The 55,191-nt window shown below is 64.8% G+C and carries 60 protein-coding genes (1 of these 60 only partly in view); 10 read left to right on the forward strand and 50 right to left on the reverse strand.

Translation table 11 applies throughout. From position 1 onward, the window contains the following. The 7 genes from ACVMLK_RS01595 to ACVMLK_RS01625 all read right to left on the reverse strand — a co-directional run. A partial coding sequence (locus ACVMLK_RS01595) for a DNA -binding domain-containing protein (RefSeq protein WP_457485420.1) occupies positions 1 to 282 on the reverse strand: 282 nt, incomplete at its 3' end. Positions 283 to 325: 43 nt separating this feature from the next. Then, complete coding sequence (locus ACVMLK_RS01600; RefSeq protein ID WP_354320922.1) at positions 326 to 634, reverse strand: transcriptional regulator domain-containing protein; 309 nt, start codon at positions 632 to 634, stop codon at positions 326 to 328. A 115-nt stretch (positions 635 to 749) separates the two neighbouring features. Next, a complete protein-coding gene (locus ACVMLK_RS01605; protein WP_070154326.1) occupies positions 750 to 1,052 on the reverse strand; it encodes a DNA -binding domain-containing protein in 303 nt (100 codons plus the stop codon). A 78-nt stretch (positions 1,053 to 1,130) separates the two neighbouring features. Continuing rightward, on the reverse strand, positions 1,131 to 1,373 hold the full coding sequence (locus ACVMLK_RS01610) for a helix-turn-helix domain-containing protein (protein WP_024350841.1): 243 nt from the start codon (positions 1,371 to 1,373) through the stop codon (positions 1,131 to 1,133). A 167-nt stretch (positions 1,374 to 1,540) separates the two neighbouring features. Continuing rightward, a complete protein-coding gene (locus ACVMLK_RS01615; protein WP_024350842.1) occupies positions 1,541 to 1,867 on the reverse strand; it encodes a DUF736 domain-containing protein in 327 nt (108 codons plus the stop codon). Positions 1,868 to 2,423: 556 nt separating this feature from the next. Further along, a complete protein-coding gene (locus tag ACVMLK_RS01620) occupies positions 2,424 to 2,867 on the reverse strand; it encodes a hypothetical protein (protein ID WP_024350843.1) in 444 nt (147 codons plus the stop codon). Positions 2,868 to 3,010: 143 nt separating this feature from the next. Further along, on the reverse strand, positions 3,011 to 3,178 hold the full coding sequence (locus ACVMLK_RS01625; protein ID WP_167522629.1) for a hypothetical protein: 168 nt from the start codon (positions 3,176 to 3,178) through the stop codon (positions 3,011 to 3,013). A gap of 315 nt (positions 3,179 to 3,493) precedes the next feature. On the opposite strand from ACVMLK_RS01625, the gene ACVMLK_RS01630 reads away from it, so the two are divergent. Both ACVMLK_RS01630 and ACVMLK_RS01635 read left to right on the forward strand, forming a co-directional pair. Further along, the gene (locus ACVMLK_RS01630; RefSeq protein WP_024350844.1) at positions 3,494 to 3,703 is read left to right on the forward strand and encodes a hypothetical protein; all 210 of its coding nucleotides are present in this window, start codon (positions 3,494 to 3,496) and stop codon (positions 3,701 to 3,703) included. A 14-nt stretch (positions 3,704 to 3,717) separates the two neighbouring features. Further along, on the forward strand, positions 3,718 to 3,936 hold the full coding sequence (locus tag ACVMLK_RS01635) for a toxin-antitoxin system YwqK family antitoxin (protein ID WP_024350845.1): 219 nt from the start codon (positions 3,718 to 3,720) through the stop codon (positions 3,934 to 3,936). A 24-nt stretch (positions 3,937 to 3,960) separates the two neighbouring features. Here ACVMLK_RS01635 and ACVMLK_RS01640 read toward each other — a convergent pair whose 3' ends face one another. The 9 genes from ACVMLK_RS01640 to ACVMLK_RS01680 form a co-directional block, all read right to left on the reverse strand. After that, positions 3,961 to 4,884, reverse strand: coding sequence for a DUF2493 domain-containing protein (locus ACVMLK_RS01640; protein WP_024350846.1), 924 nt, complete (start codon positions 4,882 to 4,884; stop codon positions 3,961 to 3,963). Positions 4,885 to 5,181: 297 nt separating this feature from the next. Then, positions 5,182 to 6,219: a DUF7146 domain-containing protein gene (locus tag ACVMLK_RS01645; protein ID WP_024350847.1), complete on the reverse strand. Its 1,038-nt coding sequence runs from the start codon at positions 6,217 to 6,219 to the stop codon at positions 5,182 to 5,184. Beyond that, entirely contained in the window at positions 6,219 to 10,541 is a 4,323-nt protein-coding gene (locus ACVMLK_RS01650; protein WP_024350848.1) for a strawberry notch family protein, read from the reverse strand. Before ACVMLK_RS01650 ends, ACVMLK_RS01645 begins: the two co-directional genes overlap by 1 nt. A 225-nt stretch (positions 10,542 to 10,766) precedes the next feature. Next, on the reverse strand, positions 10,767 to 10,991 hold the full coding sequence (locus ACVMLK_RS01655; protein WP_024350849.1) for a DUF6117 family protein: 225 nt from the start codon (positions 10,989 to 10,991) through the stop codon (positions 10,767 to 10,769). Next, positions 10,988 to 11,401 (reverse strand): hypothetical protein, encoded by a 414-nt coding sequence (locus ACVMLK_RS01660; RefSeq protein WP_024350850.1) that lies wholly within the window; start codon positions 11,399 to 11,401, stop codon positions 10,988 to 10,990. The genes ACVMLK_RS01655 and ACVMLK_RS01660 overlap by 4 nt, the downstream gene beginning before the upstream one ends. 68 nt (positions 11,402 to 11,469) lie before the next feature. Further along, positions 11,470 to 11,688 carry a hypothetical protein gene (locus tag ACVMLK_RS01665; RefSeq protein WP_024350851.1) on the reverse strand — a complete coding sequence of 73 codons (219 nt, stop codon included), beginning with the start codon at positions 11,686 to 11,688 and terminating at the stop codon, positions 11,470 to 11,472. 59 nt (positions 11,689 to 11,747) lie between these two features. Beyond that, a complete protein-coding gene (locus ACVMLK_RS01670; RefSeq protein ID WP_024350852.1) occupies positions 11,748 to 13,874 on the reverse strand; it encodes a ParB/RepB/Spo0J family partition protein in 2,127 nt (708 codons plus the stop codon). Between the two features lie 77 nt (positions 13,875 to 13,951). After that, positions 13,952 to 14,281: a DUF5983 family protein gene (locus tag ACVMLK_RS01675; RefSeq protein ID WP_024350853.1), complete on the reverse strand. Its 330-nt coding sequence runs from the start codon at positions 14,279 to 14,281 to the stop codon at positions 13,952 to 13,954. Further along, positions 14,278 to 15,237 carry an ArdC family protein gene (locus tag ACVMLK_RS01680; RefSeq protein WP_024350854.1) on the reverse strand — a complete coding sequence of 320 codons (960 nt, stop codon included), beginning with the start codon at positions 15,235 to 15,237 and terminating at the stop codon, positions 14,278 to 14,280. Before ACVMLK_RS01680 ends, ACVMLK_RS01675 begins: the two co-directional genes overlap by 4 nt. Before the next feature lie 240 nt (positions 15,238 to 15,477). Between ACVMLK_RS01680 and ACVMLK_RS01685 the strand changes: the two genes are divergently transcribed. From ACVMLK_RS01685 to ACVMLK_RS01700, 4 genes are all read left to right on the forward strand, one after another. Further along, entirely contained in the window at positions 15,478 to 17,373 is a 1,896-nt protein-coding gene (locus ACVMLK_RS01685) for a putative bifunctional diguanylate cyclase/phosphodiesterase (RefSeq protein WP_278985528.1), read from the forward strand. A gap of 152 nt (positions 17,374 to 17,525) precedes the next feature. Then, positions 17,526 to 17,951: a hypothetical protein gene (locus ACVMLK_RS01690; RefSeq protein ID WP_024350856.1), complete on the forward strand. Its 426-nt coding sequence runs from the start codon at positions 17,526 to 17,528 to the stop codon at positions 17,949 to 17,951. 3 nt (positions 17,952 to 17,954) lie between these two features. Then, entirely contained in the window at positions 17,955 to 18,821 is an 867-nt protein-coding gene (locus ACVMLK_RS01695) for a GIY-YIG nuclease family protein (protein WP_024350857.1), read from the forward strand. Then, positions 18,821 to 19,525, forward strand: a complete 705-nt coding sequence (locus ACVMLK_RS01700) for a hypothetical protein (protein WP_024350858.1) — start codon at positions 18,821 to 18,823, stop codon at positions 19,523 to 19,525. Before ACVMLK_RS01695 ends, ACVMLK_RS01700 begins: the two co-directional genes overlap by 1 nt. Positions 19,526 to 19,547: 22 nt before the next feature. Here ACVMLK_RS01700 and ACVMLK_RS01705 read toward each other — a convergent pair whose 3' ends face one another. From ACVMLK_RS01705 to ACVMLK_RS01855, 31 genes are all read right to left on the reverse strand, one after another. Next, on the reverse strand, positions 19,548 to 22,820 hold the full coding sequence (locus ACVMLK_RS01705) for an error-prone DNA polymerase (protein WP_024350859.1): 3,273 nt from the start codon (positions 22,818 to 22,820) through the stop codon (positions 19,548 to 19,550). Beyond that, a complete protein-coding gene (locus tag ACVMLK_RS01710; protein ID WP_024350860.1) occupies positions 22,817 to 24,337 on the reverse strand; it encodes a Y-family DNA polymerase in 1,521 nt (506 codons plus the stop codon). Before ACVMLK_RS01710 ends, ACVMLK_RS01705 begins: the two co-directional genes overlap by 4 nt. Continuing rightward, a complete protein-coding gene (locus ACVMLK_RS01715) occupies positions 24,252 to 24,977 on the reverse strand; it encodes an ImuA family protein (RefSeq protein WP_206431517.1) in 726 nt (241 codons plus the stop codon). The genes ACVMLK_RS01710 and ACVMLK_RS01715 overlap by 86 nt, the downstream gene beginning before the upstream one ends. Before the next feature lie 165 nt (positions 24,978 to 25,142). Continuing rightward, on the reverse strand, positions 25,143 to 26,753 hold the full coding sequence (locus ACVMLK_RS01720) for a hypothetical protein (RefSeq protein ID WP_088582613.1): 1,611 nt from the start codon (positions 26,751 to 26,753) through the stop codon (positions 25,143 to 25,145). Next, positions 26,750 to 27,565, reverse strand: coding sequence for a TIGR02391 family protein (locus ACVMLK_RS01725; RefSeq protein WP_231735541.1), 816 nt, complete (start codon positions 27,563 to 27,565; stop codon positions 26,750 to 26,752). Before ACVMLK_RS01725 ends, ACVMLK_RS01720 begins: the two co-directional genes overlap by 4 nt. Beyond that, on the reverse strand, positions 27,555 to 28,361 hold the full coding sequence (locus ACVMLK_RS01730; RefSeq protein ID WP_457485421.1) for a hypothetical protein: 807 nt from the start codon (positions 28,359 to 28,361) through the stop codon (positions 27,555 to 27,557). The genes ACVMLK_RS01725 and ACVMLK_RS01730 overlap by 11 nt, the downstream gene beginning before the upstream one ends. A gap of 56 nt (positions 28,362 to 28,417) precedes the next feature. Continuing rightward, positions 28,418 to 30,163, reverse strand: a complete 1,746-nt coding sequence (locus ACVMLK_RS01735; protein ID WP_024350865.1) for a DUF2326 domain-containing protein — start codon at positions 30,161 to 30,163, stop codon at positions 28,418 to 28,420. Further along, positions 30,160 to 30,387 carry an ABC-three component system middle component 6 gene (locus tag ACVMLK_RS01740; protein WP_024350866.1) on the reverse strand — a complete coding sequence of 76 codons (228 nt, stop codon included), beginning with the start codon at positions 30,385 to 30,387 and terminating at the stop codon, positions 30,160 to 30,162. Before ACVMLK_RS01740 ends, ACVMLK_RS01735 begins: the two co-directional genes overlap by 4 nt. After that, the gene (locus tag ACVMLK_RS01745) at positions 30,384 to 31,127 is read right to left on the reverse strand and encodes an HNH endonuclease (RefSeq protein WP_024350867.1); all 744 of its coding nucleotides are present in this window, start codon (positions 31,125 to 31,127) and stop codon (positions 30,384 to 30,386) included. Before ACVMLK_RS01745 ends, ACVMLK_RS01740 begins: the two co-directional genes overlap by 4 nt. A gap of 91 nt (positions 31,128 to 31,218) precedes the next feature. Further along, positions 31,219 to 32,256 (reverse strand): nucleotidyl transferase AbiEii/AbiGii toxin family protein, encoded by a 1,038-nt coding sequence (locus tag ACVMLK_RS01750; protein ID WP_024350868.1) that lies wholly within the window; start codon positions 32,254 to 32,256, stop codon positions 31,219 to 31,221. Next, the gene (locus ACVMLK_RS01755) at positions 32,249 to 32,842 is read right to left on the reverse strand and encodes a DUF6088 family protein (protein WP_024350869.1); all 594 of its coding nucleotides are present in this window, start codon (positions 32,840 to 32,842) and stop codon (positions 32,249 to 32,251) included. The genes ACVMLK_RS01750 and ACVMLK_RS01755 overlap by 8 nt, the downstream gene beginning before the upstream one ends. Positions 32,843 to 32,960: 118 nt before the next feature. Beyond that, complete coding sequence (locus ACVMLK_RS01760; protein WP_024350870.1) at positions 32,961 to 34,322, reverse strand: tyrosine-type recombinase/integrase; 1,362 nt, start codon at positions 34,320 to 34,322, stop codon at positions 32,961 to 32,963. 303 nt (positions 34,323 to 34,625) lie between these two features. Then, the gene (locus ACVMLK_RS01765; protein WP_457485422.1) at positions 34,626 to 36,239 is read right to left on the reverse strand and encodes a terminase large subunit; all 1,614 of its coding nucleotides are present in this window, start codon (positions 36,237 to 36,239) and stop codon (positions 34,626 to 34,628) included. Next, positions 36,236 to 36,637 carry a phage terminase small subunit P27 family gene (locus ACVMLK_RS01770; RefSeq protein ID WP_422922098.1) on the reverse strand — a complete coding sequence of 134 codons (402 nt, stop codon included), beginning with the start codon at positions 36,635 to 36,637 and terminating at the stop codon, positions 36,236 to 36,238. The genes ACVMLK_RS01765 and ACVMLK_RS01770 overlap by 4 nt, the downstream gene beginning before the upstream one ends. Before the next feature lie 196 nt (positions 36,638 to 36,833). Then, positions 36,834 to 37,196, reverse strand: a complete 363-nt coding sequence (locus tag ACVMLK_RS01775; protein ID WP_457485423.1) for an HNH endonuclease — start codon at positions 37,194 to 37,196, stop codon at positions 36,834 to 36,836. Positions 37,197 to 37,198: 2 nt separating this feature from the next. Next, a complete protein-coding gene (locus ACVMLK_RS01780) occupies positions 37,199 to 37,591 on the reverse strand; it encodes a hypothetical protein (RefSeq protein ID WP_457485424.1) in 393 nt (130 codons plus the stop codon). Positions 37,592 to 37,606: 15 nt separating this feature from the next. Next, positions 37,607 to 38,791 carry a phage major capsid protein gene (locus ACVMLK_RS01785; RefSeq protein ID WP_457485425.1) on the reverse strand — a complete coding sequence of 395 codons (1,185 nt, stop codon included), beginning with the start codon at positions 38,789 to 38,791 and terminating at the stop codon, positions 37,607 to 37,609. Further along, positions 38,791 to 39,327: an HK97 family phage prohead protease gene (locus ACVMLK_RS01790; RefSeq protein ID WP_457485426.1), complete on the reverse strand. Its 537-nt coding sequence runs from the start codon at positions 39,325 to 39,327 to the stop codon at positions 38,791 to 38,793. The genes ACVMLK_RS01785 and ACVMLK_RS01790 overlap by 1 nt, the downstream gene beginning before the upstream one ends. Beyond that, positions 39,320 to 40,555, reverse strand: coding sequence for a phage portal protein (locus tag ACVMLK_RS01795; protein WP_457485427.1), 1,236 nt, complete (start codon positions 40,553 to 40,555; stop codon positions 39,320 to 39,322). Before ACVMLK_RS01795 ends, ACVMLK_RS01790 begins: the two co-directional genes overlap by 8 nt. Before the next feature lie 625 nt (positions 40,556 to 41,180). Next, positions 41,181 to 41,660, reverse strand: coding sequence for a hypothetical protein (locus ACVMLK_RS01800; RefSeq protein ID WP_457485428.1), 480 nt, complete (start codon positions 41,658 to 41,660; stop codon positions 41,181 to 41,183). Beyond that, positions 41,657 to 43,441: a hypothetical protein gene (locus tag ACVMLK_RS01805; RefSeq protein ID WP_457485429.1), complete on the reverse strand. Its 1,785-nt coding sequence runs from the start codon at positions 43,439 to 43,441 to the stop codon at positions 41,657 to 41,659. The genes ACVMLK_RS01800 and ACVMLK_RS01805 overlap by 4 nt, the downstream gene beginning before the upstream one ends. Further along, on the reverse strand, positions 43,434 to 44,300 hold the full coding sequence (locus ACVMLK_RS01810) for a DUF7146 domain-containing protein (RefSeq protein ID WP_457485430.1): 867 nt from the start codon (positions 44,298 to 44,300) through the stop codon (positions 43,434 to 43,436). The genes ACVMLK_RS01805 and ACVMLK_RS01810 overlap by 8 nt, the downstream gene beginning before the upstream one ends. After that, a complete protein-coding gene (locus ACVMLK_RS01815; protein WP_457485431.1) occupies positions 44,297 to 44,731 on the reverse strand; it encodes a hypothetical protein in 435 nt (144 codons plus the stop codon). Before ACVMLK_RS01815 ends, ACVMLK_RS01810 begins: the two co-directional genes overlap by 4 nt. Then, the gene (locus tag ACVMLK_RS01820; protein WP_457485432.1) at positions 44,728 to 45,228 is read right to left on the reverse strand and encodes a hypothetical protein; all 501 of its coding nucleotides are present in this window, start codon (positions 45,226 to 45,228) and stop codon (positions 44,728 to 44,730) included. The genes ACVMLK_RS01815 and ACVMLK_RS01820 overlap by 4 nt, the downstream gene beginning before the upstream one ends. Continuing rightward, positions 45,225 to 45,428, reverse strand: coding sequence for a hypothetical protein (locus ACVMLK_RS01825; RefSeq protein ID WP_457485433.1), 204 nt, complete (start codon positions 45,426 to 45,428; stop codon positions 45,225 to 45,227). Before ACVMLK_RS01825 ends, ACVMLK_RS01820 begins: the two co-directional genes overlap by 4 nt. Before the next feature lie 115 nt (positions 45,429 to 45,543). Continuing rightward, entirely contained in the window at positions 45,544 to 45,780 is a 237-nt protein-coding gene (locus ACVMLK_RS01830) for a DNA-binding protein (protein WP_198367646.1), read from the reverse strand. 50 nt (positions 45,781 to 45,830) lie between these two features. Beyond that, the gene (locus tag ACVMLK_RS01835; RefSeq protein WP_457485434.1) at positions 45,831 to 46,751 is read right to left on the reverse strand and encodes a hypothetical protein; all 921 of its coding nucleotides are present in this window, start codon (positions 46,749 to 46,751) and stop codon (positions 45,831 to 45,833) included. Between the two features lie 141 nt (positions 46,752 to 46,892). Next, complete coding sequence (locus tag ACVMLK_RS01840; RefSeq protein WP_457485435.1) at positions 46,893 to 47,096, reverse strand: hypothetical protein; 204 nt, start codon at positions 47,094 to 47,096, stop codon at positions 46,893 to 46,895. Further along, entirely contained in the window at positions 47,093 to 47,494 is a 402-nt protein-coding gene (locus ACVMLK_RS01845) for a hypothetical protein (protein ID WP_457485436.1), read from the reverse strand. Before ACVMLK_RS01845 ends, ACVMLK_RS01840 begins: the two co-directional genes overlap by 4 nt. Before the next feature lie 20 nt (positions 47,495 to 47,514). Then, positions 47,515 to 47,694 (reverse strand): hypothetical protein, encoded by a 180-nt coding sequence (locus tag ACVMLK_RS01850; RefSeq protein ID WP_457485437.1) that lies wholly within the window; start codon positions 47,692 to 47,694, stop codon positions 47,515 to 47,517. Beyond that, entirely contained in the window at positions 47,691 to 48,017 is a 327-nt protein-coding gene (locus ACVMLK_RS01855) for a hypothetical protein (RefSeq protein WP_457485438.1), read from the reverse strand. Before ACVMLK_RS01855 ends, ACVMLK_RS01850 begins: the two co-directional genes overlap by 4 nt. A 253-nt stretch (positions 48,018 to 48,270) precedes the next feature. Between ACVMLK_RS01855 and ACVMLK_RS01860 the strand changes: the two genes are divergently transcribed. Further along, complete coding sequence (locus ACVMLK_RS01860) at positions 48,271 to 48,465, forward strand: helix-turn-helix transcriptional regulator (RefSeq protein WP_457485439.1); 195 nt, start codon at positions 48,271 to 48,273, stop codon at positions 48,463 to 48,465. A 55-nt stretch (positions 48,466 to 48,520) separates the two neighbouring features. Continuing rightward, the gene (locus tag ACVMLK_RS01865) at positions 48,521 to 49,111 is read left to right on the forward strand and encodes a hypothetical protein (RefSeq protein ID WP_457485440.1); all 591 of its coding nucleotides are present in this window, start codon (positions 48,521 to 48,523) and stop codon (positions 49,109 to 49,111) included. 73 nt (positions 49,112 to 49,184) lie between these two features. On the opposite strand, the gene ACVMLK_RS01870 is transcribed toward ACVMLK_RS01865, so the two are convergent. The 3 genes from ACVMLK_RS01870 to ACVMLK_RS01880 form a co-directional block, all read right to left on the reverse strand. After that, complete coding sequence (locus ACVMLK_RS01870) at positions 49,185 to 50,039, reverse strand: NYN domain-containing protein (RefSeq protein WP_457485441.1); 855 nt, start codon at positions 50,037 to 50,039, stop codon at positions 49,185 to 49,187. Between the two features lie 272 nt (positions 50,040 to 50,311). Beyond that, complete coding sequence (locus tag ACVMLK_RS01875; RefSeq protein WP_457485442.1) at positions 50,312 to 51,550, reverse strand: tyrosine-type recombinase/integrase; 1,239 nt, start codon at positions 51,548 to 51,550, stop codon at positions 50,312 to 50,314. Positions 51,551 to 51,940: 390 nt separating this feature from the next. Next, positions 51,941 to 53,110: a zinc-dependent alcohol dehydrogenase gene (locus tag ACVMLK_RS01880; RefSeq protein WP_198367655.1), complete on the reverse strand. Its 1,170-nt coding sequence runs from the start codon at positions 53,108 to 53,110 to the stop codon at positions 51,941 to 51,943. Positions 53,111 to 53,486: 376 nt separating this feature from the next. Between ACVMLK_RS01880 and ACVMLK_RS01885 the strand changes: the two genes are divergently transcribed. Beyond that, positions 53,487 to 54,920, forward strand: coding sequence for a serine/threonine dehydratase (locus ACVMLK_RS01885; protein WP_457485443.1), 1,434 nt, complete (start codon positions 53,487 to 53,489; stop codon positions 54,918 to 54,920). 16 nt (positions 54,921 to 54,936) lie between these two features. After that, on the forward strand, positions 54,937 to 55,191 hold the 5' portion of the coding sequence (locus tag ACVMLK_RS01890) for a DinB family protein (RefSeq protein ID WP_457485444.1). Its footprint extends 339 nt past the window's final position; the window shows 255 of its 594 coding nt (coding positions 1-255); the start codon lies at positions 54,937 to 54,939; its stop codon lies beyond the right edge, outside the window.

A 55,191-nucleotide genomic window follows, 5' to 3' on the forward strand; every position in this document is an offset into this window, starting at 1 on the left:
TCCGCACTCCGCTAATCTACGCCGCGAGTTGTGCCGAATGTTCTGACGACGGACAGCCCGACCGTCGAGGACGCGCAGCATTTCGCGCGCCCGCTTTTGTCGGGATCGGGTGATACGCGGATCCGGCGGGACGGTTTTTCCAGCGAGAGCCGCCCAAAAACGAGCCAGCGTGCTCAGGCGGTCGGGCGTAAGCTCATCAAGAAGGACCATGGCCGCGAGACTTCCGGCACCGTCGCGCAGAGAAGCGTCGAAAATTTCGCCCCGGATCTGAAGGCGCAGCATCTCGCCATCGATGCCATTTATGGCCTGCGCCCTGATGAAATCGTCAAGTGAGGGAGGCGTGTGAGCCGTCGGGATTTTGCCGAGGACGACGATCGATGGATCGAAGTGGGCGTCCCAATAGACTGGAGAGACGATTGCAGATGCAGAAGGATCTGCCGGGAAATCGCAACCCCCATCGGGATGTAAACTCCCGGGTCAGTTCTTCGGTGTTGTCGCCTGCCTGGAGGAATTCGTCGTATGATCGCCGGTACTCGGTGTTTCTCCGCAAAAACTCCCAGGCGAGATCTCCGGGAGACAGAGCATCGACATAGTCGTAAGCGGCCTCTGACCGCCAAGAATCTTCTTCAGACATCCTCCACAGCCTCCGCAGTTTTAGCGCGCGAATTGAGCTGCGGACACGATTCCAAGTTGTGTGGGGGCTGGGAATAACGAAGGCGGAGCAACGTGATGCGAAACCTGCATCACGTTCAGTTCACGCGGCCGGCCAGCAAACCGCTATAGCCGTTCTTCGTCATCCACTTTGCGCGCGCGAGATGCGAGCGGTGAACGCGCTCGGCACGCTCGGGCTCGGCGTTGACCGAAATCCCGAAAATCGTCTCGACGACGTCCGCCCAGGAAGCGCCTTGCGCTTCGGCATCCAGCAAACGCAGGTAAAGCTTCACATTGGCCGCGTCATAGGCGGTCGGCGTCGCGCTGCTTGGCGGTTCATCAAGAAATAAGTTTGTAGTCACGGCGTTCCCCGGCGCGGATATCCATCCATACTGGAGCATTTTGTTAACGATGTTACGAGCGAGCTTCTAGCGCAACCCGATGAGAGGGGCGTTTGCGAGTTCGCTCCTCGCGTGCCGTTAGCCTTGCCCTTTGCGATCAACCACCATCACTCCCACACCACGGTCGGAGCTCAGGAACACGACGCCACTCTGTTCGAAAGCGCGCCTAACCTCATCCCGCGTGCTCTCGTACACCTCGAGGCCACTGGCCGACTCGAGGCGCTTGAGGGCGGTCAGAGATACGCGAGCCTTGTCAGCGAGCGTCTCCTGTGTCCAACCCAGCAACGCGCGCGCGGCCCGTGATTGTCGGGCGGTGATCATGCATGATCACCTCCCACTCGGACCTACGCGCACGCCAGAACTACGACTATAATAGTCGCCCTATGCCAGTTTGGCCACCGCAAAGCCGATCGGGGAAACGTCAGCTGATTCGGTTGCCAGAAAGCTGAAAGGCCCCGACCTTCCGGCCGGGGCCTTGCGCGGAGGCCTCAGTCGCCGCGCCGCCCGCTCGGGCGGGACCAGATCAGCGAGAAGGTGTCGCCGTCCTCGTCGTCGAAGAGGTTGGCGTAGATCGGGGCGTTGAAGCTCGGATCGTCGAGCTTGAGGCCGAGATAGTCGCGGCCCTCGTTGGAGCGCTTCGACCAGGCGGCGCCGATCTCGGCGCGGCCCACCAGGACGCGGTGGCTGGGAGCGTTCTCGCCGGTGGCGCGGGTATCGGGGACGATGCGCACGCCCTTGGCCTGGACGCTGAGGGTGACGATTTCGCCGGTGAACTCGTTCGAGTCGGTCTTCTTGAAGGTGCCGATGGTCGCCATTGTAATTCTCCGTTTTCCGTTTCCGAGCCCGCACCATTGCGGCCTCGATGGCGATCGGCAGGCCGGAGGCGGTCGACGGCGCACCCCGAAGGGGCCTGACAGCTTAGGAGGGCTTTCTTGTCTCGCGAGGAATGACGGCGCAGCCGGCAGGGGAAGAAAGTTCGACGCGGCTGTTGTGTCATAGGCGATCGAGGCGAAGCCGTACTTCGGCCAGATCAGGCCATTAAAGAGGCCGTTTGGAGCGGTCTAGGCACGGTCAGATAACGGAGAAGATGGCGACCCTCCCGCATCGGCAAGTTGGCGCAGGGCGTGCGTAGCAGCTTCGTTCCCCATCTACAGGCATCGCTCCAGCATCTCCGTCGACTGCCACCGGGAGCGTCTCAGCCTTCGGTGCACGAACGGATGCGCTGCCGGTGTTGCCCAAAGCGCTCCCCCGCGGGCTGCTTTTCGGGGCGATGAACAATCAGCACCCACCGCTTCATCTGCAACCTCGGAGGCTACGAGGATATGCTTTGTCTTGTGCTGTTCCGATCCGCCGGAACGACTTCGACAAAGATTATGCCCGAGTAAGGCCCGGGCTGGATGGGCTGGGAGTCGCCACTAGTCCAGCGACCCGGAGGAAGGCGGTGATCCCGACCGCGACGGCCCCGAAGATCGAAAACGCCATCTGCCACGCTTCCGACGGCATCAGGTGCTTCACGATGCCATGGGTGGCATGAAAACCCGCGATCGCCGCCGGGGCGACGAAGGCGATCGCCACGACGAGTTTCAGCCACATCGGGCGGACGAAGGCGATCAGGAGGTGCCCGATGGCGAGCGTCATCGCCGCCGCGAGCGCGCCCACGACGACAGCGCCGGCAATGCCGGCGCCGCCTTCGTTGGCCCAGGCGCCCGTCGTCACGCCGACGAAGGCGGGCAGAGTGAAAACGGCCAAGGTGAACACCAGCCAGCAGAGCAGGCCGACGGCGAAGAGGGATGCGAGTATGGCAAGGATGATCATGGCAGTGGTTTCCAATCGTTCATGGCTGACGATCGCGCCTCCACCACCACCACAGCGCGCCTGAAGTATAGCGAATGACAAGCCGGGACGGGAGCGGAAATCCTGCCGGACTTCCGCTTGCGGCCGTGAAGCCTTGCCCGCGATCAGCGGGCGAAGGGATCAACCTCATGGACGATCGCGGCGAGTTCGCCGTCATATTCGCCCGCGGGCATGACACCCATGCTGCCGTCGCCCGCCTGGAAGATGACAATCGAGACCATCAGGGTGGTGGCGAGGCTGAAGGCGAAGGCGTGAGCTTGATTGAGGGACATCTGCTGGGCTCCTGCTGGAGCGGGGGACCATCCCCCGCCGACAGGCGCCCGAAGTGTTCGGCCGTGGACTGCAATCACCGCGCAGGCGCAGCCGCAGCGGCGGCATGCTCGCATAGCCGACCCTTCATGGGTTGATGGCGACAAGTCCGCGGCTGGACCAAGGATCAGCGCTGATAGGCGGAGGTGGTCTTCGCGTCGGGAGACCCGTTTTACAGTCTCGACGCTGCTTTCGACTCAGCCTCGCGTCGTGTCCTCAGATGGCTTCATTTGCGCTATGCTCTTGGCGGCAAGTGTAGAGTCGCGAAGGGCTGGACGATGGCGGAGTTCACAGGACGTAATCTGCACCTCGTGAAAAAGGCTTTGACGATCGCTGTGCTGGCGATTGAGCGGCAGCCGGGCCCCTTCCAGTCGTCTTCGGACCAAGCGGATATGAAAGCGCTCCTCGACGCGTTGATCGAAAACGACACCGAGCTTGCCTTCTACGCGCGATCCGCCCGTATCGCAGTGACAGGCGAGCCAGACTGAACGTGGGGTTGCCGATGACGGAGACGCTCGCTTTCCAGAAGCGACACAAGGACGGAAGCTTGTGGGTCGTCGGCCAGACGATGGAGGGACAACCTACCGGATACTGGGAGTGGTTTCGCCGCGACGGTTCGAAGCTGCGGTCCGGCTACTTTGAAGACGGTCAGCAAGTCGGTGATTGGACCACGTATGATCGCTCCGGGTGCGTCTACAAAGTCACGAAGATGAAGCGCTAGGCAGCGGCCCATGCGTGGCGGCGCTCACGCGCCGCCGTGCTTCCAAACCGGAATGCCGAGCTTCTTGGCCTTGTCGGCGAGGTTGTCATTTATGCCCGTGCCCGGGAAGTGCAGCACGCCCTTCGGCACGATATCGAGCATCTGGTCATTCCGCTTGAACGGTGCCGATCGTCCGTGCTTGGTCCAATCGGGTGCAAAGCCGATTTGCGGAACGTTGCGGTTCGATGCCCAGAGCGAGGCGATCCTCTCGGCACCCTTTGGCGACTTTCCATGGACCAGAACCATGCCGGCGTGCTTGGCGTGAACCTGATCGAGCTTTGCCCAGATAAGCTGGTGATCATTGAAGTCGAGGCCGCCGGTGACGATGATCTTGGGACCGGGCGGAAGTAGTACTTCCTGATCGGCGCGCTTCTTCGCCATGAGAAAGTCGCGGCTGTCGATCATCGCCGAAGTCAGATTGCGATGGTTGACCTTCGATCCGCTGCGCGGGAGCCAAGGCTTGCCGACGTGGCGTTCGTAGTGTTCGGCGGCCTGGTCGCGCATCAGCTCGAAGGCGTTCTGGCGCTCTATCAGCGTGATCCCCTCTGCGATCAGGCGCTCCAGTTCGACCGATTTCACCTCGCTGCCGTCCTGTTCGCGCTGCGCCCGCTTCTGGGACTGCTCATTGTCATCCAGTTCGCGGCCGATCCGGTCGGTGGCGCGGTGGAAGACGTTCACGGTCGACCAGAGGAGATCGTCGAGGTCAGGTTCGAGACGCGTGTCTGCCAGGGTGCCGATCAGAGCGTCGAAGATGTCGGCGACGGCGCCCGCGGCCTGATTGCCGTCCGGCAGAAGCCGCTGGTCGGGCTCGTCGGTGAAGGGGCGGTACCCGTGGAGTTGCAGTTCGTTGAGGACATGGTCGGTGGGTGACGATTCGTGATGCGGTTCGTAGTCGTCGTGCTCGCGCATGGGATGCTCCGTCGGTTGGACCGCGACCGTCGCGGCCTTCATGGCGACGAAGCCCGCAGGCCGGACGACCGGGCACCCGGAGCGAAAGCGTAGGGCTCGATGGCTAAGGCCGGCTATTTTGCCTCGCGATGGAAAGCGGCCTCTCGGCCGCGCCGGAAAATAGTCGGCCGCCGCCATTGCCCGGTTGGCCGGCCTGTGGGCCGATCGCCCTCTCGAAGGCCGAGGCGCGGGCCCCCTCCGATGGAATGATGCATCCGCCGAGCACGGCGGCGAACCTCACGCCCGTTCTCCTGCCGGCTATGCCGCCAACGCCATGAAGCGCGCGACGTCCTGCGGCGCGACCTGCAACCGGGCTTCCACGCTCAATGCGTCCAGGCCGAGGTTGCGCAGATCCTCGTTGAAGTCGCCCAGCTGCGGCGAGATGACAATCGCCTCGATCCCGGCCGCGTCGGCCCGTTCGATGAGGGTGTCGCGCGCAGCGTCACCGGCCGGATCGTTGTCGCGGACGATGTAGAGCCGCCGCAGTGTGTCGGGGAACAGGATTGCAGCGAGATGGGCCGCGGAGAGCGCCGCCAGCATAGGCATGTCGGGAAGGACCTGACGAAGCGACAGGACGGTCTCGATGCCTTCGCCCGCCGCTATCACATCGCTGCCTATGCCGAAGCGGACCGCGTTGCCGAGAAGATCGCCCATGGCTCGCCTCGGCGTGTCGATTGGCGCCTTATCGCGGCGGCGCGGATCGAGCCAGGTGCGATGCGCCCCGGTGATCTTGCCGTCGAGGTCGGTGACGGCCGCGATCATCGCCGGCCAGGTCTCGGTCGGCGAATGCTCTTCGGGGCGATAATAGCAGCGCGGGTGGAAATGCAGGCTTCCGGTTCCGCGCAAATCCGTAATGCCGCGTTCCCGTAAATACGTTTGTACGAGCGTGCCGTGGATCGGCTGCGACATGCGGACCAGTCGGCGGGCCGCTTCGGGGGAGCCATGCGGCGCTGGGTTCGGCCGTTCGTGCTGACGGGCCTCCGGCGCCGGCGGCGGCATCGAGAGAAAGGTCCGCGCCTCGTCGGCGACATCCTTGAAGTCGATGAGGCCGCAGCTTTCTCGGATGACGTCGAGGAGATCGCCATGCTCGCCGGTGGCCGCGTCGGTCCATTTGCCGGCGGGACCTTTCGGCGTGTCCTTGAGCCGGACATACATCGAGCGGCCGGGTGTGTTGCGCGCATCGCCCACGAGCCAGTAGTTGCCCTCGCGGCGACCGCTGGAAAGATAATGCCGGCACACCGCCTCGGCCTGCCGGCCGAGACTGTGCGCGAGATCGGAAGCGTCTTGACGTGCCATCACGCGGCCTCCCGCTCGGAGATGCGCGCCACGGGATATGTATCGAGCACCTTGGCGAGGACGCCCGGTCCGGCGGCGTCGGCCGGCACGAAAAAGCGGAGCTTCCACGAGATGATCTCGCTGAACAGGCCGTAGGTGCGCAGCCGGTCCCGCATCGCCTCGGTGAAGCCGGTCAGCTCCAGGCGCTGGGCATTCATGACGCGGGCGCGCCGAAGCTGAAGGCCGTCAGCGAGATCGAGGATCGTCGTGCCGTCCATCAGAGCGGTGAAGGCCTGCTCAGGGGTCAGCGATGTTGCGCCCGTGGTGACGGCGTTTGCCGCCCAGGCGGGCGAGACGCGGCGGCCGATGATGCGCTCGCCGCCATCGGTCTGGAGCCGGTAGACCCGCGTCGACTCGTTTGGCAGCCGCTTCCAGATCGGCAACAACAGGCCGGCGACAATGTGGATCGTGCTGTCGGAAAACTCCGGCACGTCATTCAACTCAGCCCACCACGCGGCGGCGAAGGCGGCGCGATCGGCTTCCTCCCACTGGCTCTCACCCATCATGCGCAGCGGCGCATAGTGCTGCTCCATCGGCCGGACCAGGCAGACGCGGCGCTCGATCTCGCCATCGTCGAGCATCATCGATGGTGCGGAAATCTGCACGGCGGCGCGGCCGGAGCGACCATTGACCAGGAGCCGTGCGCGCGGATCGGAGAGATGATCGAGCGCGTCGGCGAGGCTCGTCGGTCGATTGCGCTCCCGGCGGGTGATGGTGAGAAGCCGAGTTTCCGCGCCGGTGCCCGGGTGCGTATGGATCACCTCGCTGCCGGTGACGATGAAGCTCTCGGCCTGCAGCGTTTCGAGTCCGACGTCATAGACTCCACTGCGAACCGCCCCGTCGACTTTCGCCGTCAGGAGCTGCTCAAACGCCGTAAAAAGCACGCCCTGCAGGTCGATGGTCAGCGCGAGCAGACGGTTGAGGAAGGTCGTGATCGGCGGCAGCTCGTCCTTGATGCCGTTGTCATCCGTGAGCTTGAGACCGGTGGCGGACTCAAAGCGGTCGAGCGAGCAGTTCTCGACCTTGCCACGCACGAGCAGCAGATAGAGCTGGCGCAGCGCACCGCGCGCATAGGGGCTTTCGAGATTGTCCTCTGGCCGGAAGAGACCCTGTCCGCCGGTCTGGCGCTGCCCACGCGTGATCGCGCCGAGTGTATCGAGCCTACGCGCGATCGTGGAGAGGAAGCGCTTCTCAGCCTTCACGTCAGTGGCGATCGGGCGGAAGAGCGGCGGTTGAGCTTGATTGGTCCTGTTGGTCCGACCGAGACCCTGGATCGCCGCATCGGCCTTCCAGCCCGGCTCCAGCAGATAGTGGATACGCAGGCGCTGGTTCTTCGCGCCAAGATCGGCGTGATAGCTGCGCCCCGTACCGCCCGCATCCGAGAAGACCAGGATGCGCTTCTGGTCGTCCATGAAGGCGGCGGCCTCGGCGAGATTGGCCGAGCCCGCCCGATTCTCGACGGCAAGGCGATCGCCCTTGCGCACAACGCGCCGTGAACGGCCGGTGACCTCGGCGACGACATCGGAGCCAAAGCGCTGGACGATCTGGTCGAGGGCGCCGGGAACGGGTTCTAGCGACGCGAGCCGTTCGATCAGCTCGTCACGGCGGGCGACGGCCTCCCTGCTCTCGACGGGCTGACCGTCCCGGAAGACTGGCCGCGACGACAGATTGCCCTCGCTGTCGGAGAACGGCTCGTAGAGCTGCACCGGGAAGGAATGGGCGAGATAGTCGAGGACATATTCCCGCGGCGTGATGTCGACACGCACGTCGTTCCATTCCTCGGTCGGAATCTCGGCCAGTCGGCGCTCCATCAGTGCCTCGCCGGTCGAGACGATCTGAATGACGGCGCTGTGCCCGTCGGCCAGGTCCTGCTCGATCGAGCGGATCAGCGTCGGGGTCTTCATGCTGGTCAGCAGATGACCGAAGAACCGCTGCTTGGCGCTTTCGAATGCAGAACGCGCGGCCGACTTCGCCTGACGGTTCAGGGTGCCGCTATCGCCGGTGATGTTGGCGGCCTGCATCGCGGCGTCGAGATGGTTATGGATGATGGCGAAGGCGCCGGCATACGCATCGTAGATGCGGGCTTGCTCGGGCGTAAGCTGGTGCTCGACCAGTTCGTATTCAACGCCGTCATAGGAGAGCGACCGGGCCGTGTAGAGGCCGAGCGCGCGCAGGTCGCGGGCAAGCACCTCCATGGCCGCGACACCGCCATTGTCGACGGCCTCCACGAACTCGGCGCGGTTGGCGAAGGGAAAATCGTCACCGCCCCACAGCCCGAGCCGCTGGGCGTAAGCGAGATTGTGGACTGTGGTCGCGCCGGTGGCAGAAACGTAGACGACACGCGCGTCCGGCAGCGCGTGCTGCAGCCGCAGCCCGGCACGGCCCTGCTGTGAGGGCGCGACATCGCCCCGTTCTCCCTTGCCGCCGCCGGCGTTCTGCATTGCGTGCGACTCGTCGAAAATGATGACTCCATCGAAGTCGGAGCCCAACCATTCGACGATCTGTTTGACGCGCGAAAGCTTCTCGCCACGGTCGTCGGACCGTAGCGTGGAATAGGTGGTGAAAAGGACGCCTTCGCTGAGACGGATCCGCGTGCCCTGAGGGAAACGGGATAGCGGCGTGACCAACAAGCGCTCCATACCGAGCGCCGACCAGTCGCGTTGAGCGTCTTCGAGCAGCTTGTCGGACTTCGAGATCCATACTGCCTTGCGGCGACCCTGCAGCCAGTTGTCGAGGATGATGCCGGCGGACTGACGGCCCTTGCCGGCGCCGGTGCCGTCGCCGAGCATGAAGCCCCGGCGGAAGCGGACGGCGCTTGGAGCGTCGTCCGGCGCGGCGGTGACGAGATCGCCGGTCTCGTCCACAATCCAGGCGCCTGCGAGGTGTTCGCTGTGAGCTTCGCCGGCATAGATCACTGTCTCGAGCTGGGCGTCGGACAGAACGCCCCCGGTGACGATCGCGGCTGGAAGCGTCGGGCGATAGCTCGGCTTCGGCGGCGCGACCGACGCCATGGCGGCCGACTGGACCAATTTGGTGGGATGGGGCTGCGCCTCCGGGATGCGGACCGACTGGAGCGCATAGGCCTCATAGATCGAGTCCGACAGTCGGCCATCTTCAAGAGGCATCCGCTCCACGGTCTGATAGTCAAGCGGCAGGCCTTCGATCTCAGCCGTGGGCCGGCCGTCCGTGGATGCTGCGGCCTTGGCGAGATAGCCGCGAACGGTGCGCGGCGCCGTATCCGGGGAGATCTTTGGCAGCGCGACCGGAATGCGCGGGGGCAAGTCGCGTTCGATCCAAGCGAGAAGCGTCGCCACGTCGGGCGCGATGCCGAGAGATGCCGGGAAGCGTGCATCATCCTCGGCCGGCGCCTTGTCGATGACGGTCAGGCGGGTTTCGATGGTCGTGCCTTGCTTGGCATAGACAGAGCCCGCGATCGCCGCAGTGAACACGACGCGGCCGCGCTCCTGCAGCCGGGCGAAGTGGTCGCGCCAGGCCGGCAGCTCGGGCGAGAAATTCGCGCCGGTGATCGCGACCAACCGGCCGCCTGGCGCAAGCCGCGCCAGAGCGGAAGCGATATGGCGATAGGCGGCGTCGGCGACGCGTCCGGAGACATTCGCCATAACCGAGAACGGCGGGTTCATGATGATGACGCTGGGAATGGCGGTGCGGTCGAGATGATCGTCGATCTGCGCGGCGTCGAAACGCGTGATCGCATTGGCCGGAAAGAGAGAGGCAAGAAGATCGGCGCGGGTCTCGGCCAGTTCATTGAGGATGAGATCGGACCCGGCAATCTCGGCAAGGATCGCGAGCAGGCCCGTGCCGGCTGAGGGCTCCAGCACCCGGTCGGCGGGCGTGAGCGCTGCGGCGGTCAAGGCCGCGAGACCGAGCGGCGTCGGCGTCGAGAACTGCTGACGCGCCTGGGCCTCCTCAGACCGGCGCGTGTGCGTCGGCAGCAGCCCGGCGATCTTGCCGAGCGCGGAGAGCCGTGCGGCCGGAGACGCGGCTTTGCGGAAAAGCGGCTTTCCGTATTTGCGCATGAAGAGGACGGTTGCCGCTTCGCAGGCGTCATAGGCCGTTTTCCAGTCCCAGGCGCCGCTAGCGTCGGACGCGCCGAAGGCCTGTTCCATGGCCGAGCGCAGTATCGCGGCATCGATCGCGCGGCCCTGTTCGAGATGAGGAAGGAGATGGCCGGCGGCGGCGAGAATGGCGGCCGCCGGCGGCGCGTTCGGTGCGAGCGGAAGCAAGACCGCCGGAGCGGCACCAGAGACGGGAGCGTGGAGCATGGAGGATACCTCGAAAGAGCGGGAGACGGGCGAGCCGGGCCGGCGCTTTCTCTCGACCGGACGGGCTCAACCCCGTCCCGGCCGACCTCTCACTCTGACGCGGGCAGCGGCCATCGCTCCGGCTTGCGGCAAGCTCGCCTTCGACAGTTGCGTCATGCCGGCGGGCGATGCGCCGCTCCCGGCTAAGGATCGCACTATCGTCGCGGATCTATTCGAGCGCCCGCCTCAGGTCGGGGCATCGGGCGGGCGGTAGAGCTCAAATGGGTTGCCATCGGCGAGATGGCCGAATGGTGTAAGAACATAGTCGCTGGCGTCACGTCCAACGGCGCAGATGACGTAGCGAACCTCGCCCGTCGCAATCTCGGTGCATTCCATCAACGCCAGGTCGCCGCTGGTCGCGGCGTGCAGCAGCGTCTCGAAATTGGCGCGGGCATGGTCGGGAATGCTCATCGCGCGCCTCCCTCGGAAAGCCGGTCGGCGAGCCAGCGCCCGGTGCTGATCCATTCAAGCGTACGGCCGGTCGAGAGATCGAGCAGGTGGGCGCCGCCGGCGAAGCCGTCGATGACGGGAGCCGAGGCAACATTCGCCCACTGGAATCCCCAACGTCCAGTCAGGCCGAAGGCCTCGGCGCAGCGCGTCACGAAGGTGATCGCGAGTTGCTGGTCGGCGCTGCCAGGATCGCGCAGCCACAGGCGAGCCGATCCGTATTCGGGCGAAAGGGAGAGCAGGAACGGCTCGGCCGGCGGATCCTCTCGGGCGTTCTCGGCCATCAGCGTTGCGTAGATCTCGAAAGCGCGCGCCGCGTTGGCGGCAGTGCCAACGTCGAGCAGGCAGGAAAAGCGGGTCAGAAAATCGGTCATGGCAGGCTCCAGAAACGAAAAGAGCCCGGCGCTAGGCCGGGCTCGGAAAGGATCGAAAGATTGTCCGGCTAGTAGCCGAACCGCCAGGACGGCCAGTCTTGACCGTCGTCGGCGGCCTGCACCGCCTCGCTGAGATAGGCGGGATCGCCCTCGACGATGGCGGGATCGCGGACTGGCGTCTCGTCGATGACCGTGACGCAGGCGACGAGCCCGTCCTCGACCTCGACCTGCACGGGAACGAGATATTGGAAGACGACGCGCCGGGGCGGCGGGCTGGATTGCGACATGACGTAGCTCCTCGATTGGGGGAATCGGCGGAGCGGCCGAAGCCGCCCCGCCTGCACGATCATTCGGCCGCGACGAGGTGGCGTTCATCGTCTTCGCCGGCGGCCTCCTCGTCATCGCCCGCGAGGAAGTCAGGCAGCGCTGCGCTGTCATCCTCGCCGCTGGTCTGGGTTTCCGCCGTCGACGCCTCGACCTCGGTGACCACGCGAAGCGGTTCCGGCAGCCAGCCGGTGTCCGCCAGCAGGCGCTCGGCCTCCTTCGCCATGTCGCCCTTCTTCAGATGGTCGATGAGTTGCGCGGCCTGCTCGCCGGCGCCCTCGCGGACCGCCTGCAGGATGCGGGGCTTTGTCACCCGGTTCAGGTAGTTGCCGAAGGTCGGCCGCCAGCCGACCTCGACCAGATCGAGGCCTGTCGCCATCGTCAGGCGGTCGGCCTGCGAAAGCCTCATGTCGAGGGTATGCTGGGATACACCGCTGCCACTGTGCGGGTTCGGCCGCTCATAGAGCGCATTCACGCCGTAGCTGACGCAATGCGCGAGAAGAGCCATGCGGCTGGGCTCATCCAGGTCGGCGAGCCAGTCCCATAGGGCAGCATCGTCCTTCGGGATATCACCCGCCCAGGCGGCGTGGCGGTCCTGCACCGCACGGGCGGACGGGCTGTCCTTCAGCGCATCGTCCTGGGCCGGGAAGAAGACGTGCTTCACCCCGGCTTCCATGGCGCCCGTATACATGCGGGTCATGAAGGTGTCCGAGACGAGCTTGTGGAGGAGCGCCGTCATGGCGACGTGCGGGTTCTCCGCGACGGCGTTGCGCAGCGCGAGCGTGCGATAGGCCGTCAGCTCGATCACCAGACGCTCCGGCAGCGGCTTGATGACGCCGTCATCCTCGTCGTCCTCGGGCTCGGCAGGCTGGCCGCCGATGGTAATGACCGCCCTCTGCACCGACGGCTCGGCCGGATCGCCGTCGGCGTCCACGCCGGTCTCGACCTCGGGATCGATCGGCGCGTCATCCTCCGCCCGCACGTAGCCACGGTCGATGGCGACGCTGCCGTCATGGGCGATGCTGATGAAGACGCCCGCGCGAGGGATATCGTCCGCCTCGTAGCGCACCGGCCGGGTCTCGAAGGCGGCTAGTGCCGTCTCGATCTCGCCGAGGCGCTGGTCTACCTCGTCCGGCAGTTCGTCGGCGCCTTCATACTCGGCTTCGAGCTTCTGATACTCGGCATTGAGCGCCTCGATGGTCGCCTGCTCCTCGGCCGAAAGGTCGAGCGGCTCGCCCTGCAATTCCCGCAGGCCGCGCGTCGTGTCGTAGGGAAAGCTGACAGCGACCTCGATCCACTTCCAGCCTTCGCCGGCGATCGTCTCGGCAGTAGCCCTGAGCTTTTCGGCGACCAGGCGGTCGAGCAGCCTCGCGTCCTGCAGCCAGCCGCCATCATCGGACTGGAAGAGATCGCGCATGACGACGCCGCCCGCCGCCTCATAGGTCTCGATGCCCACGAAAACCGCGCGCTTGTCCGAGGCGCGGACGGTTGTCTCGGTCAGCATGCGCCGGATCTGATAAGGCTCCTTCGACCAGGCGTCCTTGATCGCGTCCCAGACCTGCTCCTGACGGGCGTGATCGCTCGACACTGTGAAGGCCATGAGTTGCTCCAGCGTCATGCCGTCTTCGGCATAAATCTCGAGCAGCGCGGGCGACGCCGAAGCGAGCCGCAGCCGCTGCTTGACGACCTGGGCCTGCACGAAGAAGGCTGCGGCGATCTCCCCCTCGGTCATGCCCTTGTCGCGCATGTCCTGGAAGGCGCGATACTGGTCGAGGGGATGGAGCGGCGCGCGCTCGATGTTCTCGGCGAGCGAGACTTCTTCCGCGAGGATCGCGCTGTCGCGCTCGCGCACTACGCACGGCACAGGCGACACCTTGGCGAGGCGCTTCTGCTTCACCAGCAGTTCCAGCGCCCGGAACCGGCGTCCGCCGGCCGGCACCTCGAACATGCCGGTCTCGTTGCCTTCGGCATCGACGACGGGGAAGACGCTGATACTCTGGATCAGGCCGCGCCGGGCGATCGAGGCCGCTAGGTCTTCGATCGAGACACCGGCCTTGATGCGTCGGACGTTCGACTGGCTCAGGACCAGCTTGTTGAAGGGGATGTCGCGCGAGGGCGATAGGACGATCTTTTGAGCTGCAACAGCCATCGGGATGTACTCCGCGACGGGCGGCCGAGAGCCTCTCTCTCGACCTCCAACCCGTCACGGAAACCCCGTCCTCCCTCTCACTCTATTTCTGGGTGCGCCCGGTGAGACGCCGGAAGGACAGCGGCGCGATCAAGGAATTTGGCAAGCCCCTCATCCTCAGGCGCATCTCGGTCGAACAGGATGTATTCCGCGCCGAGGCGCCGCGCGTATTCGGTGATCCTCACAAGATCGGCAGGGAGACTATCGCGGTCGCCTTCTCCGACCCAGATAAACCAGCCGTATGGCGTCGCCGCGACAAGCTCGTCGCCCTGAGCGGCGTGAACATTCAGATAGGTGCTCGACGCCTCCGACAGGTGAGCGGTCGAGCAATCGAAGAAGACCCGAAGCGGGTACGAGACCTTGCTCATGCCACCCTCCTTTCAAGCTCATCTGCGGTGACGACGTGGGCAGCGCCCTCAGGCGCATGGGCCAGCAGCCAGTCGGCCGCCTTGCTCGCCTGACTTGCGGCCCGAACGATGGCGCGGTTGTCCTCGCGCAGGACCTGCAGCCACGAGCCGATATAGTCGGCGTGGCGGACGGTGGGCACGATGCCGAGCGAAGCGCAGCAGAAGGCCGCGTTCATCTCGGCGACCAGTTCCTCGAATGCGTATTTCTTGGTGCCGAAGCCGCCGGTCAGGTCGCGGCCTACTCGGCTCGAGTGACCCGTCGCGTGTCCGAGTTCATGCAGGGCCGTGCGGTGCCAGTTGATCGGCTCGAAGTAGGCTTGTGGCGGAGGGACCTGCACATAGTCGAGCGCAGGCACGTAGAACGCCCGATCACCTGCGATGCGAAAGTCTATGCCTGAGGCGCGGATCAGCGCTTCGACCTGTGGTTCGATCATCCCTTGCGGCGGCGGGGGCGCATCGATCGCGACGTCTTCCGGCAGTCCTTCGCACTGGGCTGCGTTGAACACGGTGAAGCGCTTAAGGAACGGGATCGCCTGCGCGTCGTCACCGCTCTCGCGGGCGCGGCGCTTTTCGTCCTCCGGCGTGAAGCGGTCCGCATAGACGACGGTCGTGCCGCGCGCGCCCTTGCGGACATTGCCGCCAAGCGACAGTGCTTGACGGAAGGTGAGCCAGCTCTGGCCCGGAAAGCCGTGTTCGACCACGGCGCCCCAAAGGATCAGGATATTGATCCCCGAATAGTGCCGGCCGGTGGCGGCGTTTCTCGGCATGGCAAGCGGGGCCTTTGCGGCCGTCGTTCCCCACGGCTGGACCCAAGGCACGCGACCGGCCTCCAACTCGGCGACGATCTTATCGGTGATCTCGTCGTAAAGGCTCGCCCGGTTCTGGCCTGGACGTGGCAAAGCAGTTCGTCTGGACATCGCGGATCTCCGCGACGGGCGCCGGAAGCCTCTCTCCCAGCTCTCAACCCGTCACGGCAATCCGGTCCGCACTCTCACTCTCGGGGGGGCGTTGCGGGGTCTCCCCCCAGAAGGGGTCGGCAGAGACCTTGGGCTCGGCCGTAGGGGAAAGCCTTCCCCCCTTGAAGGATAATGAAATGTTTATCGTGTTCAGAGGTCAGCCGTTAAGCGAACTCCGATTACCGTCAGCCTTGGCGAAGTGTGTTCCTGGGTGACCCGTCGTTGCTGCGCTTTCAAAACGAAATTCTACGGATGATCGCGAACGGTGAGCCGCTCTTCGACACGATGCGGCAACTTTGCTTGCGGGTCGAAAAGACATGGCCCGGTGTGCTCTGTTCGGTGTTCGCCATCGATCGAACGGGCATGATGCGGCCGTTAGCGGCACCGAGCTTCCCGGAGGCCTACAGCCAGGCGCATGACGGGGTTGCGATCGGCGCCGACACCGATGTACCCGGGAGAGCCGCGTCTTTACGCCAGCCAGTGCTCCTGGAGGATCTCGCGTCCGACCCTCGCGCCTCCCATAGTGCGGCGATCGTTCACGGGCTTGGTGTATCGGCGTGTTGGTCACTGCCTGTGCTTGGGGCGGCAGGCGACACGCTAGCGGTGATGAACCTCTATTTTCACGGTGCGCGTCAGGTCGCAGATGTCGAGCGAGAGGTGGCTGAAGCTTGCGTGGAACTCTGCGAGACGGCCTTCCGCAGACACGAGAGTACGCTCGATCGGGACCGTCGAGCGAATGTCGATGCACTGACGGGCTTGGCCAACAGGGCAGCCTATAACGGCGCGATGACTCAGCTTCGCTGCGACGATGTCGGGTCGTGGGCACTGTTCATCATCGACCTCGACAACCTCAAGATCGTCAACGACACGTTCGGCCATCTGGCGGGCGACGCTCTGATCCGTGCCGCGTCGGCGCGTATCGCTCGCGCGATGGCGCCGGACGTCACCTATCGGATAGGAGGCGACGAATTCGCGGTCATCCTCCAGCAGCCGGCAAATGTCGCCGACCTGAATGCTGCGGCCGAACGCGTCTTCGACGAGCTCGAGGTGGCGGCGGACTGCGACGGACACACCGTTGTACCTCGCGCGACCATCGGCGGCGCGACGTTGAGCAAGACCGAACGCACAGCGACGAGCGTCGGAGAAGCGGCCGACTTCGCGCTCTACCATGCGAAGGAGACGGGCCGTGGCGGCTTCGTTCGCTACTGGCCTGGCATCGGCTCACGGATTACGAGCCGGCGCGCCGCGATCCGGGATGTCTCGGAAGCCTCGGCCGAGGATCGTATCGAGGCGCACTACCAGCCGATCCTGAGGCTGGACACCGGCCTCATCGTGGGGCTCGAAGCCCTGTGCCGACTGCGATCGCGAAGCGGCGATCTTCTTCCTGCCGGCTCTTTCCACGAAGCAACGACTGACGCTCATGTCGCCTCCGAGTTGACGGCCCGCATGATGGCGATCGTCGCTGCCGACGTAGGTCATTGGCAAAACGCGGGACTGCTCGTCGAGCAGGTCAGCCTGAACGTGTCGACAGCGGATTTCTACACGGGCAGCCTCGCCAAGAAGGTCTCCGAGACCTTCTCCAAAGCCGGCATCGGGCTGAACAAGATCGTGTTGGAGATAAGCGAGGACGTCTATCTCGGGCGGAATGATCGCGTCGTAGCGCGGGAGATCGAGGTGTTGCGTGCGGCCGGGGTGCGCGTAGCCCTTGACGACTTCGGCACGGGCTACGCCTCGCTGACGCATCTGGTGAATGTGCCGGTCGATATCATCAAGATCGACAGGGCATTCGTCGCCCGGCTGTGGCCTGACGATCCGAGCACCATCATCGTGGAAGGGCTAATCGAGATCGCCCGCCGTCTCGGCGTGGCCGTGGTCGCGGTTGGCATTGAGACCGAGGTTCAGGCGAGTCAGCTTTGGGCGATGGGCTGTGCGCTTGGTCAGGGCTACGCATTCGCATACCCCGCCGATCACGATGCGACGAGCACTTTGCTCTACCGGCATGCAGCGTCCGGCGCCGGAACGTCTCCTCTCTATGCCAATCAAACATTGTCTCGTCCGAATGAGCGCGTTTCGAAGCGCCGTACTTCGGTGGCGTAAGAGGCGCGCCAGAAACACGTATTCCCGCAGAAGCGTAACTCCTGAAAAGAGGGTTGCGGCGAGCTCTCGCCGCCTTGGTCGATCGAAACGACACGTCTCTTGCAATACCGCCTCCGGCGTGCAATTTTGCACGATCAATGCAGGAGAGCGCGATGCCCGATGATCTTGCCCCACCCCTTCGCTACTTCAAGACCGGAGATCCCGTTCATGTCAGGGCTCAGCAGGTCTGGCTGATCCTGGTGTCTACGGTCATGTCGTCCACGCGCAATCCGCGTCGCCCGACCGTCATCACCTACGGCGATCTTGCCGAGGCCATGGGGATGGATCGCCGGGCCGGTATCACGCTCAATCGGCAACTTGGAGTGGTCGGCGACATTTGTGTGGCCAATGACCTGCCGGCACTGAACTGCATCGTCATCAATGATCGGCTCAACGCACCCGGAGATCATGTCGTCACGCGCCGCGGGCGGACGTGGCAGCAGGAACAAGCAGACGCCATGACGACTGACTGGTTTGCTGTAAGGGTGCCGACCACCGGGACCCTGCGTAAAATTCGCTCGGCGGCAGTGGCGGAATAGCGGATGAAGCTCTTCGCCACGAGAGTATGGGGTTTTGGCTTCGCGCGGCTGCCTCTTGCGACCTTCGGCGTCAAAGGCAATCTCGGGCGGCTGCTGACCCTAGCAAAGCGCGGCGACCGGCTGGTGTTCGTGGGAACACAGACGGAGCGGACCGCACCGGAGCATCAGGGCCGCATCCTGGGGATGGCTGAGATAGGATTCGAGCCCTTGCGCACGCTCGATCTCGTCGAGCGCGAGGCGCTTGATCCGAGGGACTTCGACGCTGCCGGCAACTTCAAGTTTCCGCATGCCGTCGCGACCACTCGCGTCTGGCAGTTCGAACCCGCGCCAGTCTTGACCCAGCTGTTGTCTCGACAACTGACGATGGTTGCAACCGCAGGCGTGGAGGAGATCGACGATCCAGCCGATGTCGCCGCTGCCCTCGCACTGAACGCCGTTGAGATCGATTTGCCCCCGCTGCCGGCCCTCGCACGGATGCGGCGCCTGAATGACGCGCTTAGGAACACCACCGGTCCGCGCCCCACCGATGCCAGCTATAACGTCGATCGCTCAGGCACGGACGGCGAGGCCTGGGCTTATGCATTGCAGTTTGGCAGCCGCAACGTTTGGAAGATCGGGTGGGCCGACGACATCGACGAACGCTGCGCCGCCGTAAATCAGCACATTCCCATTGAACTCGGCGGACTGGAGCAATGGACTGTGAAATTCCGACAGCGGATGAAGAACCGCGAAGCCGCCTACAAGATGGAGCAACGCGTCCTCACGTTGCTGGATGCGAAGCGCAAGGGCTTTGAGCGCGTGCATTGCGCCCAAGCCGATTTGCAATCGGTTTGGGCTCGCGCCTTTCTCGACATCGTCCAGGAGGACTGATGGATCTGTCCTACTGGATGCGGCAACGCACCGACATCATCCGGCTGTTCTATGACAAAGGCCGCGTGCCCTTCGAGCAGTTGAAGCGGGATATCGAGGAAGAGGTCCGGCCATGGGAGCCACCTTACTTCAATCCGGAAACCGACGACCCGGAGCCACCGTTCCTCGCCGAATGGATGCAGGCGGACCAAACTCGCGAACTGGTCGGGATGCTCGCGGTATCGCTGCTCGCCGATACGTTGAGCCTCTACTTCGCCGAGCTTGAGCGCGAGATCGGCATCGCCTTTGTTGACCCGAAAGAACGTGTAGCCTTGTTCAAACTTGGGAAGGTCGAGGCCTATCGCCAGATCATCGAGCATGTGATGGGCGAGACGTTCAGCATGTGCCCCGTCAGGTTCGACGTCATCGAACAGGTGATCCTGGCCCGTAACGACTTCGCCCATGGCCAGGATTTCGTCTCGTTCCAAACCACGCACAATGAACGAACGGTCGAGAAGCATCCGAACCCGTTCTTCACGAATCCCGCAGAGCCTGTCGACGAGGAGGACCTGGGGGGATGGCGACGCCTCACGATCGAAGTCAGTCGGGAAAAGCTGATGGCGGCCATCGACGAGGTGGAGAAGTTGGCTGACTGGGTGCATCGGAACGACGAAGCCGTATGGGAGTGGCGAGCTCGGACGGTGGCCGCGAAGGCCAGAGATTGACGACTCAGTGCCAAGTCTGCGCTCAACGAAAGTCTCTCGTCCTCACCTTGATCGTGTCCAGATGGAGGTCTGGGATGAAAATGTCGCGCGGCCGAACGGTCCGGGGCGGCAAGCCACGTGGATCGGGCGTCGGCGAGCCATGGTGAAACTCGTCGCCGCGACCATGCGGTAACGGGAAGGCGGTCTCTCGATCGCCGACGCTCGCCAGATCGGCGGAGAGGTCCGTGAGCCGCTGGGCGACGAGATGGACCACTTCACCCTCGCGCTGCACGCGACCGCGCACCGCGATCATACCCGCGGACAGGATCGTGCGACGGTTCTGCTCGAAGACCTTTGGCCAGATCACGAGGTTCGCAATGCCGCTTTCGTCTTCTAGCGTTATGAACATGACGCCCTTGGCAGACCCTGGCCGCTGTCGGACCAGCACGATGCCGGCCGCTTCGAGCCACCGGCCGTCACGCGCCTCCATAGCTTCGAGGCAGGTGACCATTCGGCGTCGCCGCAGGTCGTGCCTTAGGAAGGATACGGGGTGATCCCGTAGAGAGAGGCTGACGTGGCGGTAGTCTTCGACGACATCGCCACCGGCCGTCATGGGTCGGAGGACGATGGCCGGTTCGGCAATCTCGGGCACGATTTCCGTTTCGCGGGCCGAGGCCGCAGCAAAGAGCGGCAATGGCGCATCCCGAAGGGCTTTGATCGCCCAGAGCGCTTCCCGACGAGCAAGACCAAAGGGCGGCCGGAAACCGTCTGCCTCAGCGATGTGCGTCAACGCGCCCACGGGCACGCCAGCTCGGCGCCAGAGATCGTCCACCGACATGAAGGGATGTCCCGCCCGGGCAGCGACGATCGCCGCGCCATGGGCGTTCGCCAGACCCTTGACCATGCGCAGACCGAGCCGAACAGCAAATCGGCCGTCATCATCGATCGGCTCGAGCGTGCAGTCCCAACGGGACGCATTGGCGCACACCGGTCGCACCTCGATGCCATGATCTCGCGCATCACGCACGATCTGGGCCGGCGCGTAGAACCCCATGGGCTGGCTGTTCAGGAGCGCTGCGCAGAAAACGTCGGGGTGCCAGCACTTCAGCCAGGCCGACGCGTAGGCGATAAGCGCAAAAGAGGCTGCGTGGCTTTCCGGAAAGCCGTAAGAGCCGAAGCCTTCGAGTTGCTTGAAGGTCTGCTCGGCGAAGGCAGCGTCGTAGCCATTGGCCACCATGCCGGCGATCAGCTTGTCCCGGAAATGCGATACACCCCCGGTGAACTTGAAGGTCGCCATCGACTTGCGCAGCATGTCGGCTTCCCCGGGCGTGAACCCGGCGCATTCGATCGCGACGCGCATCGCCTGCTCCTGGAACAGGGGAACGCCGAGCGTCTTGCCCAGAACCTTCTCGAGCTCCGCCTTTGGATAGTGGACGGGCTCCAGCCCCTCGCGGCGCCGAAGATAAGGGTGAACCATGTCGCCTTGGATCGGCCCAGGCCGAACGATGGCGACCTGAACGACGAGGTCATAATAGGTCCGCGGTTTCAGGCGCGGCAGCATGGACATCTGCGCGCGGCTTTCGATCTGGAAGGTGCCGAGCGTATCGGCCCTCCGGATCATCGCATAGGTGCGTGGATCCTCCGCAGGGATGGTCGCCAGATCGAGGTTTACGCCCTTGTGCTCGGCGAGCAGATCGAGCCCCTTCTTAATGCAGGTCAACATGCCGAGCGCCAGGACGTCGACCTTCATGAACTTGAGAGCGTCGATATCGTCCTTGTCCCATTCGATGACCTGACGATCGACCATCGACGCGGGCTCGATCGGCACGAGATCGTCGAGGCGGTCATGGGTGAGCACGAAGCCGCCAGGGTGCTGGCTGAGGTGGCGCGGAGCGCCCATCAGTTGCCGGGCAAGATCGAGCGTCATCCGAAGGCGCCGGTCTGCGAGGTTGAGATTCAACTCCTCGACGTGGCGCTTCTCGACGCCTTCCTCTGACCACGCCCACACCTGCGACGACAGCGTGCCGATCAGGTCTTCGGGCAGTCCGAGCGCCTTGCCGACGTCCCGCAACGCACCCTTGGTGCGATACCGGATGACGGTCGAGCACAGCGCGGCATGCTCCCGGCCATAGGTCTCGAACACCCATTGCATGACGATTTCGCGCCGCTCATGTTCGAAATCGACGTCGATGTCGGGCGGCTCGCGCCGTTCCTCGGAGATGAAACGCTCGAACAGCAGGTCGTTGCGGCCAGGATCGATCGAAGTGATGCCAAGAACGTAACAGACGGCGGAGTTGGCGGCCGACCCACGACCCTGACACAGAATGTCCTTTGACCGCGCGAAGCGAACGATGGAGTTCACGGTCAGGAAATAAGGCGCGTAGTCCAGCTTCTCGATCAACCGCAACTCATGCTGGAGGGCGGCGGTCACGCTCTCGGGTACGCCCTCGGGATAGCGTTCAGTCGCGCCCTCCCAGGTGAGCTTCGCCAACGTCTGCTGGGGCGTGAGTGCGGGATCGTCGCGCTCTTCCGGATACTGGTAGGCAAGCTCGTCGAGGCTGAAGCGGCAGCGGTCCGCGATCTGCAGCGTCCGGGCAAGGGCCTCGGGATAGCGGCTGAACAGACGATGCATTTCGTCCGGCGGCTTGATGTAGCGATCGGCATGTCGCTCTCGCCGATCGCCAAGCGTATCGATCGTGACGTTGTGCCGGATGCATGTGACTACGTCCTGCAGGATCCGCCGGGCCGGCTCGTGGAAGAGGACGTCGTTCGTCACCACGGTGGGCACGCGCATCTGTGTGGCCATGTTCGAAAGCTCATGCAGTCGGAGCTGATCGTTTGGCCGGCGGCGCAAGGTGAGCGCGAGATAGGCTCTGTCGCCGAAAGCGTCCCGCAATCGCCGCAGCCGGAACTCGCACTCGTCATCCGCCAGGTCGGGTACGAGCGCGACGATCAGGCCGTCGCCGTAGGCGACAACATCAGGCCATTCGAGAATGCACTTGGCCTTGCCGCCTCGTTTCTTACCGAGGGATAGAAGCCGGCAAAGGCGCGAATAAGCGGATCGATCCGTTGGATAGACCAGCACGGATGTGCCATCGGCGAGGTCGAGCCGGCAACCGACAATCAGGCGAACGCCGGTCGTCTTGGCCGCTTCATGAGCACGGACGACGCCGGCGAGCGAATTCCGATCGACGATGGCGACGGCCTCGATCCCAGCCAAGGCCGCTTGCGCAAACAGTTCCTCGCAGGAGGACGCGCCGCGCAGGAAGCTGAAGTGTGAGGTGACCTGCAGTTCGACGTAGCGAGGTGAGCTCATCCGAAGACCCCGTGGATGAACCAGCGGTGCGACCCCGTCGCCGTGTCTTCGCCGTCACCGGCACGATAAAGCCAGTAGCGTTCGCCGGCGTCGTCCTCGACCCGAAAATAGTCTCGGACGGCGACCAATTCGGCGTCGCGTTTCCACCACTCTCCGAACACGCGCTCCGGTCCATCACCCCGGCGCAGTCGGCGACGCACGCCGCGCCAGGTGAATGAAACGGGCGGATGATCAGGCAAGAGCGCTACAGTCTCGACCTGCTCCGGATGGGCCAGCAGACGCGAGGGGCGCGGCCAATGGCCGGGCCATGCTGCGCCCGTATCGGCGGCCATCGCCGGAATGCGGCCAACGGAGCGTTCCGGAACGTCGCTCGCAACCGGCGCCAGCCGATAGAGCGCCTGCTCACCCACCCGGTTCATAAGCGTATCGATCAGGTCCGAGACGTCCGGCACACTCTCCTCGATCAACGAACTGACGGTCTGCCGACGCTCGATCGGCTCAGCGACGCTGGCCGCAAGCGTCATCACCTCGATCCCGAAGCCGGGCTCGATCGTCTCGATTTTGTCGCATAGGAGGCGCGTCAGGCGCTTTGCATCCCGGACCGGCGTCGCCATTCCAACCCGGACCGCCTGTGAGCGACTGTCGACACGGTGGCAGATGAGGTCGAGGCGTCGTGCGCCGAGACCAGCTGCCTCGAGGCGGTCGCATAGCTGATCGACGAGCTTGGCGATGTAGCGGGCGATGGTCTCCGCCGCGCCGATCGGTTCCGCGAACGACCGGCGCACTTCGATCAGGTCGGCGGGTCGAACCGGATCGATCGGCTCTGACAGGTCGCCAAGCGCTTGATCGATACGACGGCCGATCGATGGACCGAAGCGCAGGGTGAGCGGCGCGCGCGGCTGCGCGAGGATATCGCCGATGGTTTCGAAGCCGAGCGTCCGCAGCGCCGCGACGATCGAAGCGTCGATACGCAGCGCGGCCAGCGGAAGCGGTTCCAACAGCGATGCATCATGACGTTCAGGAGCGATCATCGTCGGGCGGGCTGCAAACCGGGCCAAGGCGTGGGCCGCGCCCCAACTGTCGGCGATCGCGCCGCGAGCGGCGATGCCGGACATGGCCAGCCTTCCGATCAGGCCCTCCAGCATGGCGGTTTCGCCGCCGTGAAGGTGATCGGCTCCGGTCGAGTCGATGATGATCCCGTCTGGAGAATCAGGGGCCACGACAGGCGCGTAGCGCAGGAGCCAGGTGGCTAGCCGGTCAAGTGCCTCCACATCGGCTGCCGGCTCGGCATCTTGCACGATGAGGTCTGGCACCAGAACCTGAGCCTTGGTCACAGGCATGCCGGGGCGAAGGCTGGCGGCCACTGCAGCGGCATTCGCCGCCAGCACCACCCGCCTGTTTCCTTCCCGGCCAATCAGGACGAGCGGCGCCTCAGCCGGAGGCGCCGCGTCGCCAGCCTTCCGCCGGAGCCGGTCGGTGGACCAACTCGGCAGGAAGAGCGAGACGACCCGTGTCATCGCACGCCTCCAACTCGAAATCTGCACTCTCGCCCGCGCGTGCGCGGATCAGTTCGACCAGCCAGCGGGCACGCCCTACGCCCGGAACAGGTAGGGGTGTCGATGGCACCATAGACACGCGCCAGCGTGTCATCGCGGCGGTGGGTTGGCCGAAATCAGTGGCCTCGGTCTGTCGTCGCCAACGCCGCAGCGCGATCCCGATCGATCCGCTTCCCTCGGCCGCCAACTGCAGGCGGCGCGAGGCTGTCATGGAAAGCCGCGCCACCTCACCGAGAACCGCCCCGAGGCCACCATGGCGCAGCCCTTCCTCCATGCAGGCCAGCACGGTCTTGTCATCACCGGCTTCGAGATAGATTACGCGATCGGACGCAAGACCTGCCTGAGCGATCGCCGGCGCGAACAGGTCCGGACGGGTGATACACCAGAGGATCTTGCCCTTGGTTCGAGCCGCGACGCCCGCGCTGAACAAGGCTGCTGCGGCGCCATCGACCGCGCCATTCCCACCGCCGGCGATCTCATGCAGCGCGCCGAGCGCCAACCCGCCACCCGGGAGTCGTGAGTCGACGTCGGCAATCCCAAACGGGAGAACCGATTTGGCACGCCGGCTTCTGCCTTCGATCTTCTCGATCTGCGCGCGCAAAGACTCTATGGCGGGCTCGGGCCGCACGCTCCCAGTTTACCTCCGGATAGGGGTTCGTCATCATGTTCCCTATTTGTTCTAGATTTCAGCTGCGAGAGTCAAGGTCGATTCTGCGCCGTCAAAGGACCAGCGGCGCACGCGCCTCAAGCTGTTGATAGCGGCCGTTCAGCCTTGTTTGGGCAAGGCGCCGTTAGCGTCGGCACGCGGCGTCATGGTGATGTTGCGCGGGTCGATGATGAGCTTTAGGTCGGCGGCGGCAGCCTGATCGAGCCCATATTCCTCGAGGTCGTCGACGACCGGGCGAACATCGAAAGCTTCAAACCGCGTTGAGCGATACCGCCATTCGACGTCGTCGGTCTCCTCGAAGAAGACCTTGGCGCTGAAGCTGATGCTCGTACCGGCGAATGACATGCTGTTGAAGTAGAGGCCTGCGGGTGGGGGCCCACTCTCCTCGACGTCGAGGCTTTGGAACTCGAATCGCGCGTCCGGGCGAGGATTGAGCAGGATGTCCACAACCATACGTGCGTCATTGGCCGCCCAGAACGCATCGAATTTGAAGCGCTCGGTCGAGCGCAGGCCGGCGTTGGTTAGCAAGCGCAGCCAACCATCCACGAAGGTCGAGATGAGTGGCACCTCGTCGAGATATGGGCCTGTGAGCGGTTCATTGACTGGGAAGGTAATCGGGGGGATCCGGCTGTTCCCAGAAATGGTTAGCGTCGATCGCTCGGATGCCATGAGCGTCAGGCCGCGCAGTAGTTCCGCCCACTCTTCGAGCGTGTATTCCAAATCGTCGATGGAGCCGACGCTTTCGAACCTGAGCGCGGGAGGGGTGAGCCGAATGATGAAGTCCCGGCTGCGGACGAGCAGTTCGGGTCCATGCGGTTCGAGGATCGGCGGACCGATGAACATCTCGCCATCGAACCGCGCCGCCTGCGCGAACCCGGGGCCTCGGATCGCGATCTCGCATGATCCGAGCGACGGCGGCGTCAGTCGAAGTTCCTCGATGTCGTCAAATAGCGTGCCTTGATACGGAAGGCGGATGCCGAAGCGGCTATCGTAGACACGCAAGCGGTGCGGTTTTAGGGGCGCAAGACCGAGCAGCAGGTTGGCGAAATGCTCCGGCCCCTCGATCTGGAGTAGCGCCTCGGCTTCGAACTGGCCGTTCTCATAGCCGAGTTCATCGAGCTGACGCTGCTTCTTCGCGGTATAGGCGCCTGGATCTTGTCCGCAGGCGGCCGACAAGGCCGACGAGAGGCCGGCGGCGGTCGGCTCGAAACGCTGTCCGACTTTCTCATAGTCATAGCTGATGTCGACATGATTGATGTCGTGCGCTTTTCGAGCCTCCGCCAATCGCAATCGCTTGAGCACCCGGGCGAGTTCGTTGCCGATGAGATGGACGAGGTAAGCCGACTGGATTTCACCATCGGCCCGCATTCGGAAGACGATGACCAGCGCCGGCCGAGGATCCTTGGCGAGGCGATCAATGGCGGACAGGCTGAGTCGGATGCGGTTTCCGGTGCGGCCGAGCGTCGACTTCAGTTGGACCCGGGCGGCATTGGTCTGGCGCCGATCGAGCGGTAGCGACGATTGTCCGCCTGATCCCATTGGGAACTCCACGATGAAGTCCCAGCCCATAATGTCGACGGTACTCTTGTTGCAGAAGAGCCCGGCGCGTTCGCAGAGCAGCTCAAAATGGCGCTCGCCGATGCGGCCGATCCGATCGGATTCCAGCTCGGGGTCATCGTCTTGTCCGCCGTCGGCGCCCTTCGTGGTCATGTGCGCGCCGGCATATGGGCGGCATCGAGCCGGCGGTGGATGAGCGACACGATTGTGAGCAGGTCTTCGGCATCTTCTTTGGACATAGCCCAATGGATGCGCGCCTCATGTGCAGTGGGGTTGCGGAACATGCCGAAGGTGCCACGGACCAGATTTGCGAACCCGCTTTGCTCACTCCGCTCGCTTGCGGTGGATAGCGGGTTGATCGCAAGCATCGGCGGACTCCCGGCAAGTGTCCGATCGACGAGCGTAGCGCCGTCATCGGAGAGCCCTGTCCGCGATCGCATCTTATCAGCGACGCTTTTGACCGCTTCTTGCACCGCATGAAAGTAATTGTCGGCGAGAAGCTCGGCGCGGCAGAATTTCAGGACGTCCGGGTGCACACCGCGACCTTCAAGGTCTGCTCGCAAGTCGCGCGCGCGCCGCTGAGCCTCAGGTAGGGTCTGGGCGACATCCGCCGATTTCAGCTCGCCGGACTCATCGACCACAAGTCCTGCGAATGCCAACGCTAGGTTTAGGCGAGCCCGCATAGGCTCATAGCGGTGCGGCTCGCGGCTGTAACGCGCCGGCTTCATGGCGAGCCGGATGAACTCAAGGATATTGGTGCGGTTGCGTTTGGTATTCTGGCATCCTGCGAAGGCGTTATAGATACGGACGCGCTTCGTCATAGGTCCCGGATCGGCAATCTTGCACGACCCAAGCAGGTGCTCGATCTCCGGCCCGGTCAGGCCTTCTGCAGTGTCGCCAAGCGCGCCGGCGATCGCTTCCAACTGATCTTGTGAAAAGAACGCCATATCGGGCTCACTGACCATAGGCGAGTCGCCGCAGGAAGGTCCTGGCGGTGACAAGAACGACATGCAGGCGGAAGGTGCTGTGGTCTTCATCCGAGAGGCCCGGATGCGAACCCTCCGTGTGGAGCATTTTGAAGAGGCCGTTGACGTAGTTCTTGCCGTCTTGGGTCCACTCGTTGCGATCCGTGGCAAGGAAGCCAATCTCAGCGAGCAAAGCGCGCCGGTTTTCTGAGCTGGGCCGTTGACCCGCTTCCTGTGGTCGCACGTTGCGCGCGATGTCGTCGAACAGACTTTCCAGGAAGGTCCGGAGCTGGCTGTTGCAAGCCGCCCAATCGCCGCGGGTATGCGCTTCGATCGCCTGTTCGAGATGACCGAGAGGAGTTGTGAAGCCGAATGACTTGAGAAGCTGATGCACCTCGTCGTCCGTTTGGGGGAGGTGGATGTCGCCGGGCAGCGCCGCGCGGATGGACGCGTTCGGCCCGTAGTCGTCCCACGTCAAAACATATCCATCACGCGCAAGGCCACGTGCGAAGGCCGTTTGCAGAGCGTGCGTAGCGTGTTGTTGCGCTAGCTGCGCGGCTTGCCGGATTACCGCCTCGCCAAGGGTCATGCTACCTTCGAGCGTGTCGAGCACGGCCTCGGCTCGTTGCACAACGATCCGGCCTAGCAAGGCGCACTTGTTGGCGACGCTGAGGGAGGTGCTGGTGGAAATCTCGTCCTCCAGGCCGAGGCGGAGGACCATCTGGTTGAACCGTGCCTGGCTGTGTTGCTCCAGCAACTCAACGGCGGCGATCAGCGTGGGTCGGGTGAACGGCACAGATCTCATGCTGGGGACGCGCTATGGGCACGATCGTGCTTCATGTCGCCCCTCGCTCAATAACGGAACCCAAGGAGGCTTCCGGTCGGATCAGTATCGGTGAGCCGGAGGCGGACGAGGCTCTCGTAGTCAAAGCCTGACGTAAAGTCGCCCACAGGAACCATGTCGGTGTTGAGTGTGCAGATGTACTGGAAGCCGTGTTTTGCAGCCATCGCGGCGGCAAGTTCCAAAGCATGGGCGCGCTGCCGCGGGTCAACACCGTCGAAAATTGTGCTGTCGTGGATCAGGAAGTCGATCCCGAGACCACGCTGGCGCGCGAACGAGATCAGCATGAGATCGTAGCAGAAGATTTTCATCTTGCTAATGCCCTCGCTTGGGCTGCCCGCGATCTCGACGTCGAATTTGTAGCCCGTGTCGTCGATATCGATGACCAGGCGGCCGGGCGACTTGTAGAGGCTCTCCGAGAATTCCGAGAAGAGGCTGAGCGCCCGGGACCACAGCGCACGCCGCTCTTCATAGTCGAGGGTTGTCGCGCGTTTCAGCTCGACGGTCTCGACCTTGATCGTGTCCGCCTTGGTGGTCATCTGACGAAGCTGAGTGATCCTGTTGGTCAATTCGTCGACCTTCAGCCGGGTGGCTGCATGCAACTCCTGTAACTGCGTCAGTTCCTCCAGCGCGCCTTGTCCCGCAAGCGCGCTGAGGTAGTTGGCACGGCGATCCGTCAGGTTCGCGATATCGGTCTCACGCTCGCTGACGGCAGCTTCCAGCGCGGCAATCTCGCCGGCGATGAACTCACGGCGATTGGCGATGATCTGGGCGTTGAATGCCCGCGCATCCGCCAGCGTCTTCTTGACGGCGCCAGGTAGGGCGATGCCCGCTTCGCCGTAAAGGGCTTCCAGACGGTCCTCGGTCGGAGCGTCTTCGCTCACCAACGAGTCACGGTAGCGATCGAGCCGGCGCTTATCCACGATATTGGCGTTGACCAGGCTATGGATTTCGCTGGTCAGAAGGTTCGCCTGAGTCTCGATTTCACGGTACTGCGGAAGAACGCGAAAATTCGACAGCGCCTCGCGTTCACGCTCAAGCTGGGTTGAAAGGCGCAGGCGCTCGGCTTCGAGCTCACCGAGCGAGGCCAGTTCGCCGTCGACGGCTCCGGTCTTGATCGCCTGTTTGAGCGCATCGAGCGCGTTCTTTTGATCTTTGAGCTGCTGCCAAGTCGCGGCCTTCTCCCAATTCAGGCCGAGAAGGAAAGCATTGTGGACCTGAATGTCCCAAGTCTTCTGATTGTCGAAATGCTTGAAGGGGATGTTGTAGGCGGCTGTCTGGTTGCGCACGAAGTAGGAAAGCAGCGACCGCGCCGAGGGCTTGTATCCGGATTCCGCCGACAGATCGCTAATACCGAATAGCGCCCAGGCAAGAACGGCTCGCCATTTCTTAGCGTCGAGACCCGGAACGCCTTCCTTGTTCGGCGTTGGCCGGACAGGCCAGTCGTCGGTGGCTCCTTCGATGGCGAAGAATCCGGGTGTATCGGTCGCTCGCGTCACAGCGACATCGCGGCCGGACAGGGAGAGTTCCAGCGTGAACGCCCAACCCTGCAAAGCCTCGATGCGAAGCCCTTTTCCGGGTGAGGTATTGCTGGCGAGGCAGAAATCGATGATCTCGATGAGCGTCGATTTGCCGAGAGCGTTCGTCGTGTCCTTATCACCGGCCGAGGTGGATCGGTCGGCCAGGATAAGATTGACACCCGGCTGAAGGAACGCGGTGTGAAAGCCTTTCTGGTTGGCGCGAACGGCTCTGATCATGAGGCGGTCCTGACGATAAGGCCGTCCCGGATCTCGATCGCACCGATCAGATAGAGGAGGTTCGATGCCAGCACGAACCGCTCGAAGTTCCCGACGTTCGGTTCCGTGCGCAGACGCTCCCACAGGCCCGAAACGGTCATGGGCATGCTGAGATGCGCGAGCAGCGTGGCGCCGACGCCGATCAGCGCCTCGTTCTGCGGGATATGTTTGGTCGGAAGAATCATTTCTCAAACACGTCGCAGATTTCGAAGAGATAGATGAGAACAGCGATGCCTGCGGTCTTATCGGCTTGTCGACGCAGACCGCGCTGGGCAAAGGCGCACATCAACTCGAAAAGCTCGTCGCCCTTATGGCCCTCTTTCCGGCGAGCATAATATTCTTCAAGGAAGCCGGCCTTCAGCCGCTCAGGAAAGTCAGGATCGAGTTGAGCTTCCGCTTCAACATACTCGGCAACGGTGGCGCGCGAGGTCAGTCCCGCGGCGATGATGTGACGAGATCCATTCGAGAGCGCGTTCTTTTTGATCTTCTCCTCCGGAGCGAGGAGATCGAAAGAGCCATTTGGGGCCGGCGCTTGGCTCGCAACCCAAGAGACGGCGTTCTGCAATTCGGGGAAGGCGACGTCAGCAAAGGCCTCTTCCATGGCTTGCCGGACCTGCTTTTCGTGGCTCTCCTTCAGTTGCAGAAGGGTCGCGGTCGGCCAATCGGCCTCGACCTTGTCGATGATCGTGTGGTGATCGGTGCATAGATAGATGAGGTTCCGGACGTTATCGCGCTCGTCATCGGTCATCGACGCGTCATAACGGGCAGCGGTCGGCTTCTCACCACGGATGTGCGCGGCCTCGCCGACATAGGTATCGTCTCCCACCTGGGCGTCGTAGGTGAGGTGCTTGCCGCAATTCGGAAATGCGCACACTCCGCCGCTCCGAAAGGCCAGAATAATTCTGGTCGGGTAACTAGCGCTCATAGCCTACGCCTGTCCGCGCGCGAACGTTGCCATGGTCTCGGTCAAAGGATCGAAGGGCGTTGATGAGCATTCCCCCGGGGCGAGTGCCTACTTAGCTGTTAATGACGTCTTGGAGTGCAGCAATTTTTTCTAGTATATCGTCAAATGACGGCGGTGTTTGGTCAAACATCATCGGCGCCATCGCCCGATAATCTGCTTTCAGGTCTTTCACGCGCGCGTCGGTCGGCGTCAGCCGGAGTGTGCCTGGCCGAGCCTTATCGTAGCTGGCCCAGTTCGAACGAAAGAAGGTGGTTTTGTGATGCGCGACCTGCGCCAGTAGATTGAAGTCGGCAACGGCGGCTTGGCCCTCATCCGTGTCGAGGAGCATGGCGAGGTCGTAGTAGTGCCGAGAGAAATACTGCGGCGTCGGTGACGCGGCGGGGCGATGCGCTTCCGCATGGAGAGCGGTTGCCTTTTCCCAGAAAGTCCGCCGCGCTGACAGCACCGTTACGCTGGTGTCGGCATCGGTGAAGAAGTCCGGATAGTCGTCGGCCGCGTAGGGGCGTATGACTTTTTCCTCGGTCGGCCAGGGATCGCCGCGCGCGCCGAGCTCGAATTTTACGCGCGGCGTGATGTAGGCCATGCCTTCGTATTCGGCGGCAGGGAGCGCGGTCGGATAGTGGAAGTTGACGGTCTGCGCGTCACCGGCGTCTATCTCTAGCGACCACTCGCTTTCGGTCGGCTCGCCGAGTTGGCCGACGATCGCGGCGCGAAGCGCTGGGAGAAGTTTCTCGGCGATGTGCTGCTCGACATCGCTGACCAGGTCGTCGATCAGCCGAGCCGCCTGCTTCTTGCTGATCCCCTCCTTATCGGGGTCGCGCTCGCCGGTGTATCCGAGTTCGGCACGGTCGAACGACAAGTCGATGTCCTCGGAGAACCGGCGAATACCGTTGAATGCCTTTGAGAGCGACGTGCCGCCCTTAAAAACGAGGGTTGCAGTGGTGCCCTTCGGTAGACCGAACAGGCGCTTCAGGCTCCAACATACCCAGAAGTCCTTTTCGATGATCGTATTGGCGACGCCCCGCCGGGCGCCGGTCTCCCCGAAGAGAGCTGCGCGATCGTCGGTGGGAAGGCGAGCGACATCATCCATCGATATCGGCCACCGCTGCGTGGGCAATCGAGACGAGCGTGGGCCGCATCCAGGCGGGCGCTTGAAGGGCGGTTGAGGCCAACGTCTTCTTGTCGTTGGCCGAAAGCCGGTGCGCCGCGACCTGCGCGACGTCAGCCGCCCGAACGGGGCCGACATGACGAAGCGCCTGAACCACCGTCCCGGCGGGGCTGCCCGGTGCGATCAGATGCTTGGGCGAGGCGTGGCGAAGGTCGACGATGCGCTTTCCCAGCACGACGCGCCGCGACGGGCCGTCGGTCAGATAAGTGCTTTGTGCCGGAACCTGGGTCGAAAGGCCGAGCGCGTTCGCTGCGCGCGCTCCGGCGATCTGCACCTGCGAGCCGGTCTCCCGCGCAAGAGCGTGGGCGACATCGTCCGGCGCGGGTGACAACGCCCCAAGTTTCGGGTGCAGCTTGGGAAAGTCGTAGAGCCCACGTGCAAGCCGCCGGAGCTGTCCGCCCTTCACCAATCGAGAAAGTGCCTGATCGACAGAGGAGCGGGCGGCAACTGTGAGGAAGTCGCTAGGCGTGAAAACGCTGCCACGTCCGCTAGCGCGGACGCGTTTCATGACCCGGTCGGGGACTGAGGCGTTTACCGTTTTCATGTGTCAGAAAATAAGGCAGGTTTTTCTGACATGCAAGGGGCGGCATTCCCCGTTCTAGAGTACGACTGCCACTTGCTACGCATTATGCCGCGGCGCGTTGCTCGTCATTTGCCGCGCCGGCGGCGTCCGGTGCAGCAGCCTGTTGCAAGAAGCGAGCGAGTGCTGCGCGGCGAGAATCCCGATCCACGGCATAGGCCGTCTGCTTGAATTCAATGCCGTCCAGGAGGCCCTGGATGTAGCCGGAGATGGTATCGGCGGCCATGATCAGTGCCGTGTCGAGCGTGTGAATGTAGTTGCTGGTGACGGAGCCCTTCGAATGACCAACCAAAGCAGCGATGGTGACCTCCGTGAAACCAAGATCATTTGCGATGCTGGCGAAGCTATGTCGCAGGACATGAGGCGTGATGTCGGCGAGCGGCGTATCGTCGAATATCTGCTCCCAATGGTTCGGCAAGCTTCCGAAAGCGTTATCACCTCCTTGTCCCGGGAAGACGTAGGTGCCTGCTCTCACTTTCCGGCGCTTCTCAAGATATTCCACGGCGGGCAGGCCGATTGGGCGGATCGACCTTCCCTCTTTGCTGTCCGTCAGTCGCAAGCAGCTTGAATCGGTATCAGCTTCTGCCCAAGTCAGAGTGACCATTTCGGTTCGGCGGCAGCCGGTCAGCGCAAGCTGGCGGATCAATTCGACCGAAACCTCATATTTCTCGTTTTCGGCCGCTTTAGCGAGCAACTGGCCAAGCACGCGATATTCGGCCTCGCTGAGCCTCCGAGCGCGGACGCTGTCCTTCGGTCGCCGCACACCGTGGGCAGGGTTCACTTCGATAATGCCAGCATCCACGGCGTAGGTGAGAATTCCGCCGAACAGGCCGATCGTACGGGTAGCCGTCCCTGCTCCGCCCTTGACGATCGATTTTCCTCGCAGCTTCTTCGTCTTGGCAACGAGGCGCGTCTTGCCCGCCATGATGTCCTTCATGGCCTTGTTGACTTCGGCCTTGGTCAGATCCTTCACCCGTCGGGAACCGAGCAAGGGGACGATGTGCCGGTGGATTCGGCCAATGTCCGAGGCGATCGTGCCTGGCTTCTTGGGGCGCCCGCCTTTTCCGAGAATGAGGCCGGCGTTCAGGTCGGCGAGGTAGAGGTCGCACAGCTCTTTGACCGTGATCGCCCTATTGTCGAGCTGCTTCTCTTCTGCAGGGTCTTCGCCTTTAGCGATACGTCCCAGTTGCACCTTCGCTTCCTGGCGGGCCCGCTCGGGAGTCCAGACGCCGTGCAGGCCAATCGTAAAGCGTCTCGATCGCTTACCGAGCCGATACTGAATGACGTAGCTGCGCTTGCCGGAGGCGAACACTCTGAGGCCGAAACCGGGCAGCTCGTCGTCCCAAATGACGTAATCTTTTTCGCGACTGTCTGCGGCGTCGACGACCCGTTTAGTGAGCTTAGGCATGGGCTTCCTCCGACCCTACCGTTTCCTCTCGCGTAAGCACCACGTAAGCACGCGGGCGAAAACTGTGGCGGGGAGAAGAGTAGCTTCGGCGGAGAAGGAATTCAAATTGTTTAGCGTTTACAGAGAGATAGGCGGGCATTGGCGGCTCCTTGCGCTTTTTGGCGGAGCTAGCCATATTCCCTCCGAAGGCAAAGGTCGATGGTTCGAATCCATTCGGGTCCGCCATGTTTTCAATAACTTAGCCGCTTAGACAGTTCCCTCGGTAAGGCTGGTGTCACCACAGAGTCACCAGCGACGGGACTGTCACACGAACAGCAGCCCCTCGGGCCTTGCCCCCTCGACCTGATAGATCATCGGCCCGGACTGGTTGGCCATGGCCCGGCCGATGGCCATGGCGACCGCGGCGGCACCGTCGATCTTCCCCATGGCCTTGGCCTTGCTGAACTTGATGTTGCCGGCCGCGTCCTGCTCCACCCGGATGTTCGCGAAGTTCCAGCGCAGCACCGGGTCGCGCCCGGCCTGGAACTGCCGCCCCAGGATGGCCCGCTCGATCTCCTTGCAGGGCGCCGACATCGAGGCAAAGCCCTGGCCGAACTGCGCCACGGGGAGCTGACGCTCCTGCAGGCGCTGGAGGAAGTTCAGCGCGCCCCAGCGATCCACCGCGATCTCCTGCACCGACAGCTCGGCGCACAGCTCCACCAGGTCGCGCAGGATCTGGTCCTGATCGATGCTGTTGCCCTCGGTCACCACCAGCCGGCCGGATTCCTGGAAGGCGGCATAGGGCTGGTTGTCGGCCACCCGGCGGCGGAACTGCTCGGCCGGGCAGTACTGCTTGCCCCAGACCAGCCAGCCCCCTGCCCCGTCCGCCGCCACGGCATAGACGGCCGCCAGGTCGGACACGCTGGCCAGATCCACCCCGACAAAGACCGGCTTCCCGGCCAGGTCGGATAGCTCTACCGGCCGGCAGTCGCCCTGGTCATAGACGGCCATGTCCACCCAGGTGACGGCCGCGCTGTCGCCCCAGATGTTCAGGTAGAGCCGCTTGAACATCTCCCGCTGGCTCGGGATCTCGGCCGCCCGGCGGGCCGTCATGCGCATCTCGTCCAGGCTGCGGAAGCCGGCGGCCAGGGCAGGATTGACCGCCTGCCACACCGCCTCGTCCTGCCAGTCGCAGTCGTGCGGGGCCTGGTAAAGCACCGGCAGGAAGGTCTCGTCCTCCACCTCGCCGCGCTCGACCTTCAGGGCATATTCGTACAGCTCCCAGGCCAGATCGCCGCGGCCATGGCCGGCCGTGGTGGTGACGATGGAAAGCGGGCAGAGACGCTTGCCCATGGAGGAAACCAGCACCTCCCACAGCTCCCGCGTCGGCCAGGCATGCACTTCATCGGCCAGCAGCATGGACACGCTCAGGCCGTGTTTGCTGTAGGCCTCGTGGCTGATCGCCCGATAGGTGCTGTCCGAACGCGGGTGGCTGATCAGCTTCCGGCTATCGACGATGCGCGTCGCAGCCATCAGATGCGGATCGGCGCGGATCATGCGCGAGGCGCCATTGTAGGCGATGCTGGCCTGCTCGCGGTCGGCGGCGGCGCTGATCACCTGGCCGGCGGCGTCCCGCTCCGGGCCCAGCAGCCCCAGCAGGGCCAGGGCACTGGTCAGGGTCGTTTTCCCCGAGCCACGGGGCAGCAGCAGGAAGACGGTGCGGATCTTGCGCAGCCCGGTCTCGGGATGCACGTCGCCAAAGACCTTGCGGACGATGCGCGCCTGCCAGGGGTGCAGAACAAAGGGCTGCCCGGCCAGCGGGCCCTCGGTGTGGCGCAGCTTCTCGACGAAGCGCACCGCCCGCTCACCATAGCCCAGCGGATCGGGGATCTCACCGGCCAGGAAGCGGGAGCCGGTCAGGCAGCCGGCGGTACTCACGCCAGCATGCCCTCCCACGGGTCGGCCTTGGGGGCTTCCTCATGTTTGCCGCGGCGGTGCGGGGTCAGGCCCAGCTCGGTGGCCAATAGCCGGGCCTCGCGCATGGCAGCGGCCTGGATGCGGAAGGCCGGGTGCGCAGTGGGACCCTTCTCGGTCTCGATGATCCGGCCATCCCGCTGCATGGTCTCCTCGCACTCGCGGACGGTGCCGACCGCCACGGCGTAATTTTCCAGCGTGGCCAGGGTGTCGCGGGCCAGCAGCCGGCGCTGATGCAGCTCAGGAGCAGCGCGATTCCACTCGGCGGCGGCGTGCGGTGCCAACCAGGACGGCGCGCCAGGGCATCCGGACGGGGCGGCATCACCCATGACGACGGCCAGTTTCGGCTTACGACCCTTCACGATTGACCCTCCATTTTGCCCGGTTCGCCCATTTCCAATGAGAATTCGCGTGCTGTGCGGGGAATGGTCTAGCCGTCTGGCGCCCCAGATCGGCACCCCCCTATCCCCGCGTGCAGTTCATGCATGTCGACCGGCTCCGGCCATGCGTCTGACGCATTGATGCGCTGGGTGCATGGCTGATGGTTCCAGATGGTCGCTATGCGCATGGCTTTGCCCCGCCCCCTCGCCCCCGAATGAACCGGGCCGTGACCTGCCGGTGGCAGGGGGTGCAGAGCGGTCGGATGTTGCTGAGCACCAGCCGCAGGTCGGGCCGCAGGCGCAGGGGCTGGATGTGGTCCGCCTCGGTGGCCGCCGTGACCCGGCCCTGGACCGCGCAGAGCCGGCAGAGCGGTTCCGCTGCCAACACAGCCTCGCGCAACTGTCGCCAGTGCTGGTCATAGCCACGAGAGGCAGCCGAACCGCGCTCCCGATCCCAGACCTTGCTGCACTCCGGGCAGCGCCGCCCCGTGAAGGCCGGATGGCCCGGCGTCTTGCAGAAGCGCGGCGCTGCCCAGGGCATGGTCAGGCCACCGGGACCGAGGCGGGATTGCCGCGCACCACCAGCACGCTGGCGATGGCGCCCGTGGTGGCGCTGGCCACCGTCAGCACCGGCCGGATGTAGCGCTTGTTGCCGATGTAGCTGACGCGCTGCACCGTGTTGCCGCCCGGCGCGGCGGAGACGGCGGACAGGCTGCCCGCCAGATCAATGGCCGCGACATCCGTCCAGCCGCTGCTGCCGTTGTCGCTCTCCTGCAGCTTCGGCGTGTGGGTGCCATCGGTCCAGGCGCCGAAGGCCACCAGCACCGCCGCCGTGCCGAAGCCCAGCAGATCCACGGCCGTGCCATTGGCCGTGGCCGTGCGCGCCGCGGGCGGCAGGGCCAGGGCGGGGCTGATGTTGTGGGACAGGTCACGCATGGTCGCTCTCCTTCCTCAGCTCACCGCGATGCGCAGCTTGCGCAGGGCCTCGGCCTTGGCCACGCCACCCGCCACACGACGGCGGCCATGGAAGCGGGTCATCCCGTTGGTCGCCTGGCTGTACAGGTCGCGCAGCACGGACAGGGCGACGCGGTCAAAGATGCGATAGCCCTGGCCGAAATCGCCGAAGACGACCGGCGTGGCACCGGCGGCCACGTCCGGCATGTCGGGCATCTCCACCACCGGGCGGCCCAGCAGCGTGGTGGCCATGGCGCCGGCGATGCCCGCGGTGGCCAGCAGGTAGTTGCCCGTCGTGTCCTTGAGCTTGCGGGCCTGGGCCAGGGTGTTGCTGTTCATGGCCCACACCGCATTCGCCCGGTAGGCGGAGGGGATGGCGTGATAGAGATCCAGCAGGCTGTCGGCGCCGAAGGTCGCGGCGCTGCCGCTGGCCACGGTCGGGATGGTGGGGTCCGTCATGAAACCGAAGGGCCGCAGCACGCCGTCACCGTTGACGAAGGCCGCACCCTCGGCCCGGCCGAACTCCTCCGCGAACTCGAAGGACAGCTCCGCCGCCACATCGAAGGCGCTGTCCTCCAGCATGGCGTTCGAGACATCCACCCAGCAGGCGATTTCCCGCACTTCGTACCGGTTCTGCCCGAAGGTCACGGTGGTCTCGGGTCGGGGCTGGATCTCGCCGACCCACTGCGCCGTCATCCCGCCGGTGCGCTTGGGCAGGAGAACCGCGCCGGCCGCCGTGCTGGCCACACGAGCTACGGAGCGGACGGGCGAGAACTGCACCACGTTGCGCAGCAGCTCGGCGACGAACTGGTCGGGCGCCAGATAGCCGCCGGCGGTGTCGTCGCTGACGCGGAGGGTGCGCAGCTCCGGCGCTTCCAGGGCCTCGCGGCCACGGCGCAGGAAGGTGGCGAAGGCGCGCGTCTCGACCTCCGGCTCCTGCCGCGTCTCCAGCCCGATGCCGGGGCGGCGCAGCACGGTCTCGGTGCGGTCGAGGCGCGAGCGGATCTCGGTCATGGCGCTGTCGAGCTGGCCGAAGCGCTGATCGGCGCTGGTGGTGAAGCCCTGCACGGCGGAGCGGATCTCGGCCAGGTCGTTGACCTCGCCCTGCTCCTGCCCGTCGTGGGCCTCACGCGTTTCCCAGCCGGTGCGCGGATCGACGCCCGGCGATGCGAAGTTTGGCATCACGGTTTCCTCAGTTTGTCCGCGCACCGGCGGATGAAGGCGGCAAGCCCGGCCGCCGCGGGAGGGATGGGAGCGGAGCGGACGCTGGCGACGCGCGCTGCGGCCTGAGCCGGGCGAGAGACCAGCGAGACCTCGATCAGCTCCATCTCGGAGACGACACGCCCGCCGCCGGCGGCCGGTGCGGCGCGGATCGTCCTGAAGCCGATGCTGAGCCCGTCGAGCGCCTGGGCCTTCAGCATGGCGTGGGCGTCGCGGCCGGCGGTGCTGTCCATCACCAGCATGCCGGTGACATGCAGGCCGGTGTCGTCCTCGCGGATCTCGGTCCAGACACCGACAGGGCGGGCCGGATCGTGGGCCCAGAGCATCAGCGGGCGCGTGCCGGCGGTCCTGTGCGCCGCCAGGGACTTCGCGAAGGCACCGCGCTGCACGACATCGCCGAAGAGATCGCGCTGGCCCCAGACGGCGGCGTAACCGCTGATCTGGCCGCTCTCCTCGGGGGCAAAGCGCGTCTCGACGCCGGCGGACTTCTCAAGCATCGGCGCCGTCCTCTGGCTGCCGATCGACCGGCGCGGAGTTGACGGGGCGAGTGAAGACCTCGCCGCCGTCATAGGGGCTGCGGTTCTCCATGGCGCGGATCTCGTTCGGGTTGAACACGCCGGCGGCGATGGCCTGGGAGTAGGCGGTGAAGCGCGCGGCCAGATCGGCGCGGGCCAGGTCGTCCACCAGGAATTCGACGTAGAGGCCGCTGCGCCGCTCCTCCGGCGTCAGCAGCGACACGCGGATGGAATCCGTCCAGGCGCGCAGGATCGGCAGCAGCGTGAAGGTCAGGAACTGGCGGCCCAGCTCCTCGGCATTGCTGTGCGTGACGCGATCGAGATCGGCCAGCAGATGCAGCGGCACGCGCCAGATGCGGGCGATCTCCTGCAGCTGGAAGCGCCGCACCTCCAGGTACTGCGCATCCACGGACGACATCTGCAACGGCTCGAAGGTCAGGCCGCTTTCCAGGATCGCCGTCTTGCCGGTGTTGTCCTGGTTCCAGCTCTTGCGGAGCACCTCGCGCTGCTCATGCGTTAAGAAGCTGGGCGACTTCAGGATGCCGCCGGGCCGCGCGCCACGGCCGAACAGCTTGGCGCCGTACTGCTCCAGGACCTGCGACAGGGCGATGGCCTCACGGGCCTGCACCACCGGGCTGTCACCCTGATAGAGCCCGGTGCCGACGCCGCGGATATGCAGGATCTGATCGCGGCCGTAGCTGCGGCGCGTGCCGTCCGCCTCGGTGACGGTATAGACCGGCTCCCGCGTCAGCACGTGTGGGGCAACGGAGACGCTGGAGGGCGCCAGCGGGATCAGCTCGGAGACACCGCCCTCGCCACGCCCGATCCAGGCATAGGCATTCCCATGCAAGGAGAGCTGGGTTTGCAGGACCAGGCGGAACTCGCTGGCCGGCGTCCAGGGATTGGCCACATCGGACAGCAGCGATTCCAGGGGGTGGTCATCCGCCCGTTCGCGCCCGCCATCGGCAGCACGACGATACAGGTGCAGGGGTAGCTGGCTCACGGTCTCGGCCAGGACCTTCACGGCGCCGTAGACAGCCGTGCAGCGCATCGCGGTTTCGGCGGAGACGGAGATGCCGGCAGCGGTCGGGCCCGCGCCACCCAGCAGGATCGCGGTCCAGGGATCACGAAGGGTGCCGGAAGCCGCCCGGCTTTCGGGGGCGGAGAACAGGGCTTTGATCGAGCCCAGCAGGGAGGAAGCGCGCGCCATGTCCGGCAGCGCTACGCGTTCTCAGGTGGCAGCACCAAGTGGAATAGAGCGACGCAATCGATTGAATTTAGGAGGAAATCTCGGGAGGAAGCGAGGTTAGGCGGGCAATCTCTGCTGCCTTGGCCACATTCCGCTCGTGCCTAACTCGCTCTATGAAACTACGGGCTCGCGGTATCGCGTCAAACAGGTACTGGTCGGGACCACGCATCTGTCGGCGGTTCAGCTCGATAGTGTCCAGCAAGGGGAAGTCCACTCGCTCGACGGTAGAAGCCCAGCCTGGACAGCGCCTTGACCACCCTTTCCAGTGATGCACCAGTAGACGCATGCGGCTGGAATATCCGTGGTAGTCGAATGCGACAGCACCGTCCGTCACATACACATGGCTACCTGGAAAGCCGACACGCGGAATGATTCGCTCGGCATGAAATCCGGAGAGTGGTGGTGCCTCCAGGAATACACCCGCGAGGATATGGCATGCGCCATGACCAAAGAAAATGCGATCGGGAAGCGCCCATCGCCTCTCAGGGTCCCGCTTTATCCCTGGTTTCAGGACGTACATGATTTATCCATGCCGCGTGGCAGACCAATCTATACATCGGAGATCGCATCTCCAAGTCATCGCTCTTCACGTTCGAATCTCGACCATCTGCTCCGGTCTGAGATGCGCCGGCGGATGGCAGGTCATGCAGCACCACCCCGGTGCGCCGCCATCCCGCTCGCTGCGCAGATCCCGCCACCACCGGCCACCCCGCCGCGGATCGAACCGCCCGCAGCAGCCGCACCAGGCACCGGGAGACGGGCGGGACGTGGGATCGGGCCAGGACGGCGGGCGCTGCAATCCCGCGCTCAGCAGGCCGTCGATCAGCCGCCGGGGTTCCTGGGATGGCTCGGGTGCGGGCGGCTCCTCCTGGATGGCGGCGCGTTCGGCGGCGGTGTCGCGGGCGTCCCGTTCTGACAAGAGTTGGATGATCTCGGCCTTCCGGGTCCGGGCCTCAGCCAGGAGGTCGTCACCCGGCTTCTGCCCCCGCAACCGGAGCTGATCGCCCTGTACCACGATCTCAACGCCGGCCTCCTCCAGCCGACGCAGGGTCGCCGCGGCAGTCACAGGGTTTCCTCCCAGACCGGAGGCGAGGTGCGGGAGCCTAGGGTAGACGAATCAGCGTTCCGAGCGTTCCCAGCGTTCCGGTCCTTATTATTCAATGGCTTATCGTAACACTGGCCACTTTCGTCAGCGTTCCCGGAACGCTCCGCAGCGTTCCCGGATCGCTGCGCCGTCCCCGCTTCGGTGAAGTAAGTGTCTGGATTATCAGGGGTGGAACGCTGGGAACGCTCGGAACGCTGTTCGCCCTCTTGTTCCCACAACGAGATGCGGATCTCCCGACCGGCCCGGCCGCCTGAGGTCGGCAGCGTGACCGTCACGCCCGCCCGGCGCAGCGCCGGCGAGACCCGCTTCAGGCGGGCGGAGAGGCGGGCGGCGTCCTTCGGATAGCCCCGCTCCCTCTGGATCTCGATCGGCACGGCCTCGTTCACCAGTTCCAGCAACCGGGTGGCGCTACCGGTCCAGGCGGTGTGGCTGGCATGGTTGGTGGCGATGGACTGGATGGCGACGGCGATCGGATCGGCCTCAATGACATTGGCCACGGCGGCGGCGCGGTTGCCTTCGATCGCCTCCAGCATCTCCTCCTCGGTCCAGCCGAAGGCCGGGGCCGCGGCGCAGGCCAGGCGGGCGAAGTCGGCCATCCTCGGCAGGCGCGACAGGCGCAGGGTCGGCAGCCGCTTCAGCGCCAGGGCCAGCCCGTCCAGCAGCAGGGCCAGGATGCCCGGCGCAGCGGCGTCGAAGTCCTTCCAGACCTCGTCCTCCGGCTTGCGGGCGGCATCCGGAATCGGCGGCAGGGCGATGGCCAGGGCCCGGTCGGCCAGGTCACCGCGGGCCAGCAGCGAGGGAATGCCGTTCAACAGCACCGGCCGGGCAACGGAGACAATGACCTCCTCGCTGTCCGAATAGAGCCGGCGCTTGCTAAAGCCCGCACCCGTGGCCAGCCGGCACAGCGCATCGGCCATGTCGGGGTCCAGGTAACTGACATTGTCGATTGCCACGATGCGGCCGTTCTGCGCGGCAATCAGCAGATCATCCTCGCTGCGCGGCGTGGCGCGGTGCTCGGCCATGTTCGGATCAACCAGGCGCCGCAGCATCTTGCTGGCTGTGCTCTTGCCGCTGCCCTGCTCACCATCGAGCGCCAGAACCGGATAGGGCCCGGACGGGTAGAGCGCGGCCAGCAGCCAGGCGACCACCAGCCGCAGGTCGGTCAGATCCTCCTGCCCTGCGGCATTGCGCGGCACCCACAGATTGAGCAACCGCCGCAGCTTCGTCAGCGCGTCAGGATCGGCCGCCGGCACCGGCAGCGCCCGCACCCCGACCGGGCGGACCAGCGGCACATCGGCCGAGGCGACAATCCGCCAGCCGCTGGCATCGATGCGGGCGAGCTGCCAGTCTTCGTTGCCGAGGTCGAGCCAGATGACGCCCTTGTCCCGCAGCACCCGCACCTCGTGCAGCCGCGGCGCTTCGTTGATCGCCATGGCCTCCAGCGCTGGCAGGGCCTCGGATAGGGCCTTGTCACTGACGCTGCCGGGATGGCCGCTGCGGGTCGGGTGGCGCTTGGCATAGATGCTGCGGACGAGCATGGCGAAGGCCTTGGTCCGGACCCGGAAGCGGGCGATCTCGCCGCGCTGCCCCTTCACCGTGGCGAAGGTGTTCCAGTCCGGATCGCGCCAGAACAGAACGCCGGCATCCAGCACCGCATCAACAATCTGCTGTCGCTGGCCGGTGCGGCCTTCTTCCTCGTCCTGCTGCGGCTTGTCGGTCAGGATGGTGAACCCTTCAGGCATGTACTGCCTCCTGCGCCGGCTGGCGGGCGCGCAGCAGATCGTTGAAGTCGGGATGCTCGTCCGGCAGGGCCACGCGCACGGTGCGGCCCTCGGCCCGCCAGCGCTCCGCCGCGGCCCAGGCGGCCCGTTGGCCAGGCAGGTCGCGATCGGCGGCGATGACCACGCTGCGCACCGCGGGCGGCAGCACCAGGCCCTTCTCCAGGTTGCCGGCGCTGATCGCGGCCCAGGCGGGCAGGTGCAGCAGCCGGCCGGCGGAGGCCGAGGATTCGATGCCTTCGCCGATCACCAGCTCCGGCGCCACGGGATCAAGGCGGATGGCGCCGCCCCAGACCGGGCCGAGGCTGGCCTTGTTAGGGGTGACGCTGGCCTTGCCGCCGGTCTCCGCACTGAGGAAGGTCCGGTGGGCGGCAATGATCACCCCGCCGGCATCCATCACCGCCGCGACCATGGCAGGCAGCCTGCCGCCCTCCGGATGATGCACGTCCTGGCGGAATCGCAGGGCGGCGGAGGCGGCCAGCCCCGGCAGCCCGCGGCCGGCCAGGTAGCGATCGACCAGCGTGTCGGGGGCGGAGATGCTGCTGCTCCAGAGGCGCAGCGCGGCCTCCTGCCGCTTGCGCTTCTTGTCGGCGTCCGACTGCGTTTCCGGCTCCGGTCGCTGCCAGTCGCCGCCGGCGACGCGGCTGATCGCATCGGCCAGTGCTTCGCGGTCACAGCCGTTGCTGCAATGGACTAGAACCTTGTCGCCATCGCCGCGCAGGCTGAACGCGCCGTGATAAGAACAGGCCGGGCAGTCACCGCGCCAGGAGCGGCGATACTTCCGCAGGGCGAGGCGGCCGGCGAGATCCTGCGCGCTGATCACGCCGCGGCCTCCTCTTTGCGTCGGCGAATGACGGCACTCAGATAATCGAACTTCTGCTGCCAGTGCTTGTTCCATCGGCCCGAATCGACACCCCAGGCGGCATCGATGACCGTGCGGGCCATGGACTGCTCCTCGGCAGTCAGCAGATGCAGGTGCTTGCTCAGGCTTTGCACGGCAACGTCACGCAGCGCATCGCGCAGGCCGCTCTCCGAGAAGCCACGGTGCTTTCGCGACGACGGGCGCGGCGGGGGCGGTACCGGAGCGACGGACACGAAGCTCGTTGCCAATAGCGCCTCCCAGGTCGTGCCGGATTTCTGGATCAGCCGATGCGCGGCCAGTGCCGCAGCGGCACGCTCGCCGTCGATATCGCTGCCGAGCAAGCCAAGGATCTTCACCAGCCGCTCGCGGGTAGCGGGAGTGAGTGCGCTCACTGGATCGTCACTCCCTCAGGCGCGCCGGGCCGGGGATGCACATCACCGGGCGGCACCACGATGCTGAGAATGCGGCGCCCATCCATCATGGTCAGTGCCAGGGCCCGCCACGCGTCATGGTGCTGTCCCTGCATTTCAACCAGCACCACGCGCCCGGTGATCATGGTCAGCATGACGGCCAGGATGTAGTGCCGATCCTGGCCGCCGGCGGCGTGCAGGACGACCATCTCCGACCACCGGAGCAGCGTCTTCGCCTGTTCCCAGCGATCCGGCCCGGTGGCCGAAGGATGATCGTCGGCGAGCAAGACGCAGGTCGCCTTCTTCGCTTTCAGCAGATTCGCCGGAACCGGCGAGCCGCGCGTCGAGATTGTGACCGCGATCAGGCCATCAGCGGCGGCACGCAACAGCGGTGCACGGAAGCCTTCGCCAGCCTGGATCATCTTGTCGATGGTCAGCTCGATCTCGGCGCGCTTGCGGATGTTGACGGGTGCGTTCATCGCCCACCCTCCAGCACGCGCTTCGCCGCGATGGCCGCGGCCACGGAGGCGAAGAACCGCAGCGCCGGCCGCCGGTTCATCGCATCCGGGATCAGCAACGCCGCGCGCGGCGTGTCCGGATCGTTCGCGCAAGGCACTTCAAGCAAGCGGATGCGCTTGTCATCAGGGCGCACTTCGGGCGCCAAGAGCCGATGGCTCATGTTTTGATTTTCTCCGACTTTCGTGTCTCAGAAATGGTAGTTGTCGAGACCGGCGGAGGCGTGTAGGAGATCGGTGTCCAGTCGATCTGCCTGCTTTTCTCCGCCTAGACCCTCCCTACCCCGCGTCGCTGCTGCTGGTGCGCAGCTTGCCGAGCTTCTCAAGCGCCCAGCGGTCCAACTCCTGCTTCGGATACAACGGCGAGCGGCCCATCTTGAAGTAGCGCGGTCCACCACCGGTGGTGACCAGTTTCGCCAGTGTCCCGACAGCCACCTTCAAACCGTGCTTCTGGTAGAGGTAGAGTGTGGCTTCCTGTCGATAGTAATTCTCCCGGAACTTCGGCAGTTCAGTCATGTTCGTTCTCCTTCAAATCAGAGGGATGGGCTCGGGAATTCAGGAGTTGGTTAGGAGGTATCCGGTGGATCTTCCTCGCCTGATTGCGGCAAGTCCCACGAGGGGTGGGAAGCGATCGTCCGGCCGCTAATCTCCGGTTTGGATGAGATGAGATTCTCGAACACTGGCTCGCCCCGATGCTCATGAATTGCATCGAGCGCGTTGCGGATCGCCAGAGAGACATTGATCGACAGAGTGCTGATCGCGTTCTCCCTTGCCGCGATGAACTCCTTCTCAATGCGCTGCATCTGAGCGCGAGTTCCTTGGTCGCGATGAAAGTCGAGGCTCCTCACCTCGCCGCTGATGTTGCGAACCTCGGCGTCACTTCCTCGCTCCCATCCGATGATCCGATACTCGGGATACGCTGTGTACTTGCCCGTTCCGGAGGCCAAGCGGACGTTGTCATCGCCAGCGCGCCCATAGCGGGAGAACACGTACTGGCGATCCACGATCTCAATGTGCAGGTCATGTTCCAGGGTGGTGCGCGGACGGTAGATATCGGTCCTGGTTCGCAGCATGTGATGGAGCCAGAAGTCATCATTGATGAGGAACCGAACCTGCTCCGCCGACACCTCATCGTCCCCCCATGGGTAGTAGGGAGATCGGGGGTTGAGAGGCTTGTGAAGATAATCCGTCAACCGAGTAGGAAGTATTCCCCGGTCCTCTTCGAACTCCCCCACGACAAGTCCGGCCAGCCGCGCAGCGGGAAGCAGTTCCATCCCGCCCCTGTACAGCGCGCCCGTCATCGCAATGGCGCCCAGTGCGCTGACACGCCAAGCCCTGCTGCTGGCGTAGCCCCCACCGATCTCGGAGTTGGGGACGAGCCCCTTGCTCACCAGCAAGGCGAAATTGCGCGGCGTGGTCCCCCCGGCCACCGCAAGCTCGGTGGAGGTGAAGGTGTCCGAGGGCGAATCCTTCCGAGGGCGGGCCATATGATCCAGCTACCCCATGGCCCGCCGCGACACAATAGAAACCGTCACTGATGTGGAGGTTTAAGTTTTCTAGAGGTGGTCCACGGCCGCCCCGATGCCCCTGTTGCCACAGCCATCACGGCGCCGGTCTTGCCACAGCCATCACGGCGCCGGCTCCCGGCCGCGTTCCACGGCCATCCGGTCGGCGTGGTAGCGCTGCATCTTGGCCAGCGCCTCGGCCTCCTGGTCGCGCACAATGTTGGCCTTATGCAGCAGGTGCTCGTGGGTCTTCCGCTCGGCGACGGTGTCGAAGACCTCCCGGCACCAGGCGCAGCGATGCGTCGCGGGCGGGGTGTGGCGGCTCATGCCCCGCCTCCCAGCAGCCGGAGGACATCCTCGGTGAGGCTCCGCACGGCTTCCTCCTCAGAATTGAGGGCGTCGCCGTCGAGAGCGGCCTGTACCCGGCGGCGCATGACGTGCGCCCTCCAGACCAGCCCGGCCGTCGTCTGCGCCGGGATCTCGTGCAGGGCGGCCAGGGTCTCGCTCATCTCTGGGACCAGCGCCCGCTGGGCATCGCCGAAGCGGTCGCGCTCCACCTTGTCGCCGGCCTCGTCCGCCGCGCACTCCAGTTCGAACAGCCGATCCCATGTGTCCTCAATATTGAGGACACGCTGGCAGAGGGCGATCAGTTCGGCGTCGGCGTGGGAATTCCCCAGGATGACGGACGGCACGACGGCCACCGGCGCCAAGACTGCGGCGATCATGACGCCTCTTCTCCCGCGGCTCACAGCGTCACCGCCAGGCCAGCGCAGGCCAGGAAGAGGGCGGAACAGGCGACGATGCAGGCACGGATGGCCCGGTCGCCAGGATCGGCAAGCGTCCGTTTAACGGCGGAGCGCCGCAGGAGGCAGGGGCGGTAGGGCTTTTGCGCCGGGGCAGCGCGGAAGGGAATCGGACGGCTCATCGCGCCACCTCGCCTTCGATCACCGTGCGGAGGGGTTTGGAACCGCGGCGGTGCGAAACCACCGGCAGCGCGGCCAGCTCGGCGGCTTCCCGCTGGGCGGGGGTGCTCCAGTCGATACGGGGGCGGCGCAGCCTGGGGAACCGGATGACCTTGCTCACCGTAGGGTGCCGCACCGGCTGTTCCGAGGCTTCCTCAGCTTCGAGCTCGCCGTCGTGGTCCGGCTCCATGTCGGCCATCGGCGCGTCGTAGGCGTCGAGCAGGTCAATCAATCGCGCGATCAGGCCCTTGATGCGGGCGCGGTCGGGTGCGTCAAGTTGACGCACCTTGGCGGGCAGTCTTCTTCTGCGGGTAGGCGCGAGTGTGCTATCGGCGCACGTAGCCATTGCCGGTTCTCCATAGGAACAGGTGGTGGTTAGGCCGAAGGCATGGGGGTCCAGCCCGCGCTTTCGGTCGCTTTTGTCTGGCATACGGCCAGATGTCGTGCATAATGCTCGACAAACAGGCGATGTCAAACAGAAAGATAGATTATTGGCAGAAAGCTCTATTTCCGCCGCCCAGTGTAGGGGCGCCAGGGGCATGGTGGGTTGGAACCAAGCCAAGCTAGCGGAAGCGGCGAAGGTCTCCCGCATGACCGTTGTGGATTTCGAGGCAGGTAGGCGATCGCCTCATGCCAACAATCTCACCGCCATCCGCGCCGCCCTCGAGGCCGCCGGGGTGGAGTTCATCGCGGAGAACGGGGGTGGGGCGGGGGTGAGGTTGAGGAAGGCATAGCGCAGGACCGAAGCCGCACCTGATCAGAGACTCCACCCCGAGCAGGAGTTCGACTATGCCGCGTGATGTTCTATCTAAAGATGAAATCAGAAGTAGATCGGAATCCACAGCTCGGGAGCATGGCGGCATCCTGCCGATGCACGTTGCGTTTTTCGCCCACTCAATCGCTTACTCAGCTTCTCGGTCAGAAGCCGCATTCCAAGAGTTCGAGATCTTGGCTGAAGTGGAGGCGCCTGATGCGACCATCTTCGCAGGTATTCAGGAAGCCCTAACGCATGCAGCCGCGCTATCCCGCTTCTTCTTTCCGACAAAGCCCATTGAAAATGAGCTAGCGGCCACTCGTGGGAAGAAACTTCGTGAGTTGTTTAATGTGGAAGATGGTTCGCCTTTGAAGTGGAGACACCTCCGAAATGCGCTTGAGCACTTTGACGAAGATTTGGACCGCTTTCTGCTGAGCTTTCCTGTTGGCTACTTAATTCCTTCTCCGATTGTCACCTCTCATACAATCGCCGACGAAGATCTTGCGAACATCTTCAAGCTAGTTGACCCGGTTGCGAAGATCTGCGTGCTGCTTGGCAAGAAGTTTGAATATGCGCCCATCCGCTCGGAGGTGCAGAGGGTGCTTGCCCTCGCAAAGGACACCTAACCGTCCATGGCTGCCACGGCAGTCACAATCAAACACAAAGCCCGCCGTGGTGGGACGAGCGGGCGCCTTCACTTTAGCCTGCCCTGCGCAGCCTTACCTCAGCCATGAAATGGCTCCGCAGGATACCCTTTTCATTGCCTTCTAACATTCGGCCGATGCGGTCTCGGGTGGTTCCCAACAGTCTTCCATATATCTGGCTTGGAACCCGAGAATATTCCTCCCAGGTTTCAATAATAATTTCTACATCTTGCGCATTTAATAATGCAGCGAATTCTTTCGCACAGTCTTGTATGGTAGATCGTTGATCCAAACTACGGCTGGGCGGAGAATGTTCAGGAACGATTTCAATCGGCTTTGTGATATCAGCATCGGCAGCCGATGCAGCTAAGTTTGGCGAAACCAAGAGGAATTTCTGAATAACCTCTGCTGACCACTCATGGGCCGTGTCAGCTTCTTGAATGAGCTGAGGACTCTGGTTGCTTCTTGACCGTCCGACGCCAAGAATGTGGACGCGCACCCCATAGTTCTGTGCAATCTGCACGCCAATGCGAACGTCTTCATCACCTGCCACAACGACAGCATCTGCCATTGCGTGATTGCGGGCAAGTTCGACCAGATCGGTCACGATCAGGCTGTCAACACCCTTCTGTTGTCCGCTGCTGTTGATAAAGCCAAGTCGAAGCTTTACGTCAGATAGAGCAGCGAGCCGTTTGTGGTCGGCTGTCGGCCCCTTGGGCGTAACGCCGTCATACCAGTAGACACGAAGCAGCGGCATGCCAGCGACTGACTTGGCAAGATCCCGCAACAGCGAAATGGCCACATCCTCTTTTACTTGCAGTAGATGCCGAGGCTGCTTGCTGCCGGCAAGTGCGGTGCTACCAGCTCCAAAGAGGTAGCCAGCGTCCACGAATACGGCCACGCGATCCATTCGCTCACCCTGAACGTAAAAAGGGCGCCCGCAGGCGCCCTTCTGTATGCCGTCATCGCTGAACCGTAGATCTATGCGACGGCGGCGTGGTGCTCATTTAGCGCCGCATGTCATGGCTTGCAATGTCAAAATATGCCTCAACCCTCTCACGCTGGATGGGAACGCTGATCACCGTTCCCGGAACGCTGACGCGGATCGCTAGTGTTCCACGTAACGCATTGATTTTGGCCGATGTGGAACGCTGGAACGCTTGGAACGCTGTTTTGCCTACCCTAGGCTCCCGCACCTCCCATCGCTGACCACACCTCCCATGCGACCCGATCCGCGGCTGCCACCAGCACGGCATCGAGGTGGTGCACGTACCGCCCCGTCATGGTTCCGGAGGAATGCCCGATCATCGCGGCGATGGTCGGCTCGCTGTACCCCAGGTCGGCGGCCATGGAGGCGAAGCCATGGCGCAGGGTATGCGGGGTCACCCCTTCCAGCCCGGCTTCCTTGACCAGTCGGCGCCACGCCCCGGTCAGTCCGCCATAGGGTCTCTCAAGCTCCCGGCCGGGGCAGACGTAGGGCCCGCTCCGGCCCAGCCCTTCCAGCAGATCCACCACTGCCTTGCCGATCGGGCGCACCGAGGCGCCTTCCTTACTGTCCGCGAGCCGCAGCGCCTGGCCGGGCAGGTCCACCTCTGCCCAGCGCAAGTTCTCGACCTCGCCTCTGCGGCAGCCGGTCAGGGCCAGGAGGCGGATAGCCAGGATGGCGACCTCGCTGCCGCCTTCGGCTTCCCACTTCTCTAGCGCCTTGCCGAGCTGGCGATAGGTCTCCGGGGTCAGACGCAGGCGCCGGCGGTTGTCGGCGGGCCGCTTTACGCCATGCACAGGATTGGCCTGAATGATTCCTTCGGACACGGCGAAGGAGAGGATACCGCCCAGCAGGCCCATGGTGCGGGTCGCGGCCCCCTTCCCGCCCTCCACGATGGAGCGCCCATGCGGCTTGCCGGTCTTGATGTCCCGCGCCGCCTTGCCGGCCACCACGTCCCGCATGAACCGCGTCACGTCCGTCCGGGTCAGGTCCGACACCTTCCGATTGCCCAGCAGCGGCAGGATGTGCGCGGCGATCCGGCTCCGGTCAGAGACCAGTGTCGTCGCCTTCTTGGCCGCGCCCCGCTTGCCCAGGATCAGGCCCTTATCTGCCGCCTCCAGGTAGCGCTCGCACAACTCCCGCATGGTCAGGGTCTTGCGGCGGGTGGCGCGCTCCTCGGCGGGATCCTCACCCTGCAGCACGCTGCCCAGGGTAATCACGGCCAGTCTCCTGGCCTCTTCCGTCGTCAGCTTGCCATGCACCCCGAGGGACATACGCTTCCGGCCACCGGCCTGAGGGCGGTAGTCGGCGTAATAGACCCGCCGGCCGGAGGGGAAGACTCGCACGCCGAAGCCCGGCAGATCACTGCACCAGATGAAATAGGCCGCATCCCGCGGCTCGGCGGCATCCACGATACGCTTGGTCAGCTTCGCCATGACGACCTTTGCCCTGGGCTTCTAGTGTCACCAGGGAGTCACCACGGAAACGGAAATCGGGGAATAGGCGGGAAATTTCCCGAGATGGCGCGTGATACCATTCCCGTTCGGAATCAGCGCCTTAGAAAGCTCCGGCCATCTCAGGAAAACTCCAGAAAGCCCGATACCGTTGTCCTCCGAAGGCAAAGGTCGTACGTTCGAATCGTATCGGGTCCGCCAGTCTTTTCAAGCATTTAGCTTTCAGCCGCCCTGCCCGACCGCGGCTTCCAGCCAGCAGTCCCACGGCTTTTCATCAGCCGCCGATGAACTTGATCGTGGTGATTTCGGACAGAAAGCGGCAGGTGAGGCAGGCCTGTCCGGTGGCATCGAGCGCCGGACAGGCAGCAGACTTCACGGCTTGAGGACAACCTTGATGCAGCCATCCTTCTTGTCGCGGAAGGTTTTGTAGAGGCCCGGCCCCTCCTCCAGCGGCGCGGTGTGCGTGATGACGAAGGCAGGGTCGATCTCGCCCTTCTGAATCCGCTCCAGCAACATGGGCAGGTAGTGCTGCACCGGTGTCTGCGCCATGCGGAAGGTCAGGCCGCGGTTGATGGCCGATCCCATGGGGATCTTGTCCAGCAACCCACCATAGACGCCGACGATGGAGACGATGCCGAAGTTGCGGCAGCAATGGATGGCCTGCCGCAGCACATGGGGACGATCGGTGCCCATGAAGGTCGCGACCTTCACGCGGTCCAGGACCGCATCCAGCGAGCCTGTGGCGCTCGCCTCCGTGCCCACCGCGTCGATGCAGGCATCCGCGCCGCGGCCCGCTGTCAGTTCCATGATCCGGTCGTAGACGTCATCCTGCTTGAAATCGAGGACGAGTGCGCCGGCCTGCCGCGCCATCTCCAGGCGCTCCGGAACCGTGTCGATCGCGATGACGCGCTCGGCGCCCAGCAGGAAGGCGCTGCGGATCGCGAACTGGCCGACCGGCCCGCAACCCCAGATGGCCACGGTCTCACCGCCCCGCAGATCGCAGAACTCGGCGGCCATGTACCCTGTCGGGAAGATGTCCGAGAGGAACAGGACCTGCTCGTCCGTCATCCCGTCCGGAACCTTGATCGGCCCCACATCGGCATAGGGCACGCGCAGATACTCGGCCTGTCCGCCCGCGAAGCCGCCCAGGAGATGCGAGTAGCCGAACAGGCCGGCGGGGGAGTTGCCCCAGAGCTTGGCGGCCTTCTCACGGTTCGGGTTGGAACGCTCGCAGCCGGAGAAGAAGCCCTTCCGGCAGAAGAAGCATTCGCCGCAGGCGATGGTGAAGGGCACGACCACGCGGTCGCCGACCTTCAGCTTGTGGTTGTCGCGGCCGACCTCGACCACCTCGCCCATCGTCTCGTGCCCGAGGACATCCCCTTTCTCCATCGAAGGAATGACGTGGTCGTAGAGATGGACGTCCGAGCCGCAGATGGCGCAGGAAGTGACCTTGATGATGGCGTCACGCCCATCCTCTATCCTCGGGTCCGGGACGCTCTCGCAACGGATGTCGCCTTTCCCGTGCCAAGTCAGTGCCTTCATGGGATTCGCCTCCATCTGGATCTGGCCGCCGGACCATAACGTCGCGACCCCGACGGAGATCGACGCCGTTCCGTCATCACATCCCGCTGTGGCTTGGGCCTGACCATGAGCGGCCGGCCGCTCTCCCTGGCTGCGCGGCGTGGCGGGCTCTGGCGCGGCAATAACCTCCTCCACCCTGCGGCGTTGAGCATGGGAACGCCGTTCCGCAGGAGACAAAGCGTGCCCAGACAGGACGTGCCGCCATGGAAGCAGGCTGGTTCAGGCGCCTGGCGCGCCATCCGGCGGGATCCTTCCCCACGTGACTGACGCGCCCCCCTCCCTTGACGGGCCAGCGCCCCTCCTCCCCTGCGAATCCCTGCCACCCCCTCCCGACGTCATGATGGAAAGCCTCGACGGACTTCCGCCGCGCCTGAGGATCGCGCTCATCGCGCACCTGAAGTATCCGATCGCCGAGCCCTTCGCCGGCGGCCTGGAGATGCATACCCATCTCCTGGCACGCCATCTTCTGGCGCGGGGCCATGATGTCACCCTGTTCGCCGCCGAGGCCTCGGACGTGGCGCTCGAGCCCTGCTGCGTCTGCCCCGCGACGGGGACGCCGGCCACGCCCTTCGCCGCCAGGCTCACCGCCCTCCGCGAGCGCCGCGCCTATGCGGAGATCATGGCGAGCATCGCGCGGGGCGGGTTCGACGTGGTGCATAACAATTCCTTGCACGCCCTGCCGCTGCTCGCGGCGCACCGGCTGCCGGTGCCGTTCGTCACCGCCCTGCATTGCCCGCCTTTCCCGGCGCTGGAGAAGGGCGTGAGGGGCCGCGTCAGGCCGGACCTTCGCTTCGTCGCCGTGTCCGAGGTGGTGCGCGGGATGTGGCGGAGCCTCCTGCCGGGGGGGGGGGGGGGGCCCCCCCGCCCCCCCCCCGCCCGCATCGCCCCGCATATCCGCCGCACCCCCCTGCTGCGCCTCTCCGCCCATGACACCGGGGCGCCCTGCGATGTCACGCTGAAGCTGGAGCTGCTGCAGGCGACCGGCTCCTTCAAGCCGCGCGGCGCCTTCAACCGGCTGCTCTCGGCCGAAATCCCCGCCGCCGGCGTGGTGGCGGCCTCCGGCGGCAACCATGGCGCGGCGGTGGCCTATGCCGCGCAGGCGCTCGGCGTGCCGGCCGCCATCTTCGTCCCCGAGATCACCGGCCCGGCCAAGCTGGCGCGCATCCGCGCCTATGGCGCCGAGCTGCTGCAGGGGGGCGCCGCCTATGACGAGGCCCGGCTGGCCAGCGAGGCGCGCGCCGCCGCCACCGGGGCGCTGATCGTGCATGCCTATGACCAGCCCGAGGTGCTGGCCGGCCAGGGCACGCTGGCGCTGGAGCTGGAGGAGCAGGCGCCGGAGCTGACGCATGTGCTGGTGGCGACCGGCGGCGGCGGGCTGATCGGCGGCATGGCGGCCTGGTATGACGAGCGGGTCGAGGTGGTCAGCGTCGAGCCGGAGTCCTGCGCCACCCTCTACGCCGCGCTGCGCGAGGGGCGGCCGGTCCCGGTTCCGGTCGGCGGCCTGGCGGCCGACAGCCTGGGCGCGCGACAGATCGGCGGGCTCGCCTTCCAGGTCGCGCGCCGGCACATCGGCACCGCGCTGCTGGTGCCGGACGCGGCGATCCGTGCCGCCCAGGCGCTGCTCTGGGACCGCTGCCGCCTGGTGGCGGAGCCCGGCGGCGCCACCGCCCTGGCGGCGCTGCTGAGCGGCGCCTTCTCGCCGCCCGCAGGCGCCCGGGTCGGAGTCGTGGTCTGCGGCGCCAATGCCGATCCGGCCTCGGTCGCCGGCTGAGGCGGCGGAGATGGGCATGGCCGCGCTCCGCCCCTACCGCGCCATGGCCTGCAACAACGCCTGGGCCAACCACCGCCTGCTGACCGCCTGCGCGCGGCTGCCTCCGGAGGAGTTCGCGGCGCCGCGCACCGGTTTCTTCCCCAGCCTGCGCGCCACCCTGAACCACATCCTGGTCATCGACCGCTTCTATATCGACGCCCTGGAAGGCGGCCGACTCGGCCCCGCCGCCTGGGCCGATCCCGAGCCCTGCGCCGACCTGCCGGCGCTGCGG

The sequence above is a fragment of the Teichococcus aerofrigidensis genome (genome assembly GCF_054073225.1).

Coding starts and splice junctions, on each gene's coding strand:
- ACVMLK_RS01860 (WP_457485439.1), top strand. CDS start 48,271: ATGGTGGGTTGGAACCAAGCCAAGCTAGCGGAAGCGGCGAAGGTCTCC.
- ACVMLK_RS01760 (WP_024350870.1), bottom strand. CDS start 34,322: ATGCCTAAGCTCACTAAACGGGTCGTCGACGCCGCAGACAGTCGCGAA.
- ACVMLK_RS01790 (WP_457485426.1), bottom strand. CDS start 39,327: ATGCTTGAGAAGTCCGCCGGCGTCGAGACGCGCTTTGCCCCCGAGGAG.
- ACVMLK_RS01805 (WP_457485429.1), bottom strand. CDS start 43,441: ATGCCTGAAGGGTTCACCATCCTGACCGACAAGCCGCAGCAGGACGAG.
- ACVMLK_RS01690 (WP_024350856.1), top strand. CDS start 17,526: ATGCCCGATGATCTTGCCCCACCCCTTCGCTACTTCAAGACCGGAGAT.
- ACVMLK_RS01835 (WP_457485434.1), bottom strand. CDS start 46,751: ATGGCCCGCCCTCGGAAGGATTCGCCCTCGGACACCTTCACCTCCACC.
- ACVMLK_RS01870 (WP_457485441.1), bottom strand. CDS start 50,039: ATGGATCGCGTGGCCGTATTCGTGGACGCTGGCTACCTCTTTGGAGCT.
- ACVMLK_RS01660 (WP_024350850.1), bottom strand. CDS start 11,401: ATGACCGATTTTCTGACCCGCTTTTCCTGCCTGCTCGACGTTGGCACT.
- ACVMLK_RS01830 (WP_198367646.1), bottom strand. CDS start 45,780: ATGACTGAACTGCCGAAGTTCCGGGAGAATTACTATCGACAGGAAGCC.
- ACVMLK_RS01635 (WP_024350845.1), top strand. CDS start 3,718: ATGACGGAGACGCTCGCTTTCCAGAAGCGACACAAGGACGGAAGCTTG.
- ACVMLK_RS01695 (WP_024350857.1), top strand. CDS start 17,955: ATGAAGCTCTTCGCCACGAGAGTATGGGGTTTTGGCTTCGCGCGGCTG.
- ACVMLK_RS01885 (WP_457485443.1), top strand. CDS start 53,487: ATGATGGAAAGCCTCGACGGACTTCCGCCGCGCCTGAGGATCGCGCTC.
- ACVMLK_RS01630 (WP_024350844.1), top strand. CDS start 3,494: ATGGCGGAGTTCACAGGACGTAATCTGCACCTCGTGAAAAAGGCTTTG.
- ACVMLK_RS01755 (WP_024350869.1), bottom strand. CDS start 32,842: ATGAAACGCGTCCGCGCTAGCGGACGTGGCAGCGTTTTCACGCCTAGC.
- ACVMLK_RS01750 (WP_024350868.1), bottom strand. CDS start 32,256: ATGGATGATGTCGCTCGCCTTCCCACCGACGATCGCGCAGCTCTCTTC.
- ACVMLK_RS01670 (WP_024350852.1), bottom strand. CDS start 13,874: ATGGCTGTTGCAGCTCAAAAGATCGTCCTATCGCCCTCGCGCGACATC.
- ACVMLK_RS01740 (WP_024350866.1), bottom strand. CDS start 30,387: ATGATTCTTCCGACCAAACATATCCCGCAGAACGAGGCGCTGATCGGC.
- ACVMLK_RS01880 (WP_198367655.1), bottom strand. CDS start 53,110: ATGAAGGCACTGACTTGGCACGGGAAAGGCGACATCCGTTGCGAGAGC.
- ACVMLK_RS01785 (WP_457485425.1), bottom strand. CDS start 38,791: ATGCCAAACTTCGCATCGCCGGGCGTCGATCCGCGCACCGGCTGGGAA.
- ACVMLK_RS01865 (WP_457485440.1), top strand. CDS start 48,521: ATGCCGCGTGATGTTCTATCTAAAGATGAAATCAGAAGTAGATCGGAA.
- ACVMLK_RS01725 (WP_231735541.1), bottom strand. CDS start 27,565: ATGGTCAGTGAGCCCGATATGGCGTTCTTTTCACAAGATCAGTTGGAA.
- ACVMLK_RS01650 (WP_024350848.1), bottom strand. CDS start 10,541: ATGCTCCACGCTCCCGTCTCTGGTGCCGCTCCGGCGGTCTTGCTTCCG.
- ACVMLK_RS01640 (WP_024350846.1), bottom strand. CDS start 4,884: ATGCGCGAGCACGACGACTACGAACCGCATCACGAATCGTCACCCACC.
- ACVMLK_RS01605 (WP_070154326.1), bottom strand. CDS start 1,052: ATGCTCCAGTATGGATGGATATCCGCGCCGGGGAACGCCGTGACTACA.
- ACVMLK_RS01775 (WP_457485423.1), bottom strand. CDS start 37,196: ATGCCCTGGGCAGCGCCGCGCTTCTGCAAGACGCCGGGCCATCCGGCC.
- ACVMLK_RS01820 (WP_457485432.1), bottom strand. CDS start 45,228: ATGAACGCACCCGTCAACATCCGCAAGCGCGCCGAGATCGAGCTGACC.
- ACVMLK_RS01700 (WP_024350858.1), top strand. CDS start 18,821: ATGGATCTGTCCTACTGGATGCGGCAACGCACCGACATCATCCGGCTG.
- ACVMLK_RS01735 (WP_024350865.1), bottom strand. CDS start 30,163: ATGATCAGAGCCGTTCGCGCCAACCAGAAAGGCTTTCACACCGCGTTC.
- ACVMLK_RS01655 (WP_024350849.1), bottom strand. CDS start 10,991: ATGAGCATTCCCGACCATGCCCGCGCCAATTTCGAGACGCTGCTGCAC.
- ACVMLK_RS01845 (WP_457485436.1), bottom strand. CDS start 47,494: ATGATCGCCGCAGTCTTGGCGCCGGTGGCCGTCGTGCCGTCCGTCATC.
- ACVMLK_RS01840 (WP_457485435.1), bottom strand. CDS start 47,096: ATGAGCCGCCACACCCCGCCCGCGACGCATCGCTGCGCCTGGTGCCGG.
- ACVMLK_RS01675 (WP_024350853.1), bottom strand. CDS start 14,281: ATGAGCAAGGTCTCGTACCCGCTTCGGGTCTTCTTCGATTGCTCGACC.
- ACVMLK_RS01850 (WP_457485437.1), bottom strand. CDS start 47,694: ATGAGCCGTCCGATTCCCTTCCGCGCTGCCCCGGCGCAAAAGCCCTAC.
- ACVMLK_RS01720 (WP_088582613.1), bottom strand. CDS start 26,753: ATGACCACGAAGGGCGCCGACGGCGGACAAGACGATGACCCCGAGCTG.
- ACVMLK_RS01710 (WP_024350860.1), bottom strand. CDS start 24,337: ATGACACGGGTCGTCTCGCTCTTCCTGCCGAGTTGGTCCACCGACCGG.
- ACVMLK_RS01680 (WP_024350854.1), bottom strand. CDS start 15,237: ATGTCCAGACGAACTGCTTTGCCACGTCCAGGCCAGAACCGGGCGAGC.
- ACVMLK_RS01705 (WP_024350859.1), bottom strand. CDS start 22,820: ATGAGCTCACCTCGCTACGTCGAACTGCAGGTCACCTCACACTTCAGC.
- ACVMLK_RS01610 (WP_024350841.1), bottom strand. CDS start 1,373: ATGATCACCGCCCGACAATCACGGGCCGCGCGCGCGTTGCTGGGTTGG.
- ACVMLK_RS01825 (WP_457485433.1), bottom strand. CDS start 45,428: ATGAGCCATCGGCTCTTGGCGCCCGAAGTGCGCCCTGATGACAAGCGC.
- ACVMLK_RS01875 (WP_457485442.1), bottom strand. CDS start 51,550: ATGGCGAAGCTGACCAAGCGTATCGTGGATGCCGCCGAGCCGCGGGAT.
- ACVMLK_RS01600 (WP_354320922.1), bottom strand. CDS start 634: ATGTCTGAAGAAGATTCTTGGCGGTCAGAGGCCGCTTACGACTATGTC.
- ACVMLK_RS01625 (WP_167522629.1), bottom strand. CDS start 3,178: ATGTCCCTCAATCAAGCTCACGCCTTCGCCTTCAGCCTCGCCACCACC.
- ACVMLK_RS01795 (WP_457485427.1), bottom strand. CDS start 40,555: ATGGCGCGCGCTTCCTCCCTGCTGGGCTCGATCAAAGCCCTGTTCTCC.
- ACVMLK_RS01780 (WP_457485424.1), bottom strand. CDS start 37,591: ATGCGTGACCTGTCCCACAACATCAGCCCCGCCCTGGCCCTGCCGCCC.
- ACVMLK_RS01620 (WP_024350843.1), bottom strand. CDS start 2,867: ATGATCATCCTTGCCATACTCGCATCCCTCTTCGCCGTCGGCCTGCTC.
- ACVMLK_RS01745 (WP_024350867.1), bottom strand. CDS start 31,127: ATGAGCGCTAGTTACCCGACCAGAATTATTCTGGCCTTTCGGAGCGGC.
- ACVMLK_RS01645 (WP_024350847.1), bottom strand. CDS start 6,219: ATGGCACGTCAAGACGCTTCCGATCTCGCGCACAGTCTCGGCCGGCAG.
- ACVMLK_RS01615 (WP_024350842.1), bottom strand. CDS start 1,867: ATGGCGACCATCGGCACCTTCAAGAAGACCGACTCGAACGAGTTCACC.
- ACVMLK_RS01665 (WP_024350851.1), bottom strand. CDS start 11,688: ATGTCGCAATCCAGCCCGCCGCCCCGGCGCGTCGTCTTCCAATATCTC.